A 57,511-nucleotide genomic window follows, 5' to 3' on the forward strand; every position below is an offset into this window, starting at 1 on the left:
CATCCTCAGCCGCGCTCGAATTCGTCCGCCGACTGGCTTTGGCTGCCGTTACCGGCAATGGCGACATGCACCTCAAGAATTGGTCGCTGATCTATCGTGGGAAGGGCGACAAGCCGGCACTCGCTCCCGTCTACGACGTGCTCTCGACCGTCCCCTATCTTCCAGCGGACGCCATGGCGCTGTCGCTTGCAGGTGAGAGGCCCTTCAAGGCAATGAACGCCCAGCGATGGAAAGTCTTTGCCAATCGTGCACGGCTGCCGGAAGCTGCTGTTATGAAGGCGGTCACCGATACAGTTGAGCGCGTAAACCAGTTCTGGTGGTCCCTGCCTGAACGTGCCGTTATTCCTGAAAAAGTGTTGGAACGGGTCGATGCCCACATAAAGCTGATGACGCCGATCCTCGGCACTTGCGCGGACTAGACATTGGTATCTTTGCGCTAGTCGCTCGTAACTCGTTCGCAGTTCCGTGCTGGAGAAGTGCCGAGCGGGTCGATGGTTCATCCGTTCAAGGCGATGGGAGGCCCGAAAGCGGCCTCCCATCGGACGAAGTTTAACCGGACGAGCGTCGTCATTAGTCAACGGCGAAGTCGGTCGAGACCGAGACGGTGCGCCATTCGGAGAGGATGGCAGCGTCTTGTGCGTGCTTTTTCTCGATCACGGCGACTGTGTCGCTACCGAGCGGCAGGCGGACCGGCGGATTGGGGACGTCGGCGAAGGCGATGAGCGCCTCTGCCAGCTTTTGAGGGTCGCCGGGTTGGTTATGGCTGAGACCGGCCGCTATGGTTCTCACCTTACCGACAGTCGCTTCATAGTCGCCGATGATGTTACCGCTGACCGACAAGGACGAACTGTCGAGGAAGTCGGTGCGGAAATAGCCCGGCTCTACAACCGTGACATGGATGCCAAGCGGCGCGAGTTCGTCATGAAGGGCTTCGCTCAAACCCTCGACGGCAAATTTCGTCGAGGAGTAGACACCGAAACCGGCCGCACCGCGATAGCCTCCGATCGATGAGATATTCAGGATGCGGCCGGAGCGCGCCCGGCGCATGAAGGGCAGGACGGCGCGGGTCACGTTGAGGAGACCAAAGACGTTGGTGCGGTAGACAGCCTCGATTTCGGATACCGTCGCCTCCTCGACAGCGCCCATCAGTCCGAAACCGGCGTTGTTAATCAGGATATCGATCTGGCCGAAGCGATCGATCGCGGCTTTCACAGCTGTGGACGCCTGTTTGTGATCGATCACGTCGAGGGCGACCGGAAGCAGGTTGGGGTGCTCGCCAAACCGTTCGGTGATCGCCTTTGGATTGCGGGCAGTGGCGACGACGGCGTCGCCCTGTGCAAGAGCGCGTGTGGTGACGAGGGCGCCAAAGCCACGCGAGGCGCCGGTGATGAACCAGATTTTCATGAGGGTGTTTCCTTGATGTCGGGTTGACGAGGAAAATGTTGTGCCAGGCCTCAGGGACGCGGCGATGTCATGGTGCAGAATGTCAATTCCATCTCGCGGGCCAGCAGCTCCGGAAAGCGCGCCATGACGGCTTTGGTGTAGGGCTGCTGGAAATGCGCATCGAGATCAGCGCGCGATCGCCAGTTCTCATAGAGAATCCAGATGCTGGGATCGTCGCTGTCGCGGTGCAAGTGATAGTCGATCGATCCCGCCTCAGCGCGGGTCGGTAAGACGAGAGCCTGCAACGCTTCGCCAAGCATCGCGGCACAGTCCGGTTTGGCCTTCAGCCTGGCAATCAAGGTCAATGTTTCGGTCATGTCAGTCTCCATTGAAGGCGTCTGCGGGGTAAACGGCTTCCCAACCTGCGGTCGGGTCCGTTGCCAGCGTCCAGATTGTGTCGGCTGCCTCTCTCGCCTCTATCGATCCGGGGCCGACGAGTGTGGCGATTGTCGCCACCGCGATGCGGATGCGGCGTTCGGCGAGAGGGCCGGCCAAACCTTCGACGACATTTCTCAGGGCCGCCTTGCCAAGGCCGAGACTGGCATAGCCGGCATGGGGTGAGATGGCGAGGCCGCCACCTGTGACCAGGATCGTACCGTCGCGCGCTCCGAACAGCTCGACGGACGCCCGGATCGTGTGAAGGCCGGCAGCGACATTGGTGGCGAGGTCGTCCGTGACCTCATCGTCGCGCATGCTGAACAGATCCTGTTCACGCACGATCGCGGCATTGAAGAGGACCGCCGTCAGCCCGCCGGTGATCCGGTTGGCCTCGGCGACCGCCTTGCGGAGGGCGGTCGGGTCGGTCGCATCGGCTTGCAAAGTCGAGACGAGCAGACCTTGCCCGGAAAGGGTGGCGGACAGACCGGCCAGACGATCGGCATTGCGCGCGGTGAGCACGACGTGCCAGCCTTCCCGCCCGAATTTCTCCGCGACGGCCTGCCCGATGCCCGGGCCAGCGCCGATAATCATGATGGAGTTCGTCATGGGATGTTCTCCTGATGTGCTGGCCATCGCGATGCCGTGACGGCCAGCCGGGTGAGAAAGGGTCACGGCAGGATTTCTGCCAGTTCGATCAGATTGCCGAAGGGATCGCAGAAGAAGGCGAGGCGGCGGCTGATTGCCAAAAGTTCGAACGGCTCGGTGACGATTGTGACGCCGCGTGCCCGCAGTTCCTCGACAGTGGCATCGACGCTTGCGACATTCAGGCAGAAATGGTGGTAGCCGGCATATTTGAGACTGTCGCCGAGATCGGTATAGGGGCGAACATCATTCGGCGACGGATCTCCGCCACCAAGGATTTCCACATAGAAATGGTCGTCGGTGGCGGGTGCCAGATAGGCGAGCTGTTCGTCGGCATAGTCCCATTCGGCGACGACGCGGAAATCGAGCTTCTCGACATACCAGCGCTTGGCGGTTTCGAGGTCTGGCGTGCGGACGGCAACGTGATGGCCACGCATGTCGGCGAAGGGCGATGCAGTGTTGTGGGCGGGAGGAACGAAGTCGGCCATTGTCTTGTCTCCTGTTTGGTCCGGCATCAGCGCCGGGTTGCGAGGAGAAATCTGGACCTTTTCGACGATAAGAATTAGAGAGTTAATCTTCCTCTCAATGATGAGTGAGATTTGACAATGCGCAGCACGGATCTCTCGGAACTGGCCGCCTTCGATGCGGTTGCCCGTCACCGCAACTTTCGCCGGGCCGGCGAAGAGCGCGGGGTGACGGCTTCAGCGATTAGCCATGCGGTGGGCAATCTCGAGGCACGCGTGGGCATTCGCCTGCTCAACCGGACGACCCGTAGCGTGTCGCTGACCGATGCCGGCGCGATGTTGCTTGCGCAACTGTCGCCGGCCTTCGGGGAAATCGGCTCGGCGCTCGATGCCCTCAACCAGTTTCGCGACACGCCGTTCGGCAAGGTTCGCATCAATGCGCCCAATTCAGTCGCACCCTTCGTGTTCCGCTCAGTGATTGGTCCACTCATCGCAAAAAATCCCGGTCTCCAGCTGGAAATCGTCGCCACCGACCGCCTCGTCGACATTGTGGAGGAGGGGTTCGATGCTGGCATCCGTCTCGGCGAAAGCCTGCGCGATGGCATGACGGCTGTGAAGATCAAGCCGCGGCTGCGGTTTGCCGTCGTAGGCTCTACAAGCTATTTCAAGCGTCATCCGCTTCCCAAAACCCCGGATGATCTGCGTCAGCATGCCTGCATCCGCAATATCTATCCAAGCGGCAAACCCTATGCGTGGGAGTTCAGCCGCGCCGGCAAGATCATCGAGTTCGAGCCGACCGGGTCTCTTTCGCTGGATGACCACGAACTGATGGTCGAGGCAGCACTCTCAAGCGTGGGGCTGGCTTATGTCTGGGAGGAACGGGCGCGCCCCTATATCCGGAATGGCAGCCTGGTCGAATGCCTGGCATCCTGGGGTGCGCCCGAGGACTGGCTTTATCTTTATTACCCGACGCGGAAATACCTGTCGGCTGGCCTGCGCGCCGTCATCGAGGCGCTTCGTGTATGAATGGACTGGCGCACCGACGGTTCGATTCCTATCAAGGCGAAAACGACTGACGTCCAGGCAGATGCAGAGATTGTTTCCGCATCTGCCTAGACAATGTGGATCAGCTATTCATCGGACCGGCTATGCGCTCCCAAACCTGATTGAGAATTCTCGCCGCGAGCGCTGCCTTGTCCTGCGGTAGGATCAGTTCAGAGGGGGACAGCCGCAGCAATTTCGCCCGACGATGAAGCGACGGGAGCGCTAAAACACCTAGAAGACTGTCCGAATGTTCAGATAGGCTGACGAGAAATCCGATATATTCCGCGAAACCGACCTGGGATGGCTCGTCCTTGACGGTTTGATAGAAGCATTGCGAAGCGTTGTGAGATGAGAGTCCTGGATACGAGGGTGGTGCGACGCGGGCGACATTCAGCTACGAACACCGCTCGCGCAGTAGCGGATTAGTGATCCGTTTCTACAGCAGGAAATCATCCTTGCCGAGCGAAGCGAGATTGTCGATGTGGATGGAAAAGTCCGCCTTACCGTCGCCGTTCACGTCGCCATAGACGTAAATATCCGATGCATTCTTCTCGAAGCGCAGTTCGCCGGCGGTCTTGGAGAAACCTTTCGTGCCGATGAAAGTGAAGGCATCGTTTGTCGTGGTGCCAACCTTTGCGTCGATGGCTTTCAGATCGATCCGGTCGCCCTTGGCAAAATCAAAAACCGTATCCCGCCCGGCTTCGGAGACTGTGGACGCCTGCAGGGAGCCGAAGACGAAGCTATCTTTGCCGGAACCGCCGTAGAGGTCGTCGCTGCCGAGGCCGCCAATCAGCCGGTCGTCGCCAGAGCCGCCTTTCAGGATATCGTTGCCCCCCGCGCTAGCGAGCGTGTTCTTGCCGCTGTTGCCCGTGATGGCGTTGGCAAGCCCGTTTCCCTTTCCGCTGATATCGCCGGTGCCTGTCAGGGACAGGTTCTCGACATTCGACGTCAGCGTGTAGGTTATTGAGGATCGGACAATATCTGATCCGGCGCTGGCTTTCTCAGTTACCATGTCGTCCTTGTTGTCGATGACGTAGCTGTCGTTACCGGTGCCGCCTTCCAATGTGTCCGCGCCTGTTCCACCATCGAGCGTGTCATTGCCGGCGCCCGCGCGCAGGGTGTCGTTGCCGCTGCCGCCGATGACCTTGTCGGTGCCGCCGTAGCCGATATAGAGGTCATTGCTACCGCCGAGATCGATGGTCGACCCGGAATTGACGAAGCGGGTGAGTCCGGACAGATTGAAAATGTCCGCAGATGACGTGCCGTTCAGCGTATACCCGTCGCGATCCAGTTGCTCCACGCCCGCGGCGGAATCAAGAATGAGCCGATACCGCGTCGCAGCGCCTTCCAAGCGCACGGTATCGAAGCCGGAGCCGCCCAGAAACACGTCCGAATTCTTGTCGGCAATAAGAAAGGTGTCGTCGCCCGTACCGCCGTCAAACGTATCTGCGCCGCTGCCGCCGGAGAACACGTCGTCGCCGGCGCCGCCAAATAGCTTGTCATTGTCGCCGCCGGCATTGACGAAGTCCGCACCGGCATGACCGATGTAATCATCGTTTCCCGCGCCAAGGTTGATAACCTCTCCACCATATCTGATGGAGGAGACTCCGGAGAAATCGAAGTTGTCGGCATAATTCGTGCCGGAGAGCGTGAAGCCGTTCAGATCGAGAATTTCGACGCTGGCCTCCTTTGGGAGAATGAGACGCTGATAGGCGACAAAGTCATCGAGCCGGATCCTGTCGGTTCCCAAGCCGCCGCGAAACGTATCCATGAGGTCGTCTTCCACAACGAAGAGATCGTTGCCGGCCCCGCCGTCGAAATGGTCATTGCCGCGTCCGCCGTAGAGAGTGTCGTTTCCGAGGCCGCCGTAGAGCTTGTCCCCACCATCGTCGCCAAGCAGCGTGTCGTTGCCGCCTCCGCCATAGATGTTGTCATTGCCGCCGCCGCCGCGCAGATAGTCATTGCCGGTTTCGTCTTCCGGAAAGCTATCCTTTCCATAGCCGTAGATATTGTCAGGGCTGCTGCTTCCGGTAATCCTGTCGGCCCCTAGCGCTCCATAATAAGTTGCCACGATCGCATCCTTCCTTTTAACGAAAACGGTGTGCTGACGGGACCCGGATTCGCCTGGCACCGTCGTCGCCGCCACCATTTCGTGATGAAAACAACGGGGCAAGGCAGCTCCGCCGAACAACAAAGGATAGCGGTCTGGCGCACGCGATTTTCGACGAACGACTGAAATCAGCCGACGAGCGCGGCTCGACACGGACCCGAACGGCAGCGATTATCCAAAACATGACCCTCGATCACGCACAAACCTCGCTATCTTCCGCACTGGCCGATGCACCCGGCCCGACCGTCTTCGGACGCGAGGTCGTAACACTGGGGGTTGCCTTCGCCGCCGCTCTGTTCGTCGTTTCCAGCGTCGTCTGGGGGATTGCCGGGGTCGATCCCTTTCAATCGGCATTGGGCAAGATGGTCGGCATCACCGGCGATGCGGTGCTCGCGGTGATGATCACCCTGGTTCTTTGGCAGATCAGGGCACGGAGCCTGGGGTTAAAGGCACTCGTGGCCTGTTGCCTGTCGCTGGCCGCCGCCCCGATCTCCGGCCTCATCGACTGGGGTTTCCATATTTTCTGCGTCTGGCCGCGGTCGGTCCCCTTCAACGCCCAGTATTTCGCGCAAGTGGTGGTTTTCACCACGTCGGAGCTGTTCGGCTGGTCCTGCCTCTATCTTGCGCTCCAGTATAATTCGCAAATGCGCGAGTCGGAGAAGCATCTGGCCGCTGTCCGGGAAGAGGCGCTCTATGCCCGGATGCGGGCGCTGCAGTACCAGGTGAACCCGCACTTCCTGTTCAACACGCTCAACTCTGTCGCCGGCCTGATGGAGGAGGGATCGACCGAAACGGCGCGCGACATGGTACTGCGGCTGGCAAACTTCCTGCGCCGGACGCTTGCCCTGGATCCGATGGCGGATGTCCGGCTGGATGCGGAAATCGAGCTGCAACTGGACTACCTGCGGATCGAGGAGGCGCGTTTCTCCGACCGGTTGGAAATCAGGCTGGAGGTCGATCCCTCTCTTCGCGCCGCCAGGGTTCCGGGGCTCATTCTTCAGCCTCTGGTAGAAAACGCCGTCAAGCATGGCGTTGCACAGACGCCCGGGGCGGCCATTCTGATCATCGGCGCGCGCAGGGACGGTGATGGCTCACTCCGGCTCTGGGTGGAGAACTCCGTACCGTCCGGCGAAACATCCGGAACAGAGGGCATGGGGATCGGGCTTGCTAATGTCGCCAACCGGCTTGCGGCGCGCTATGCGGGTGCCGGCGCTTGCATCGCCGTTCCGGCAGGCCATGGGCGCAATCGCGTTGAAATACGCATGCCGCTTGTTCGATGATGACCTCGCTCCCTCTCCGGATACTTGTCGTGGACGACGAACAGATCGCGCGCAGGCGCCTGCTTCGGCTTTTACGATTTATCGATGATGTGATCGTGGTGGGCGAGGCGGGCGATGTGGATGCCGCCGTCGCTGCCGTTCAGGCACTGCGGCCGGACATGTTACTGCTCGATGTGCAGATCCCCGGCGGCGATGGTTTCGCGGTTATCGAGCGCCTCGGCCGGGAATCGCCGTTGGTCGTCTTCGTGACGGCTTTCGACCACCATGCGTTGCGAGCCTTCGAGATGGAGGCCGTGGATTACGTGACGAAGCCTGTGGACCCCAGTCGTCTCGCGAGGGCTATCCATCGTGCACGAACCGCGGTAGCCGGGCAGGGGCGCGACGAACAGATAGCCGATCTCCTGACGACGGTCGATACATTGCGGCGGTCGCTGCGCCAGAGCCAAGACTATATTCACGCCCAGTCGTTCTGGGTCAGAAGCCGTGGCGTTCACCAGAGGATTGGAATAGAAAGCATCGACTATATCCAGGCTGAACGCGACTATGTCCGCCTGTTTGTCGGCGGTCAGTCGCACCTTGTCTCCGAAACTATATCTTCCATGCAGGATCGTCTCGCGCCCATGGGCTTCCTGCGCGTTCATCGTAGCACCCTGGTACGGAGCGAGGCGGTGGTACAGATACTGCGAGGTCGATACGGCGCGTTCACGCTGCGCCTGAGGGACGGCACCGCGTTACAGGTCGGGCGCACATACGCGCAGGCCCTGCAGACAGTACTCGGTATTCCGCAACCGGAAAAGGGCAACGGATAGCCATTCGAAGTGGCGATACAACCACGAATCAGCACGCCCGACCGTGCCGGCGGTGCGATTGAGGGTTACTCGGCTACAGCGCGGTGGCAACCATGGTCGCCGCGGACTTTCTCTTCTGACAGCGCCCTTACCCAAAAAAGTTGTCGGCGCGGCGGGCAATCCGTCGCGTCTTCCCGTTTGATTATTATTGAAAGTCAATGCGATAGGCTTAAGTTCGAGGCAACGCCTGTTCTATTCCCCTCAAGGCGATTACGCCAATCCAGCATTCTCAATGGTCACGCTATCGCGCATCTCAAACGAAATCGTGACCACATTCGCAGGGTAGTTTCAGCGCATTCAATGCGCTGAACATTTTGTTACCCCGCCTGAAGACATCATTTTGCAACGGTTCGTTTACGCCCGAACACGAAAGCCTCGCAACAACCCTCCTGCTGATCGGCGGGATGGCGTTGCTAGTGGGCTTGGCGGCCAGCCTGGCGCTGGTTCTATGGCCACTTTAAATGCAACTTGATGATTTACCGTTCTGGTTTGGAAGCTTCGTCCCGCCAAGAAAATCAAGAGCCTTCCCGGGTTAGCGTAAAAAAACGTTTCCGAACGGCGCTATCCGTTCGCCTATCGCTCTTGACGAAGTGCGAACGCCAAAATCTCAAACCGTTGCCACCAGGAGATGCGGCATATGCCTGCGCAAACGTCGAGGGCGCGTTGGCAAACAAAATCACTCGCCTCGGTGTCGATATCCGCAGTGGAGCATACCGATCTGCAGTCGAAGTTGAGAGTGGTTGGCTGAGGCGTCGGGACGCGGTGGTTCAAGTCGCAGGGCGCAAGCCGAGAATGACGAGATCGGAGGACCAGTTAAATCCCAAGTGCCTTGTGCACGCCTGTCCGATTTCCATCACTTATCGGTAGCCAGCGACTTTGTCTTTGCGTTGTTCGACCTGATCGGCAGGCCCTTTGGCCCGAGGCTTCGCAACATCAAGGACCGGAAATTGCACGCCTTCGAGAAGGCTGATGCCTATCCGGCGATGGCCAACCTTATTCCTGGCTGATCCCGGCAAGGGTCGAGAGTTGATCGTGTTCTTGTCTGCTTCGCTCGTGCGGGTTCAACCACTCTTTCATCAGGCCCTTGATGTGTGGCCATCGGCAACACGAATACAACGGGACTAAGCAACTCCGCTTATAGAACATTGCTCATCCTGAAGCGGCGAACATGACCGCCACTCGCGGCTCCGTGGCTGCAGAGAGCAGACTGATCAACCGTCAGGGCTCATTGCGCCGCGCGGAACTATGTTGCGTTGCAACAAGGCCTTGAGGAACGCAATTCCTAAACGGGGCGCCAAATATCATACTATTAAAATTAAATTCTACCATTTTCTGTTGCCGAATTGACAAACCCGACATGTAATGTACGTTCAAACCCTGTTAGCTGACAGGTCCGACCCCAGATGACGAGGAGACTATCTTGAATATTTTCACAAGAACCTTGTCTCTCATTTCCATCCGGAAGGTGCATGGCTGTCGCGATCGAATGTGACGCAAACCGCGTCCACCCGTATCCGTGCCAATCAGTATTCCGCCTTGATCGGAGAAATCAGTGATGAAGCAGGTTGTCGAATACCAGGGTATTCCGGTCGGTGTTCTTATCCCGCGTGACGGCTGCCTTGCCTTCATGGCAGTGAAGTACGATGTCATGGAGCTTGATGGCAGAAGCTTTTCGTCAGCTGCGGAGGCGCGCGAGGCAGTGAGAGCCCACGTGACACAACGCGTCGCCCTTGCAGCCTAGAGCGTTGATTCCAACGCTTGGTGCCCACGTTTTACGCTGCAATGATCTCATCCGGGTCTGCTTTCCAGATGTATGGCCGCGGTTTCTGGTTGTACTCCGTGATGAAGCGGTTGACGGCCGCCTGGACCGTTCGCCCTGGGGCAGACGTCGAAGTTTCCGTGTTCCGTCGAATTTGTAATCGACGCACCGCTGGTCACGGTTGGAAAACCTCACCTTCCCCTCGGTGTCCTCTTGCTGTTTGGACCCAAGGTGCCTAAGCAGCTGAAGGCTTGGCAAGTCCCGAGGAGGCATAGCACGCCGCCCATCGATCAGCGCCAGCGAGTGGCAGGTTGAACCGTGGCCTGTCTCGCTGTAGAGCTTGATGCTGGAATCCGGAGACCGAGCTTGACGCCTGATACAGTGTCGAACGGTGGCGAGGGCCACCTCGCCGAAAAAGCGAACTTTCGCATTCTGGTTTTGGGAGCGATCGGAGTCGTGTACGGCGATATCGGTACCAGCCCGATCTATGCCTTCCGTGAGGCGCTTCATGCGTCAAAGCAGTCCGCTGGCGGAACCGTCACGGAGATTCTCGGGCTTCTTTCCCTTATTGTCTGGGCTTTGACCATTGTCGTCACGGTCAAGTATGTCGGTTTCGTTTTGAAGGCTGACAACCAGGGAGAAGGTGGCACGCTTTCCTTGATGACGCTTGCCCGAAACAGCTTGAAGGGCCGCCCTGTCTGGGTTCTTGTTCTCGGCATCATCGGTGCGTCGCTGTTTCTCGGTGATGCCATCATCACCCCGGCGATTTCCGTACTCTCGGCAGTGGAAGGGCTGGAGGTCCTTGCGCCGCGGCTCGCCGATTGGGTCGTGCCGATCACGCTGTGCATTATCGTCGCGCTTTTCTTCGTCCAGAGATTTGGGACCGGTCGCGTGGCATCCGTATTCGGACCGATCACCGCGCTGTGGTTTCTCGCGCTTGGTGTCTCAGGCCTTGTTCATATCTTTGAAGCGCCCGGCGTTTTGGCCGCTCTCAATCCCTACTACGGCGTCCGCTTCCTGATCGATCATTCGCATATTTCCATCGCCGTGCTTGGTGCGGTCTTCCTGGCCGTCACAGGTGCAGAGGCCCTCTATGTCGATCTCGGGCATTTCGGCCGCCGACCGATCGTCTTTGCCTGGCTCGCGCTGGTGTTTCCCTGCCTTCTGCTGAATTATTTCGGGCAGGGGGCTTTCGTGCTGACCCATCTGGAGTCCGTCGAGCATCCCTTCTTCGAGATGCAACCAGAATGGGCGCTGCTGCCGATGGTGGTTTTGGCTACAATGGCAACCGTCATTGCCAGCCAAGCGGTGATCTCAGGTGCTTTCTCGCTCATGAGCCAGGCGATGCACCTCAACCTGCTACCCCGTTTCACCGTGCTCCACACCTCTGACACGCAGGCAGGGCAGATCTTCATGCCGCAGGTCAACTTCCTGCTGCTGATCTCCGTCGTCCTGCTGGTGATCGGCTTCAAAAGTTCGAGCGCCCTGTCCGCGGCTTACGGGATCGCAGTGACCGGGGAGATGCTCGTGACAGCCGTTCTGTTACTCGTCGTGATGCGGCAGATATGGCGCTGGCGGCTCTTGGCGGCACTCGCAGTCGTCATCCCGCTGCTCATTATCGATGCCGGGTTCTTTGCTGCAAATGTCGCGAAGTTCACCCAAGGCGGTTGGGTGCCCGCCGTTGTCGCCATCTTCGTCGCCTTCCTGATGCAGACATGGATATCGGGACGTAAATTGCTGTCAGACCGAACCAAGGCCGACGATGTGCCGTTGAACTTCCTTCTCGACAATCTGACGAAGAAGAAACCCAACACAGTTCCCGGAACGGCGATCTTTCTGACCAGCGAAGTTGAAGGCGCTCCAACGGCTCTGCTTCACAGCCTCAAACACTATAAGGTCCTCCACGAACACAACGTGATTCTGAGTGTGGTGACATCCAGTTCGCCGATCGTGCCGGACGACGAGAAGATCCATTTTGAAAGCTTCAATCCTCTGTTCAGTCGCGCCGTCATCACCTTCGGCTATATGGAGACGCCGAACATTCCGAGGGCTCTCGCGCTGGCACGCAAGCTCGGCTGGAAGTTCGATATCATGTCGACGTCGTTCTTTTTGTCGCGCCGCACGATCAAGCCGTCGGCGAGGGGCGGAATGCCGCTTTGGCAGGATCGCGTGTTCATCGGTCTTGCCCGGAATGCCAGTAACGCCACCGAGTACTTCCAACTTCCGACGGGCCGTGTGGTTGAACTCGGAATTCAGGTCACGATCTGATCGTGAGCACCCTGGCGCACGACGCTGTCGGACCTGGAAAACCGGGTGAAGGGTGATCCCTTCGTGGAAGAGAAGGTCGTCACGGCGGGAATTCTCGAGATCACACCCACGAAGGTCGACGAGCGGCTGGAATTTCTGCTCGGCTGATCGACGCCTGCGCGGCAGTTGTGCCTACAAGCCCGAAGCCGACGGCTTTAGTAGAAGAAGGGGCGGCGATAGCAGCCGTTGTGTGTATGGATGTTCACCAACCTTAGTGGTTATGTCGTGGCAGCTTTTCAGCAAGTTTACGAAATTCCGGGGCGCCTTCGATGATGGCGCCATCGGACAGTTGCGTTACGGTGCGGCGGTACAGCATCTGCCATGGCGTGGCATCCGCCGGAACGGCGGGAATGCCCTCTGACTTGCGCCGTTCGATTTCCTCCGGCTCGACCAGCATGTCGCAACGGCCATGGTTGAAATCGATGCGAATGATGTCGCCGCTGCGCACATAGGCAAGGCCGCCGCCTGCCGCACTCTCAGGAGAAGCGTTGAGGATCGACGGGCTGTCAGCCGTGCCAGACTGTCGGCCGTCGCCGATCGTTGGTAGACTAAGGATACCCTTCTTGATCAAATGATCCGGCGGCTGCATATTGACCACTTCGGCCGAGCCAGGCCAGCCGAGCGGGCCAGCGCCGCGGATCACCAGGATCGTGCGCTCGTCGATATCCAGTGCCGGGTCATTGATACGTCTGTGATAGTCCTCAGACCCATCAAACACGGCCGCCTTGCCGTCGAACACGCCTTCCTTGCCCGGTTCACGGAGATAACGCTCGCGGAATTCGGCTGAGACGACGCTCATCTTCATGATGGCGAAATCAAAAAGATTGCCCTTCAAGACCAGGAAGCCTGCGCGCTCCTTGAGCGGCGCATCGAAGGGCAGGATGACCTCACGGTCGCTCGCCTCCCGGTTCTCCAGATTTTCCGCCATGGTCTTGCCGGTCACTGTCGCACAGCCGCCCTCCAGCTTGCCGACTTGCAGCAGTTCCCACATGATGGCGGGCACGCCGCCAGCTCTGTGAAACCGCTCGCCGAGATAGGCGCCCGCCGGCTGCATATTGGCCAGCAGCGGAATGTCGAAGCCATACGTCTGCCAGTCGTGGGGATGCAATTCGACCCCGGCATGCTTGGCCATTGCGGCGAGATGCGGCTGCGCATTGGTCGAACCGCCGATCGCTGAATTCACTCGGATCGCGTTGAGAAAAGCCTCCCGCGTCAGGATATCCGACGGTTTGATATTCTGCAGCACCAGTTCGACTGCCCGCCGCCCGGTGCGATAGGCCATCTGGCCCCGTTCGCGATAGGCGGCCGGGATGGCGGCGCAGCCGGTCAGTGACATGCCGAGCGCCTCCGCCATGGCATTCATCGTCGAGGCGGTGCCCATGGTGTTGCAATGGCCGATCGACGGCGCGGAATCGAGCGCCGACTGCAGGAATTCCTCACGCGTGATTTCCCCTGCCGCATATTTGCGCCGCGCCCGCCAGATGACCGTGCCGGATCCGACCAGATCGCCATCATGCCAACCGTCGAGCATCGGGCCGCCGGAAAAGACGATTGCCGGAATATCGACGGTCGAGGCAGCCATCAGCGCCGAGGGCGTGGTTTTGTCGCAGCCGGTGGTCAGCACGACACCGTCCAGCGGATAACCGTAGAGAATTTCGACCAGACCGAGATAAGCGAGGTTCCGGTCGAGTGCCGCGGTCGGTCGCTTGCAGTTTTCGAACAGCGGATGCGTAGGGAACTCGATCGGGATGCCGCCGGCATCGCGAATGCCGTCGCGGATGCGCTTGGCAAGCTCGATATGGTGACGGTTGCAGGGGTTGATATCGCTGCCACTTTGAGCAATCCCGATGATCGGTTTGCCGGAGCGCAGCTCTTCCGGCGTCGTGCCGTAATTCATGAATCGCTCGAGATAGAGCGCCGTCATGTCCAGATGATCGGGATTGTCGAACCAGTCCTGCGAGCGCAGACGACGCCCAACGTTATTATCCTCAACCATTATTTCCGTCCCTCACTTTCGGCGGCATTCATCGCTTCCAGATGCAGCAGCAAGCCGCTGTGATCCATGTCGCCGCCGCCGGCCGCCACGAAGTCGCTAAACTCTCGGCGCACCTGCTCGGTCAAAGGCAGGTCCAGCGAAAACAGATCTGCCATGGCTTTCACCGCGTCGAGATCCTTCAGCTGGAATTTCGACGGCCCGCCCGGCACGAAATTACGCGTCACCATGCGCGCACCGTGCAATTCCAGAATGCGGCTCTCTGCAAAACCGCCGCGAATGGCTTCGCGGAATTTTTCGCGTGATGCCCCGCCGGCTTCGGCGAGCATCATCGCTTCTGCGACAGCCCCGATGGTGATGGCAACGATCTGCTGGTTGGCCAGCTTGCAGATCTGTCCGGCACCGGACGGCCCGACATTGGTCACTCGGCCAAGGACCGCAAACACATCGGCGAGCCCATCGATCACATCCGCGTCGCCACCGGCCATGATGGCCAGCGTTCCCGCCTGCGCGCCGACCACGCCACCGGAGACCGGCGCATCGACATGCGCTATTCCGAGCGCCTTCAGGCGAGCCGAATGGTCCTTGGCAATCGGCGGCGAGATTGAGCTGCTGTCGACCACAATGGTACCTTCGACCAAAACCTCGGCCGCGCCAGCGTCAAACAGCACCGCGTCGACGGCCTTGCCGTCGCTCAGCATGGTGAAGACGATGTCGCAACCCTTGGTCGCCGCAGCAGCTGTGTGAGCAACCACCGCACCATCCGAAAGCAGAACTTCGGCCTTGGAGTGATCGCGATTCCAGACTGTGACCTGATGACCGGCGGCGAGTAGCCGCCGGGCCATTGGAGCACCCATCAGCCCTGTTCCGAGAAAGGCGATCTTACGCGGTCGCCCTTGCTCCAGACCTGTTTCGCTCAAAGTTCTCCTCCCAGTTCATCCTCGATATGCACGCGAATGATCTCATCAAAGGAGGTTTCCGCAGTAAAGCCAAGCGCTTTCGCGCGCGTGGCCTCGAAACCGGGAGCCCAACCGGCGACCATCTTGATGATCATCTCGTCCGGCTCACGGCGGATCAATGCGACCGCCTTGTCGCCGGCCGCGCGGCGCAGCGCCTCGATCTGTTCACCCACGGTGGCACTGAGGCCCGGCATGGAGAGAGCCCGGCGTGGTCCGACCTTCTCCAGATCAATGGTTGCCCCATGGATAAGGAAGCCGACCGCCGAGCGCGGCGAGGTGTGCCAGTGGCGAACGTCTTCGGCTACCGGCAAAATGGCTTCCTTGCCAACCAGCGGCTCGCGCAGAATATTGGAGAAGAAGCCGGACGCTGCCTTGTTCGGCTTGCCGGGACGGATGCAGATCGTCGGCAGGCGGATGGCAATGCCGTCAAAAAAGCCGCGGCGGCTGTAGTCGGACAAAAGCAATTCGCAGATCGCCTTCTGGGTGCCGTAACTGGTCAGTGGCGTCGTATGATAGTCGTCCGGGATCGGATAAGGCAGCGGCGCACCGACGACGGCGATCGACGACGTGAAGACGACGCGCGGCCTGTACCCATCGACGCCATTTGCAAGGCGAATGGCGTCGAACAGGTAGCGTGTGCCATCGAGATTGATCCGATAGCCCTTCTCGAAGTCGAGCTCGGCCTCGCCCGAAACGATTGCCGCCAGATGGAAGATCACATCGGGTTGGGCGGCAACCAGCGATTCCGCTTCGCCAGGCGCCGATAGATCGGCCTCCTTGGCGTTGACCTTGCCGGTAAAACCGTCAGGAGCCTGCGGGGTCACGACGTCCACCAAGGTTAATTCGCTGATCGGCTTGCCGCCGAGCTCGCCGTCGGCAGAAAGCTTGGCCGCGAGTTTGCGGCCAACCATGCCAGCCGCGCCGATGATCAGGATATGCATCAGGTCTCTCCTCCCTGGATTTGACCGCCCTAAAATCGCTTAGAAACCCCTCAATGAAAGGCGGGCAAAATTTCTATTGTAAGGTTGTCTGATAACCTTATATGATCGAGTTGAAAATAGAATATTTGGCACGCCGACGAAAAAAACTCCGCCCCTTGAAAAGGGGTAGGCGGTCTCGAAGCGGCAGTCTGGGAAAAAGATAAGACATGAAGACGGACGTCATGTGTACATTAGTGGCTCTGCAGGCATCCCTGCGCGCGGCATTGACGAACGACATGGTGCTGACGGATACCGAGGAGATGCTGCGCTTTTGTCGGGACTGGCACGGCGATGTGACCAGCAGCGCCGTCGCGGTGTTGCGCCCGCGCTCGACCGAGGATGTTGCCGCTGCCGTTCGTGCCTGTCGTGAGCTCGGTGTTTCGATCGTTCCCCAAGGTGGAAATACCGGATTGGTGCTGGGCAGCATTCCGGATCGGCCGGAAAGCCAGGTGGTTCTGAGCCTCGAGCGCATGAGCGCCATCCGCAATATCGACGCAGACGACTTTTCGGCGGTGGTCGAAGCCGGCTGCATCCTGTCGGAGCTAAAGGACCGGATCGCCGAAAAGAACATGTATTTCCCGCTGGCGCTCGGCGCCCAGGGCTCCTGCCACATTGGTGGTAATGTTTCGACCAATGCGGGCGGCATCAACGTGCTGCGTTATGGCATGACCCGCGAACTGGTGCTGGGCCTGGAAGTGGTGCTGCCCGACGGCACGATCTTCAATGGTCTGTCGACCCTGCGCAAGGACAATCGCGGCATCGATCTGAAGCAGCTCTTCATCGGTGCCGAAGGCACTCTCGGCATCATCACTGCCGTGTCGATCAAGCTGATGCCCTTCCCGGATCAGGTGGCAACCGCTCTGCTCGGGCTGAACTCTCTTGAGGATGCCATCAAGCTCTATCGACGCGCCCGGCGCGATTGCAGCGACCTGATGTCGGCCTTCGAATTCATGCCGCCGCTGGCCTTCGTCCTGGCAAGGGAAGCGATCCCGGATCTTCCGATGCCGATCGCCGGCGATTATCCGGCCTATGTGCTGATGGAAATTTCCGGCTCCGGTCTCGTCGATATCGCCGACCTGATGGAGCGCTTCCTCGGCAGCGTGATGGAAGACGGCCTGGTGGTCGACGGCGTGATCGCCGCCTCGCAGGCCCAGGCCCGCAATCTCTGGCTTTTCCGTGAAGGCATGAACGAGGGGCAGGCCAAGCGCGGCCCGCATATGCGCACCGACATTTCCGTGCCGCTCCATCGTCTTGCCGATTTCGTGCGCGATGCCGAACAGGCGGTGTCTGAGGCGCTGCCCGATTGTATCAGCGTGTCCTACGGTCATGTCGGCGACGGCAATGTGCATCTGAATGTCCTGCCGCCATCCGGCAGCTCGCCGGACGAGGCGGCCGCCAAGATTTATAAGGCCAAGGCGGTGGTGAATCGGGTCCTGGACGGTTACGACGGCAGCATCAGCGCCGAGCACGGCATCGGCCGCCTGAAACGTGCCGATTTCGAAGAGCGGCTGGCTCCTTCGCGGCGCGCATTGCTGACTGCCCTGAAGCAGGCCATCGATCCTTCGATGGTGATGAACCCGGGCTGCCAATTGAATTTTCCCGGCATATCGTAGAATAGTCTGGCATTATCAGGGGCGGACAACAGCATGACGGCGGACTTCAGCCAAATCAGACGGATCGAGCATCTTCCGGCCCGCATCGCCAGCCATATCGGCAAGGAGATCGCCGAGGGCCGGGTCATGGCCGGCGAGAAGCTGCCGACCGAGCATATTCTGGCCAAGACCTTCGGCGTCAGCCGCTCCGTGGTGCGCGAGGCGATCGCCCAGCTGCGCAACGAGGGGCTGGTCGAGACCCGCCAAGGTGTCGGTGCTTTCGTCACCGAAGCATTAAGGCGCGGTTCCATTCGTATTGAGCAGGCGGATCTCCATGACCGCGAGAGCTTTCGTAGCCTCTTCCAGCTCCGCATGCCGCTGGAGATCGAGGCTGCGGGGCTTGCCGCAGTCCATCACGACGACGCCGATCTGAAGAAGCTGGACGATTCGCTGGCGCGGATGACAGGTGCCGAGAAATGGACCGATCAGGGGATCGTTGCTGACCTGGTATTTCACCGTGCCCTGGCAGCCGCGACCCACAACGAGTATTATCCGCTGTTTATCGGCTTCATTGCCGAGCGCATCAGCCTTGCCATAAATGCAGCGCGGGCCGCCGCCGTCCTTGAGGAAATCGTCGAGGTGACGATTGCCGAACACGTCGCCATCCGGGACGCCGTAGCGACACGAGATCCTTTAGTGGCCCGCACCGCAATGCGCCATCACATCATGGGGGCTGCAGGCCGGCTGGACTTGACGCTCGAGGTATACTGAAGTCGCCGGTTTGCCCGATCGCCACGGTGCAGGCCCTTATGGTTTTTCTCGACCCCGGGCCTTGGCCTCTGGACAGGTGGAGTAACTCATACTAGAAATGTGAGTGGAGCGTTGTCAGACATCCTGACAATAGGGCAAGCTACGCTGGAGGGCAGGCTTTCCCGGAGACTGGGGAGGACTACATTTGAATTCCGGGTATGTATTGCGTGCAGAGTCCATCTTGCCGGATGACGTTGCCGATGCTCTTCTGGTCGGACGCGTCTGGTCGAAGGCGAACGCTGGCCCGTGCCCGGTGACAATTTCCGGTGGTCGCGTTCTGGACCTGACGAGCGTTGCCGCCACCATGTCGGCCCTTCTCGAAACAGAAAACCTTGTAGATATCCTGCGCGATACATCAGGCCTACCAGACCTTGGTGCCCTCGATAGCTTCCTGTCCGGGGACAACGGCACGGTTCTGGCCCCGATCGACTTGCAGGCCATCAAGGCCGCCGGCGTGACCTTTGCCGACAGCATGCTGGAACGGGTCATCGAGGAGCAGGCCAAGGGAGACCCGCTGCGAGCCCAAGCCATCCGTGGCAAGCTTGCGCCAGTTCTCGGAGATAGCCTTCGCGGTCTGGTCGCCGGTTCGGAACAGGCGGCTAAGGTCAAGAGTCTGCTGCAGGACATGGGCCTCTGGTCGCAATATCTGGAAGTCGGAATCGGCCCCGATGCTGAAATCTTCACCAAGTCTCAGCCGATGTCGTCCGTCGGTTGTGGCGCTCTTGTCGGCATCCATCCGATTTCGCAATGGAACAATCCGGAGCCGGAAGTGGTCCTCGCGCTGCGCTCGGACGGCACGATCGTTGGCGCTTGCCTGGGCAATGACGTAAACCTGCGCGATGTCGAAGGCCGCTCAGCGCTACTGCTCGGCAAGGCCAAGGACAACAACGCGTCCTGCTCGATCGGCCCCTTCATCCGCCTGTTCGACGACGCCTTCACAATGGAAGACCTGCGCCGCGTCAGGGTCTCGCTTTTGGTGCATGGCGAGGACGGCTTCGAGATGACGGGCGAAAGCCCGATGGAAGCTATCAGCCGCTCACCGGAAAACCTCGCCTCGCAGCTGAGAAACCGCAATCACCAGTATCCGGATGGCGCCGTGCTGTTTCTCGGCACCATGTTTGCTCCCGTCAAGCACCGGCGTGGCACCGGGCTCGGCTTCACCCATGAGGTCGGCGATCGTGTGGAAATATCGACAAGCAAGCTCGGCCGCCTAGTTAACTGGGTAGAGCGCAGCGATGCCTGTCCGGAATGGACATTCGGCGTCGGAGCACTCATTCGCAACCTGGCCGGTCGCGGTCTTCTGGAAAAGGCGTGAGGCACACCATGCAAAAGGCAATAGACCTCTTCTACCGCTTCCTCGAGCTTCTGCTCATTGTCCTGCTGTCCGGCATGGCGATCATGGTCTTCGTCAACGTAATAATGCGCTACGGCTTCAATTCAGGTTTGAATGTGTCCGAGGAGCTGTCCCGCTACTTCTTCGTCTGGCTGACGTTCATTGGTGCGGTCGTCGCGTTTCGCGAGCATGGTCATCTCGGCATCGAAACACTTGTGATGTTCCTGTCCCGTCGAGGCCGCATCATCTGCATGGGTCTTGCAAACCTAGTGATTATCGTTTGCTCGGTCATCTTCTTCTGGGGAACATGGAAGCAGTTTCCGATCAACGCTAGCATGGCAGCCCCAGTGACGGGCATGTCTATGATCTGGGTGTACGGAATCGGCCTTTTCACGGGTGCTGGTATGGCCATCATTGCGCTCGAACGCCTGATCCGTTTGCTGACTGGACGTGTTACAGATGAGGAGATCGCCGCCTTCGCGGGTGAAAACCTGACTATCGAACAGCTGGCGGAGCGTACCTGATGACCCTTCTCATCTTTATCGGGTCGCTACTGGGTGCGATGGCGATTGGCGTACCCGTGGCCTTCGCGTTGATGTTTTGTGGCGTCATCCTCATGTGGTTCATGGGCATGTTCAACACGCAGATTATTGCGCAAAACATGATTGCCGGAGCCGACACTTTTACGCTTCTGGCCATTCCCTTCTTCATTCTCGCCGGTGAATTGATGAATTCCGGCGGGTTGTCCCGCCGCATCATTGATTTCGCGATCGCCTGCGTGGGTCATATCCGCGGCGGTCTCGGGATCGTGGCCATTATGGCAGCCATTATCATGGCGAGTATTTCCGGCTCAGCGGCGGCGGATACGGCTGCTCTTGCTGCCATTCTTCTGCCGATGATGGCAAAAGCCGGGTACAACGTACCCCGCGCTGGCGGCCTGATTGCAGCCGGCGGCATCATTGCCCCAGTCATCCCGCCATCCATGGCTTTCATTGTTTTCGGTGTCGCGGCAAACGTGTCGATCACCCAGCTGTTCATGGCCGGTATCGTGCCCGGCATCATGATGGGTCTATCCCTTGTTGTCGCCTGGCTGATTGTTGTTCGCAAAGACAACGTCCAGCCTCTACCCAAGGCGCTGATGTCGGAGCGACTGACGGCGACCGGCCGGGCCCTTTGGGCGTTGGGCATGCCAGTGATCATCCTCGGGGGTATTAAGGCCGGCATCATGACACCAACCGAGGCGGCCGTGATCGCTGCTGCCTATGCCATGTTTGTCGGCATGGTGATCTACCGGGAACTGAAACCCAGAGATCTGCCGCGTGTCATTTTGCAGGCTGCCAAGACGACGTCAGTCATCATGTTCCTTGTCTGCGCCGCGCTCGTCTCGGCATGGCTGATTACAGCGGCGAATATTCCGGCTGAAATCGCCGGCTATATCGAGCCGTTGATCGACCGCCCAATGCTTTTGATGTTCGTGATCATGGTCCTCGTGCTGGTCGTCGGCACAGCGCTCGACTTGACGCCGACCATCCTGATTTTAACACCAGTTTTGATGCCGATAATTAAGCAAGCAGGCATCGACCCGGTCTATTTCGGCGTGATGTTCATCATGAACAACTGCATCGGCCTGATCACACCGCCGGTCGGCGTCGTGCTCAATGTCGTCAGTGGCGTCGGACGCATACCGCTCGGCAAAGTTACCGCCGGCGTCTGGCCGTTCCTGCTGGCGCAAACCATCGTGCTCTTTCTCTTGGTCCTATTTCCGGACCTCGTGCTCGTGCCTGCACGCTGGCTGCATTAGCAGCCGGTGACGACAACTGTCTCACTTGACCATCCAGGGAGGATACTATGAGAAAACTGCTTCTAGCCACCACCGCGATCGCCTTCGGCCTGTCGGCCGCAGTTCCGGCTTTCGCCGAATTCAATGACCGCAACATCCGCATTTCGAACGGCATCAACGCCGACCACCCGGTCGGCAACGGCATCAAGGCGATGCAGGCCTGCCTCGACGAAAAGTCCGGCGGCAAGCTCAAGATCACGGCATTCTGGGGCGGCGCGCTTGGCGGTGATCTTCAGGCAACCCAGGCGCTACGCTCGGGCGTTCAGGAAGGCGTCGTCACCTCGTCTTCGCCGCTGGTCGGCATCATCCCGGCACTCGGCGTCTTCGACCTGCCCTTCCTGTTCGGTACGCCGCAGGAGGCCTATACGGTGCTTGACGGTAAGTTTGGCGACATGATGAACGAGAAGCTGGCCGCCGCCGGCCTCGTCAATCTCGCCTATTGGGAGAACGGTTTCCGCAACCTGTCGAACTCCGTTCGTCCGGTCACCAAGTGGGAAGACTTCTCGGGGATGAAGGTTCGCGTCATGCAGAACAACATCTTCCTCGACACTTTCCAGAACCTGGGCGCAAACGCCACGCCGATGGCATTTGGTGAAGTCTTCTCGGCACTGGAAACCAATGCGATCGACGCCCAGGAAAATCCCTATGTGACGATCGATACCTCGAAGTTCTTCGAGGTTCAGAAATACATCACCGAGACGAACCACGCATACACGCCATTCCTACTGCTGTTTTCCAAGGCGATCTTCGATACCTACACGCCGGAAGAACAGGCAGCCCTGCGTGAATGCGCGGTGGTTGGCCGTGACGAAGAGCGCAAGGTCATCCAGGATCTGAACCAGAAATCACTGGCGAAGATCAAGGACGCCGGCCTCGCCGTCAACACGCTGTCGCCTGAAGAACAGGTTCGTATCCGCGAAAAATCAATGATTGTTTACGACAAACACAAGGCCGAAATCGGCGCCGACGTCGTGGACGCCATCCTGGCGGAGCTTGCCGCAATCCGCAAATAAGGCGAATTGCTTTCAACTTCTGAAAAAGGGGACCGAGCCTAGCGCTTTGGTCCCCGTCTTTTTTTGATCGGCTCGCATGCCGCACAAACCGTTCCAACTCACTCGGGAACCGCCGGCAACACAGCTTCTCGCTTCTGGAGTTGCCGCTCGCGGAAGAAGATGAAGAGGCCCGAGGCGACGATAAGCATCGCGCCGACCAGCATGCCCAACCGAGGCACGTCGTCGAAGAAGATCCACCCGAATACCACCGCCCAGAGCAGCAGCGTATATTGCAGTGGCGCCACAGTCGCAGCATCCGAGATCTTCAGGGCGCGGTTGACCAGCATATGGGCTGCCATTGCGACGATACCCAGCAGACCGAGCAGCGCCAGATCGAAAGCGGAGGAAATCGGCGCCCAATCGTACGGCGCGAAGGCCAGGCCTACGAGTGCCGCCCCGGCCACCTGGAAGAACACCAGCGTCTTGTCCGGCGTGTTGCGCAGGCCGCGTCCGGACAGCAGCATGAAGGCAAAGGCACCGCTGCCGACAATCGAGATGAGAGCCGGCAAAGTGAACATTGCCTTCGACGGCTCGAGCGTGATGATGACGCCGACAAAACCGGCAGCGATCGCGCACCAGCGCCGCCACCCGACGGTCTCGCCGAGCAGCAGTGGCGCCGCCGCCGCCACATAGATCGGTGCTGCCAGCCAGTAGGTCATCACATCGGCCAGCGGCAGATACATCACCGCATAATAGAAGCAGAAAACCTCCATGGTGGAAAAGGCCACACGGGCGAACTGCATCCATGGCCGCTCGGCCGAGGTGATGGATGTGAGACCGGCCTGCCAGAGGAATGGCGCCAGAATGATCAGTGCAGCAAGACTGCGGATGAGGATCACCTGTCCCAGCCCGTAGCTCGCCACTAGCCACTTTCCCATGGCATCGTTGACGGCAAACATCAGCATGCCGAGCAGCATGATGAGCGGACCCGCCATCGCCGAAGCTCCCAGTCCGGCGGCGCGGGTTTCTATAGTTGTCACTCAAAACCTCCCAATATTCTTTTCGTTCAAGCGTTACAGGCTGGCCGCATCGGAAAGATGGCGGCTCACCGTAAAGGCGCGATCCAGTTCCGGATTGAGCTCCATGCCAAGGCCCGGCCCCGGCGGAACGGTGATCATGCCATTCTTGACTTCCGGCAAAGCCGTTACGAGATCCCGGTACCAAGTGCGATAGAAAGCACGCACACTTTCCTGGACCAGTGCATTCGGCGCGTTGAGCGACAGATGGGTGGACGCGCAGAGCACCACCGGACCCGTGCAGTCATGCGGCGCCACCGGCAGGTGCCAAGCCTCGGCCATCGAGGCGATCTTGCGCGCCTCCGACAGGCCGCCACACCAGGAAATGTCGAGCATCATCACGCCGGCTACCCCGGTCTCCAGAAGATCGCGGAACGCCCAGCGCGAGCCTAGCGTTTCCGATGCCGAAATCGGCGCCGGCGAAACCTCCGCATAGCGGGCAAGGCTCGACAGGCTGTCCATCTTGATCGGATCTTCATGCCAGAAGGTCTGATAGGGTGTCAGTGCTTTGGCGATCTGCATGGCCGGCAGAAGCTGCCACATGGAATGGAACTCGACCATGATGTCCATCTTGTCGCCGACGGCCGCGCGGATCTTCTCGAAGGGCTGCAGAGCCTGCTTCAGGTCCGGCATCGAGATGTACTGGCCACGAGTCTTTTCCGCAGCGGCGTCGAACGGCCAGATCTTCATCGCCGTGATGCCCTCATCGAGCAGCGAACGGGCAAGCTCGTCGGCGTTGTGCAGGAAGCCGTTGAGGTCGTCATAATAACGCCCTTCCGACAGACCGTAGTTGGCGGTCGTCTGCCCTGTCGCCTTCTTGATATATTCTGTCCCTGCACAGGTATTGTAGGTGCGGATCTCGCGACGCGTGAAGCCGCCCAGCAGCTGCGCGATCGGCATGCCCGTCGCCTTGCCAAAAATGTCCCACAGCGCGATGTCGAAGGCCGAATTGCCGCGCACTTCGACACCTGACGAACGAAACCCGAGATAGCCGACCAGATCTGCGGCCAGCAGATCAATCTGCAGGGGATCGCGACCGATCACCCTCGGCGCAATATATTCGTGCACATAGGCCTCGACCGTCTCCGCGCCGAAAAACGTCTCGCCAAGGCCGGTAATCCCCTCATCGGTATGGACCAGTAGCCAGAGAAGATTGGCGCGCTCCGCGACGCGCACGGTTTCAAGCCCGGTGATTTTCATAGCCGTCTCCTGTTGGGAATGTCACACGAGGCCTGCCGTTAGCAGCGCCTTGATACTTTGATCGAAATGCCGGTTCATTAGAGCGGCAGCGATCTGCGGATCGCCCGCAAGGATCGCCTGGGCGAGCTCGACATGGAGAGCATTCATCGCCCGGCGCTCGTCGTCATTGGTGCGGCTTTTCCAGCCGATCGGCCAGGTCTGGCGCGTCACGCCCTGAAACGCTCCGATGATTAGCGCGAAGACCGGATTGCGCGAGGCGCGGGCTATCGCAATGTGAAAGGCAAGATCATGCTCCATGATCTCCACCGGATCGCCGAATGCCCGTTCCATCGCCTGAGCGTGACCAAGGACAAGCAACGCTTCTGCCTCAGTGCGCCGGAGCGCCGCCAGCGCTGCCGTACGCGCTTCGATGGTACGCCGCACATCATAGATCTGCTGGATGTCGATCTGTTCGGTGCTGACGCCATGCTCAATCATCAGCGCCACGGAGGCATCGTCCAGTTGGGCAACCGTTGGGCGCTTGCCAGCACCAAGATCGACGAGACGAAGCGCCGCCAGCGAGCGCAGCGCCTCGCGGATCACTGTCCGCGACACCTGCAGCTGTTCTGACAGTGCTGCCTCGGCCGGCAGACGATCGCCCGGCTTCAGGTCTTGGTCGCGTATCAAACGCGTTATTGATGCAATCGCACCGGTGACGAAATCACCGACGGGGACAGGGCCGTTAGCGTGAGGCATGAGCCATCCTCTATCTTTACCAAACCTGTAATACAGCTTTTGCCAAATATGAAGCCTGTTTTACTTCTGCCCAGTGGCCCGGAAGCGTGCTTGGCCAGTCTTTTTGCAGACGCGTTCCAGCGTCTGGACCACGCCCTCGCCACGGTAGGTGACCGCCCGCGTCGGTTGCCGGGCAATAGCGGGAATGGATATCCCTGCAAACTGGCCTGGTGGCAGTCATGGCCGCGGTTCACCGGCGCGATTGCCGATACCGGGACCCGGGCTTATCAAATCGCACTGCTGCAAGGCTTGTGGAGTCGACGCGCCGTATGAGGACGGCCACGACGCGGGCAAAAGGGTCAAACTCGCCATCGATCGCATGGCGACGCAACTGGACGGCCGCAAGCTCGATATGGGTCAGCATGGGGTGTCGATAGCGGAGGATACGGACACCATCAAGCTCGCCCAAGCGAGCATTGTCGGCTTTTCCTGACATTTACCCCCTCGAAGCGCTGAAGAAAATGGCACGTCGACTTCGCCTGACAGGCCTATTGTTATTCACTTTGCCGGAAGTTGCGAACCCGATCGAACAGCACGGCAAGCACGATGGCACTGCCGATGAAGGTGCCTTGCCAGAAGGCGTTGATGCTCAGTAAGCCGAGATTGTTGCGGATCACCTCGATCAGTGCGGCCCCGATCAGCGCGCCGGAGGCAGTGCCGACGCCACCGGCCAGGTTAGCGCCGCCGATGACTGCGGCAGCAATGACCTGGAGTTCCATTCCGGCGCCGATATTGGTGGTGACGGCTCCAAGCCAGCCTGTTTGAATGATGCCGGCGATCCCCGCCGACACGATGCCTGCGGTCAGCGCCATAGCGAATGCCCCCCAGAAGGTAACGCGAGCAGTGGCTTTGAGGACATGCGCGCCGCCTGCCTTCGCGCCAATTGCGCCAAGCAGCGCAAGAAACAGCAACGAAGCTATCGCGACCGCGTAGATCAGCATCGAAGCGGGCGAAAGGACGACCATGAGCAGGAGAGCTGGCTCGGGAAATCTTTACAGTCAGGATAAGTGGAATTTCTGCCTGACTTTGGCATAGTTGCCGAAAACAGGAGAGATCATGACGAGACGACCGCGCCGGAACCATAGCCCGGCTTTCAAGGCAAAAGTGGCGGTCGCTGTCATCCGAGGCGAGCAGATGCTGGTGGAATTGTCCCAGCAGTTTGACGTGCACGCCAACCAGATCAAACAGTGGAAAGACCAGCTCCTTGAGGGGGCGACAGGCGTTTTCGGCGATGAAGCGAAGGCGGAACCGGCGGTCCAACCGTCGATGTCAAAACACTGCACGCCCGGCGACAAACTGCGTTTGCGCTGAGATCGGCGAACTGACACTGGAGAACGATTTTTTAGCCGGAGCGTTCGGCAAGGCGGGATTGCCGGGCGGAAAGAAATGGTCGACCGCGAGCACAAATTGTCGGTCGTGCGCCAGGCCAAGCTTCGCGGCTTCAGCCGTGGTAGTGTCTATTATCTGCATCGTCCAGTGTCCGATGGCGATCTGGCTCTGATGCGCCGGCGGACGAATGCTGCGCATTCGCTCGGGGATCGACGAGTTGCATCTCGACTACCCCTTTGCCGGAAGCTGGATGTTGCAAGGGCTTTTGAGAGGAGAAGGGCCGGAGGCGGGCGGCTGCACGTCGCCACGCTGATGAAGAAGATGGGCATCGAGGCGATCTATCGGGATCGCAGTTCACCTCAGTGGACTTCACGGCGGTGCTGAAGAAAGCGGAGATTGCATCTCGATGGACGGCAAGGGCGCTTGGCGGGACAACGTCTTCGTCGAGCGGCTCTGGCGGTCGATCAGGATACGAGGATGTTTACTTCACGCCTACAAGGCCGTGTCCGAGGCCCGCGCTGGCATCGGCAGATATCTGAGCTTCTACAACAGTCGATGCCCACATTCATCCCTTGACCGGCAGACGCCGGATCAGGCCTACTTTAACGCGCTGTCGCCGATGATGGACGCCGCCCTCGAAACAGTTACCGACGGCGAAGGTAGGACAATCGTCCATTCGGATCGTGGAGCCCATTATCGCTGGCCTGGCTGGCTTCCTCGGATTAGCGATGCGAAGCTGGTACGTTCTATATCCCGGAAGGGCTGTTCACAGGATAACGCCGTGTGCGAAGGCTTCTTCGGTCGGTTGAAAACGGAACTCTTCTATCCCAGAGACTGAAAGACCATCACAATCGAACAGTTTGTCCACGAGGTTGATGCTTACATCCGATGGTATAATGAAAAGCGTATCAAATTATCACTGGGGTCGCTCAGCCCGATCGAGTATCGAAGAAGTCTCGGCCTTAACGTAAAAATCCGTCCAAGTTTTTATCCGCATCCCCATTTTACCATTTCGCCGTGATCCACTCAGGCCGAACAAAGGTGATTGCGGACAATTCACAACATCGGATCTGGTGGGCTAACGCGAAATGAAAAAACGGGTCAAAGCCTGCTGAAAATCAACATTCTTGGGTTTATGCCGCGCGGCGGCCTTGCCGCCCCTGATGGGCGTCGAGCGCGAAGCGCCCCACCAGTTCCATCAACAGGTCGGCCTCTTCGGAAAGCTGTCGCGTGGCGGCATTGGTTTCCTCGACCATAGCCGCGTTGCGTTGGGTCATCTGATCCATCTGGTTGACGGTCGAGTTGATTTCCTGCAGCGACAAAGACTGTTCGCTGGTCGAGTTGGCAATCAGGTCGATATGACCGGAAATACCGACGATCTGGCGGGAGATCTCGATCAGCGCATTGCCCGTCTCCTCGACGTAACGCGATCCGGTCGATACTTCTTCGGCGGAGTTGGCAATCAGCCCGCCAATTTCCTTTGCCGCCTTCGCAGAACGCTGGGCAAGTTCACGCACCTCCTGGGCCACCACGGCGAAGCCCTTGCCCGCTTCGCCAGCACGCGCGGCTTCGACGCCGGCGTTCAGTGCCAACAGGTTGGTCTGGAAGGCGATCCCGTCGATAACGTCGATGATCTGGCTGATCTTGTCGGAGGACCCCTTGATCCGGCTCATTGCCGAGATTGCATTCTGGACGATGCCGGATGAGTTGTCGGCATTGCGCTTCGCGGTGGCGACGATGCCTTTGGTTTCGCCTGCCCGGGCCGACGCTGTCTTGGTGGCCGCTGTGATTTCCCCGACGGCCGCTGCAGTTTCCTCCAGCGAGGCGGCCTGCTGTTCGGTGCGCTTTGCGAGATCGTCGGCGGCGTCCGCCACCTGACGGCCGTTTTCCTGGATCAGGCCAGACGCATTGCGAATCTGCGACAGCGTATCCCGAAGGCCGGCAACAGAACTGTTGAAGTCGTTCCGCAGTTGATCGAGGTCGCTTGCAAACGGCGTTTCGATGATGAACCGCAGGTCGCCTCGGGCGAGATTGCCGAGACCACGTGCGAGCGTATCGACAGCAAACTGCACGTGCGCGGCGTTTTCCTGCTTCTCGGCCTCGTTGCGGCTGCGCTCTTCCTCGGTCGCCAACCGTGCCTGTTCGGTCTGCTCCTCCATCGTCACCTTGGCCAGCGCATTGTCCTTGAATACGGCCAGGGCTCGAGCCATGTCGCCGATTTCGTCGGGGCGACGGTCGCCCGAAATCGACGTATCCAGCCTGCCATCCGCCAGTCGTCGCATTGCCGAGGTGATCTGCCCGATCGGCCCCTTCAGCGTGACGACCAGGGCCGCACCTGCAGCCATGGCAATGACGATGCCAAGAAGAACGGCGCCGATGGAGATGCGATTGGCGCCATCGCGCTCAACACGCGCGTTGGCTTTCTGCGTTTCGGCGAACGTGGACAGCAATTGCCAGGTCTCTTCGATCTGCTTGGAGGCTGCTACGAATTCCGTTGTCTTCTGTACCGAACTGCTGGAGACCGCCATGGCGGCCTTCTCAAGGCCGTCAAGGATCGGCTTCATCATCGCCGGCAACTCTGCGAAGAACGGGTCATTCTTGACCGCCTGCGAAAGGCGGGTCACTTCGGTCGCATACATGTACAGTGCCCGCTCGACCTTTTTCACAGCCTCTTCGGAGGGGTTTCCGGCAAGTTCTGCAAACACAACCCGGATTTCGTTATTGTTGCCGACGATCGCGCGCAGCTTGTTGGCGACGCCTTCGGCATTCGATATCTCGATATCGGCCGCCGCCAGATTGAGGATCGACTGGCGCATCAGCTCCCTGCCGACCTGTTTGAACGTTGTCGCGAACGGGCGGAGGTCGCCGACCGTCGTGTTCGCCACGTTCATTGCGGCTTCGCTCATGTCCTTGGCTTTGACCTGGGCTATCAGATTTTTTGACAATTCCTCGAATTTTTTGCCGTCAGGCTGTTTCTCGGTTGGAAGCGAGGCCAGAACCTTGATGACAGATTTTTCAAGATCCGGGCTGTATTTCTCAAAACTCTTGAACTTGTCCCGAAGTGTCTGGCCCCGTTCATGATCGGACGCCATAGCGTCGAGCAGAACGGATGCGTTATCGAGGTCCATGGCATTGGTCAGGCTTTTTTTCGCTGCCTTCTCCATCCTCTTTGCCGCTGCGATCAGTTTAAATGAGCGCTTCCCGGTCTCTCCTTGCTTATCCAGCAACGCGGCCTGCGCGTTTGCGACGTCGGCAAGGATACTTTCCTGTTGTTTTTGTAAAACCCAGATCGTCTCGATATTCTCAGAAATTGTTTGGGATTCAACAACCGCCTTGTCGAGCAGGGCAACATCGGTTCCCTTGCGCAGTTCTTCCGTCGTTGCCTTGAGCAGGTTCAGCTGTTCCTCCGCAAACTTCGCGGCGCGGTCGTGATTTTGCTGGGTTGGCGTCATCAGGAAATCACTCATTCCCGTGAACACATGTTTGAAGCCGGACAATGACTGCAGCACGCTATTGGAGATTTCCATGCGGCCTTGGAGAAGGCCGGAAGCATAGAGGCCGGTCAATCCGACGGCAGAAATGCTGATCACAAAAGGAAGGACCAGGAGGACAACCTTTGTCTGAATCTTGAAACGGGACATAATCTTGTCAATCACGATCTTTTTCCCACAAATTCAGCATTTGAAATTAATGTCCGCTTCGATCGCAAAGAGGGGTTCGGGTGCGGGCATGTCTAGGCAAGCAACAACCATCGCATCACATACTTAACGTTCACCTAAAGAGACTGCGTTCTGATTCAGTGTCCTTTTGTGGGCAGGGCGATGACAAAGTCTTCCACATGAACGCCGGCGGATTTCCTGGCGAGGCGGAGTAAAATCCAGCCAGTGGTAGGCTTCCCTCTTTTTGAGGTGGCCAGGACGGAGATGCTTGTCGTGGATGGTTACGCCGCCGTTCGTCGCTTCGTCTTCGTTGAAGGCCATAGTCGTCGGGAGGCCTCTCGGGGGCACCGTAACGTTAACCGAGTATCGATCAAAATGTGGGATCTGGCAGTATGACCAGTTTGCCCGTGATCCTCTTTATCGCCGTCACCGATTTCCGGCGGATGTGATCGCCCAAGCGGTGAGGCTCTACTTCCGGTTTCCGCTCAGTCTGCGCATGGTCGAGGATATGCTGGCAGCCCGTGGGGTCATCGTTTCTCACCGGCGTTCTCATATCCGATCGTGATGGAGCGCATGCCGGATCCGACGATTCTCCACCTGTCACTGCGGGCAACTCAGGGTGGAGAGCCTAATCAACGCAGGCAGTTCGGTGATCGATTTTCCACCAAACTCGACCGGGGCACGGGTTAGTATACCCTGCATGTCAGTCATCGTGGTCGTCTCTTCAAGAGTAATTAGCAAAGGCCCAGTGCGCTTTTGCGGTGCATTCCGATGGCACGGCATTGCAGAATCTGATATCGTAATGAAATGAATTCTGGGTAATGGCCGCGATCTGTACCGGAATTTGAATATTTTTAGCGCGTCCGAACCTCTCAATCATCGTCCATGATTTACATAGTTGCGAGGGACCCATGCCCGCACCAGCCAACTATTCTATTGTCTTTGCAGATGAATTTGAGCGACTGAGCATTGCCAACACCACGACGGCAACGGCTAATTGGTACACCGCGCAGGCTTGGGGCGGGGGCTTTGGTGATGCGCGGTTCATGCCTGTTGGTGGCAGCAATTCTCCGTTCTCGATCGTGCAGCAGGGAGGCCAGAGTGTCTTGCAAATCGAGATGACACGGAACGTGTCAGGTCAACTCCAGAGTGGACTGATCTCGAACACATTTCCAAACGGAACGAGCACCACGCCCCAGGATGGCGATCCCTACGGCTACTACGAGGTCAGAATGTGGCTGCCCGCGGGTCAAGGCGTGTGGCCCGCATTCTGGGCCAGTGAGAAGGAGCGCCTTTCGGCGACGAGAGATCACGTCTTTGAGGTTGACATACTGGAGCAGCACGGCAGCACGGTCCCTGATCGATACGCAAGCATTTTGCACGACTGGAATTGGAAAGGGACCGTGCTGGAAGGCCATACGAGCCAATATCATCACAACGTCGTCGGTTCGGGTGTGATGACGACAGGGTGGCATACATACGGCGTCGAAATCAAACCGGATACCATGACGTTTTATATGGACGGCCGTGCCCACTTTTCTCTGGTCACACCCGCGGCGCTCAGCACGGATCTGATGTTCATGATCGATCTGGCCGCAGGTGGCGGTTGGCCGATCGATCCGACGCTCGATCATCAGAAACTGTATATTGATTATTTTCGCGCCTATGAATTGGCCGATTCGACGCCGGTGGTGCTCGTCGGAACAAACAGCAATGATACGTTCCTCGTTGATGCCGCGAACACGGACATACGAGAACAGCCCGGCGGTGGGTTCGATACCGTCTACGCCACGGTATCCTACACTCTGCCCGAGAACGTCGAAAAACTGAGATTTTCTGTTCCCGGAGCCCTCGACGCGACCGGCAACAGTAGGAATAATCAACTCTATGGCAATGGAAGTATCAATACGCTATCAGGCCTAGTTGGCGATGATTATCTGTACGGAGATGCCGGCAATGACACTCTGCTCGGGGGGGGCGGGAACGACAAGCTCTTTGGCGGAAATCAGAACGATCTGCTGACCGGTGGTCTTGGTGCCGATCGGTTGGACGGCGAAGGCGGAGCCGATACGTTCCATTTTGATAGCATAGCTGAAAGTCCGCATTCCGCGCGTGACACGATCATCGGGTTTTCTGGTGCTGCGGGAGATCGCATTGACTTGAGTGTTATAGACGCCAACGCACTGATCAGTGGCAATCAGACCTTTACCTTTATCGGGTCGAGCGCTTTTACGGCCGCCGGCCAGGTCCGATTTAGCGATGGTATTCTCTCAGTCGACGTCAGCGGCGATAAGATTGCCGACTTCGGCGTCGTCCTCGGGGCAGTGGCTTTGCAGAACGGCTACTTAATTCTCTAAGCGCTACCGCGGCATGCTCGCGGACGACCAACGACTATCCAATGAGGCAATACGCGCGGTTCGCACACAAAAATGTCCTGCTCCCGTGAAACTGCGTACCAGAAATGAAGAGGTCCGCATCGGTCAGCTTGGTCATGTCGGAGCCAGTGTTGAGCGAAGGTGACAACAGCACGGCGCCAGTCAACTGTCGGCGCTGATTTATACCAGTAGTATTGCACCGCATTATAGCGAAAGCGGCAGCGGAGGTTCGAAAATCCCCTGCCGCCTGACGTAATTCTCAAGGCTCGATTCCGGCCTAGCGCCTATATGGGTGATCACCTCAGAGGCGGATGAGCAGCCAAGCCTCAGTGCTTTGGCGGGTTCCAGTCCGGTGCTGATGCCAAGAAGAAACCCGGCCGCGAACAGATCTCCTGCTCCTGTGACATCGACGACCTCGGCGACCGGGTAGGCGGATATGCTGATCTCTTCGCTGTGACGAACCACCATTGCGCCATCTGAACCCATTGTAACGGCGGCAAGGGGAACATCGCTTTTCAGCAGCCGAACGGCCTCCCGGAGATCAGCGGTTTGATAGAGAGACAGCAGTTCGTGAATGTTTGCGAGAAGGACGTCGACCGTGCCGGAACGGATCAATTCCAGGAACTCCTTGCGGTAGCGTGATACGCAAAAAGGGTCCGACAGGGTAAAGGCGACGGTTTTCCCATGCTTATGAGCGTATCGCGCAGCGGTGAGGAATGCCTTCTTCGCTTCCGGTGGATCCCATAGAAAACCTTCCATGAAGGTGATTGTCGCTGCGCCTATATGGTTCTCGTCGATGTCTGCCTCGGTCAGCTGATGGCAGGCACCCAGATGGGTATTCATGGTGCGCTCGCCATCGGGCGTGATCAGGATCATCGATCGGGCCGTTGCCTCGCCGTTCCTCAGCCGCTTGGTTTTGTAGTGAACGCCCGCCGCCGCGAGATCATCAGCAAAGAAATCACCAAGCGCGTCATCGCTGACCTTTCCAACGAAGGAGGCGCGCGCCCCGAGCGAAGCCACACCCGCTGCCGTATTCGCGGCGCTGCCGCCGGAAATCTGCTGCTTTTGAGGGGGCATTTTTCTGTAAAGGCTCTCTGCACGACTCTCGTCAATGAGATGCATGATGCCTCTTTTCAGTCCCTCACGATCGAGGAAACTGGGTGGCACCGGTGCGATGATGTCCACGATCGCATTTCCGATTGTAAGTACGTCGAAGTGGGATGGGGTCATTGTTGCTCCTTTCGCAACTGGCAACGACCGCGCTTCTAAGGCAACCCCCGAGGCTTCCCGAGGAGTTCACTTCTCGTCTCTTCGTGATCAAATCCCGCTGTTGGCGTGGAGGCGATCCGGTTGAGACACGCAGTCGATAGAAATCCAGAATTCGATGGCTAGCGGTCTAGGCGCATCCGATGAAATCAAACGAGATCGATGCGAGAAACCGCGTGAACGTTTGCAATGCACACAAGAATTTCCTAACAATTACCATTATTTACGCAAGGCGTCAACAAGATATAAAGAGTTACTTATATCATTATGTTATCGTTTCGCCGTGCGTTATCGCTGAGGGCGTCGTTCCAAAAGGCTCCTTGTTTGCTGAGGCTTTCGGCGAGGAAATCGTCGAGGCGTCCTTGCGACCTGAAATGAAGTGCCATGACGCCTGCACGCCGGCCGGCCTCAAGATCGGAAACCTTGTCCCCAACCATGACTGACCGGGCGGTATAGGCTCCGCAATCACGCAGGGCCTTGATGAGCATTCCTGGATTGGGCTTGCGGTCGGGGTGATCGACGAACCGGTAGCGGTCGATGGAGCTCTCGGCGTGATACGGGCAATAGTAGAAGGCATCAATACGCGCGCCCGCTGTCGTCACGTCGTAAGTGATGTCGGCGTGAAGCCTTTCGACGTCCTCTTCGGTATATTTCCCGCGTGCGATGCCGGATTGATTGGTTACGACACAGATGTGCCAGTTCGCCCGGGAAAAGGCGATCAGCGTTTCGATGGCTCCGGGCATCCAGCGAAAATCGCGATATCGCCTAACATACCCGGTGTCGAGGTTGAGCACGCCGTCGCGATCAAGAAGCAGAGCCGGCTTGCTCGACGCTGCCGGATCGATTTTGGGAACGACGCCGGCCAGCGGCGGGATGTCAAACGAGAGTCGGCTCGACATGACTGACGGACCTTGCCGCTTCACACACCGCCGGCAGAACAATGTCGGGCGTAAGGGCCTTCATGATCTCCATGGCGCGAGGGTGGGTTTCGGTGCCGTAGGCGATGTAGCCGGCATCCGGGTGCGGAGAATCGAATCCTTGCCCATTCGTTGAGCGCGCGCCCCACCGCCGGGAGCGTGTCGGGCCGTGGAGTCCGAAGACCCGCGCATCGACGGCGCCTGCGAGGTGGAGGACGCTCGTATCGACGGTGACGACGGCGTGGGCACGGCGCATCAGATCGCCGAGCTCGGCAAAAGGAATTTTGCCGCAAAGGGAGATCGTCGCCTTTGCTGCGGTGCCGAGTAGTGCGCACAGCGCATCGACGACCTTCTGATCGCCGGCAACGCCGGTAAAGGCCGGGACATAGCCGGCATCGATCAGCCGCGAGCAGAGTGCCGCCCAATATTCCAAAGGCCAGGCCTTCTCGGCGGCCCGGCTGCCGCCGGCGGAGAGTTGGCAAAGGACGAGCCGATCGAGCGGCAATTCGGACGCCATGGCACAATCCTTGGTCCGAATTTGCATGCTATAGTCGTCGGCCGCACCGAAAACCCTTGCCATGGCCGCAAGGTTTTCCAGCTCGTGTCGGTCTCCGCTATGGGGAACGGCCACATCGAAGAGCTTGCCGCGTATCGCGTCCGCGGGCGCGAACCCGATGGTACATGGTGCACTCAGTCGCGCCAGAATGGCGGTCAGGTTGGGCCACGGCGTTAGATCAACAGTGAGATCGAGCCGTCCAGCGCGCAGCGCACGAAGTGCCCTGTCAGGTCGCGAAAAGTCGCAAAGGACAGAATCCGGCCTTGACGCGATCATTCCGACCGCAGGCGCATTGTTCGCGCCGTGGAAAACGATCACGCGTGCTGCGGGGTAGCGTTCGGCAATTGCCGCCACGGCTCCAGAGGCGATCAGCGTGTCCCCGATCGCGGTTGGCTGAATGACGCCTACGCGTTCCGGCGCAACCGGAAGGCTGCGGCGTCGGTTCGTCAGCGACAACACCCGAACCATCGCCGCTAGGAGCGATCGATCCAGCTGTCGCATCCATTCGCTCGAGCGCGCCATGGTCAGTGCACCACTTCGCTCTGTTGCGGTTGCGGTTGCGGTTGCGGCATGCGCGCGCGCGCGATGAGATTGCTCGTCGACTGATCCACTTCAAGGTCGACCAGCACGACTCGTCCCCCGTAGCTGTGGACGAACGAACTGCCCACGACCGTATCGACTGTGTAGTCGGCGCCCTTGAAGATAATGTCCGGACGCAGCACCTGGATCAGCTCCATCGGTGTATCGTCTTCAAACAGCATGACCATATCAACGGAATTGAGGGCGGCAATGACAACGGCCCGCGACCCTTCCACCTGAACCGGCCGCTCCGGCCCTTTCAGGCGGCGGACCGACGAATCAGTGTTGAGCCCGACGATGAGACGGTCGCATTGCGCCTTGGCGGCTTTGAGAAGTTTCACATGCCCTGGGTGAAGGATATCGAAGCAACCATTCGTAAACCCGACCGTGAGCCCCTCCCGTCGCCATGCTTCGCGACGCGCGTAGGCCAGGGAAAGTGTCCCGAGCTTCTCTTCTCTCCTGGCCGGCTCGGCATCCACCAGAAGTGCGCCGGCAAGTTCTTCCGCCGTGACGGTCGCGGTTCCACTCTTGGCGACGGCGACGGACGCGGCGATGTTGGCGATGGTCATTGCCTTCGGCAGGGTCTCGCCGGCTGCGAGCGACAGGGAAAGTGTCGCGACCACCGTATCGCCGGCGCCCGATACGTCCCGCACGAGGTGTGTAGACGCCGGCTCGTGCAGGGGCAGTGCGCCCGGCCGGAAAAGTGAAATGCCTTGCTCTGAGCGCGTGAGAACGATCGGACCGCAGAACTGGTCGAGCGCGATTTCCATGCCGGCCACGATGCCCTCTTCGCTGTCCGCCTCGATCCCGCTGGCAACGGCGAGTTCCTTGCGGTTTGGCGTGAGTACCGTGCAGCCGCGGTAATATGAGAAGTTCGGCTGCTTGGGATCAGCGATAACCGGAATACCCCTCCGCTTGGCAGCCTCGACCATCGCGCGAACCACTCGCGGCGTGATCATGCCCTTTGCATAGTCGGAAATCACCATTGCGGCGCAACCTTCGGCCGCCTCGTGTATGCTCGCGATAATCCCGGCTTCGGCTTCCGCGCTCATGGTCAGACTTTCGCGATCGGCACGCAGCAGGTGCCTGTCCTGGGCGAGAAAGCGGGTCTTTTCTATCGTTCGAAAGTCGGGTTGGCAGTAGAGCCTCGTTTCGATCCGCAGGTTCTTTTCGGCGTGCATGTCCCGCAGGATTGCGCCCGCAGGGTCCTTGCCGACCAGTCCCAATAGAACTGCGGTTCCTCCGAGAGAGGCAATGTTCGCCGCGACATTGCCTGCGCCGCCCATTGCCCAGTCCTCATCCAGGACCTGAAGGACGAGGGCGGGCGCCTCGGGAGAGACGCGCTGGACCGAACCACGAACATAGTGGTCGAGCATGACGTCTCCGACGACAAGAATGCGGCAGCCAAGAAAATTGTCCACAATCATTGCAGCGCTCCATGGCTCGTGCTTTCGCCAGCCCAGAGGCGCTCAAGGCGCATAAGCTCGGCGGTTGCTAGGAAGAGGTGATAAAGGGTGCTTGCGGGAATGGCGGATACGCATGGCCGGCCGGTCACGTCGAGATGGTCGATCCAGCATCCGCGTGGCGCGATGCCGAGATACTTATCGAGCAGTACACTCAGCACGGTCGTCACGCAGTCTTTGTCGAAGGCGCCGTCGAACTCGGCGCGGGCAAGGAGCGCTTTCAGCCTCTCCGTTTGCGGCCACGATCGGTGGCGGCCGGACCGGACGCTGCCGTCGCTCAACAGCTCATCGTGGATGAGACCCGTCGCGCTATCGACACCATATTGCTGAGCGAAGGCAAATAAACGTTCTGCCGCGTCGCGCGCGTCATGACCGGTCATCTGCTCGGCGTGGCGAAGGAGCCAATACCACTCAAAGTGGTGTCCCGGCTCAACAACATGCCCGTAGTCTCCGCCAATCCGGCTCCATTTCTCGTCATAATATTCGGCAATGGTCCCAGTCGTAGGGTCGAAGAGCCGCTCTTGGAAGAGAAGAGCAATTTGCCTGATACGCTGTGCGACGTCAGTGGTCGGATGGACTGCTTTGACGGCGAGCAGCGCCTCGAACATGTGCATGTGTGGGTTCTGCAGCAGTCGGCCGTCGTCGGGAACCCGGCTTTTCCAACCCTCGCCGTCAAGACGGCCGAAATGGTCGTCGATCGCCTGCAGGGTACGGTCAATCCACGGAATGAGGTCATTCTTGCCCGTTGCCCTGGTCCACCACGCGAAAGCCAGAAGAACAAAGGCCTGATCGTAAAGATCGAGGTCCGAGTCGACGATTCCGCCGGTTTCACCCATTGAGACCGCCCAACCACCGCCCTTCAGCCAGCCGTGCGCGATCAGAAAATCAAGGCCGTTCCGGGCGGTGCGAAGGCCCGGATCGAAGCCAAGAGTGTAGGCATGACTGAAGACGTAGATCTGGCGCGCATGGACGCGGGTTCGTTTGAAACCGACGGCTTTGGGTTTGCCGTCGAGATCGAGCGTCTCGATAAAACCACGATCGCCATCGACGCCAACCGTGCTCCAGAACGGCAATGCTTCGAGGAAGACCCAGTCCTTCAGTCGGCGGCAAAGCCCGGCAAGATTCGGCCGCCGCTCCAGCGTGATGACGTTCATGGCGCACGCTCCAATACATGAAGCAGTTGTGACACGCCTTGCCAGGCCTCCAGCAGCACCTGCTTGCGCTCATTGTCCGGAATGCCCTCAGTGACGGCCCGGCAGGCAAGTTCAACGGCAACCGGTGCGCCTGCTTGCGCCACGTCGCATAGGAACTTCTCGCGGTTGACCGACGCCATAAACGACTGCAGCTTCCGGTCCCACGCGAGGCCGACCGCCGGCACGCCGTAGGAGTATGCGGCGATGACCGCGTGCATCCGATAGGCGACAAGGACATCGAGGCTGGAAATGATCGCGCAAAGCTCACTCGGCGTGCGCTGCACGGGGAATGAAACCGCGTCACGCCCGATGGCCAGCAGTTGTGGACGGAGATTGGCGAGGTAGGCGATATCCTCCGGGCTGCCGTTGGTGAATATGGCAACATGGAAACCCTTGCGGAGAAGACCCCGCACCAGGTCCAGATACCAATTCTCAAGGTAGAGAGGCTCTGGCGCATTGTCAGCGTGGTAGCGGATTGCGATGTGGCTCATGATGCCGACGCCGGCAACCGGAAGCTGGGTGTCGTGCGTTCTCGAAGGAGGAATGAAATCCGCAGCGAGCAGACCGGGATCGCGAACGACGATGGCCTCGAAGCCGCTGGCTTCGCCAAGTTTCCCATCCCATAGGCGCTTGGAGTCTTGGTCACGCACGAACACACCCCGTAGGAACTGGCTGGAGAACGCCTTTTTCAGCATTGCGGTCCCCCGAGGGGACCAGTCCGGCGTGACGCCTGACGCATAAACCACGAAGGGCAGCGACAATCGTTCAGCTTCATTGATCGCCAGAGTGAGTTTCGTTGGGAAATTGAGGTCAATATCCGAAATCAGATTACCGCCGCCGATCACAACAGCACTAGCGCCCTGGAGGTGACTGGAATAGTGCGGCCGCCACTTTCTGCGCGCCTGAATAGCCAGTGGCACCCGGACAAACTGCTGTCGCAACCATTTCGGCATCATGTCGAGTGTCGACATGATTTGGAGCCGTCCCGCCATACCCTCGCCATAGACCTGCCGTGCGGCGAGGTCGATCGACCAGGTGTCTCTGCTAGCTCCGAGCGTCATCAACGCCTTTTCCAGGCATTCCGAGAGCAGGCCATCGCCAAGATTTGGACTGTATTTGACGTTGAAAAGCCGGATGCGCAACGGCCCAACCGCGTCGTGTTTGGGCGGAACGCGCCCGGACGCATCGATAGCGGACTTCCCGGTTGGCTGAAGCGCCACAGGCATAACCGCACCTTCGGCCGCCCCCTTATCGAGGAGGAAGGAACGGCTCGGGAGCATCTCAGGGTTATTGGTCTGGATGCCTTGAAAGCCAGTCGACATAACTTGTCACTCCTTCTTCCAATGATTGAAAATTGGGGGCGAGACCACTCGACACCAGCCGCGTCGTGTCGGCTTGGGTGAAATATTGATAGCGACCGCGCAGGCACTCTGGCATATCCACGTATTCGATCTGCGGGGGAGCGCCGGCGGCGGTGAATGCGGCGACAGCAAGATCGCGGAACGAACGCGCCTGGCCGGTTCCAACATTGAAAATGCCGCCGATAGTCGGAGCATCAAGGACGCGGCGGACGACATGCACGCAGTCATCGACATGAATGAAATCGCGCATCTGACCGCCATCGGCATAGTCTGGGTGGTGGGATTTGAAGAGGCGGATTGGTTCGCCGGCCACTACATCCGGCCATATCTGGTGGATGACGGATCGCATGTCGAGCTTGTGGCTTTCGTGCGGACCGTAGACATTGAAGAATTTCAGACCCGCCCAACGAAGCGGAACAGTCTTGCCGCGAGCAACATCGGCGGCGATACGTCGGTCGACGACATGCTTGCTCCATCCGTATGGGTTGAGCGGTGCCAGTTTCGCCAAACCCGTTTCACTGTCGTCGCCGGTGAAGCCCTGGGAACCGTCGCCGTAAGTGGCGGCAGACGAGGCATAGACGAAAGTTACGTCGTTCAGACGGCAATGATCCCAAAGATCGAGCGACAGGCGAACATTGTTGCTGACGATGCGGTCCACGTCGCGCTCCGTCGTGGCAGAAATCGCGCCCATATGCACAATCGCCTCGACCGCGCCTAGATTCCGCGCGAGCCATGCCATAAGGTTTTCCGGACTTATGATGTCTTCCAACCGAACTCCCGCGAGGTTGCGCCAGCGGTTGTCCGTTCCGAACCAGTCGCACGCCACAATCGACGCGCCATCGCTAGCGAGCGAGTGCGCAATGTTGGAGCCGATAAATCCGGCTGCGCCAGTCACCACAATGAGCTTATTGTTCAAAAGACTGGACATCCTCATGCTCCCGCGAGCAGATTTAGATAGTGGTCTATAAGAGCGTCGCGCCATTCCTCCGGAGAGGTGGCCAGTTGCGTTGCTCGGTTAAATGCCCTTTCACTCATCGCCTGGATGTCGACACGAGGCATCTCGGCGAGATGTCGCAGCGTCGCGGCAAATATGGGGGATTTCGACGTGTCGCAGGCTATTGCAATTCCGGCGGCAGCCATCTCGTCAGCAAGATAGGCCTTGTCGGAGAGGATGACCGGGACGCCACTCTGGGATGCCTCAACGGCAACCAGGCCAAAGGGCTCGGGATAACGTGTCGGCATAAGCAGCGCGCGTGCCCTGCGGACATGTTCTGCGATTTGGCTGTGGCTTTGCCAGCCGAGGACCTGAACATTCTCGCCGTAACCGGAAAGGCGCTCCTTCAGCGGGCCATCGCCTATGATAGTGAGCGTCACGCCTGCAGCTGCGGCTGCTTTGACGGCATCCTCGATGCCTTTTTCAGGCTCCAGCCGCCCAATGAAAAAGAACTCCGAATTGTTCTCGACGCAGATGCGCTCCTTCCGATAGGGAATTACCGGATTCCTCAAGGTATGAAGCATTTCAGCCGGATAGCCGGACCGTTCAAATGCCGGTGCCATCTTCTCGTGCAGAAGAAGAACGCGCCGGGAAGAGGCGCCCTTTCGAAGAAGAATCGAACGCAATCGGGCAGAACGGCCAGCGCGCCACAATTTCTGCCCATAGCTACGCTTGTCGCAGCGGCTGGCCATGCAACGGGGACCGAGAGGACGGCACTCGCACGGTGTCTGCGAAGGGTAGTTGTAAAACGCGCCGTTCGGGCAGGCGAGAAAGAAATCGTGCGCGTGAAGGAGGCTCCGCCCGGCCACGCGCGAAAGAGCGACGAATATCGCCGGCGACATGATTTTCGACCAGCCATGGACGTGGTAGACCGTGCTGACTGTATCGTGCGCGTCGATCCAGCGTTCAAGCATCACTTTTGCGTCGGCATTGTGGATCCCCGTCACCAGTGCGCGCCTGCGGTCCCCCGTCAGAATGTGTTCGCCCCCAAGCGCCAAGATCTCGACATCGAGCGCAGCCAAATCGGGATTTTCCCCGTCGTCTCCGCAGACATAAGTGACCGGAATGCCCAGTTGCCGGAACAGTCGCACCGACAGCAAAGCCAACCCTGTACCGCCGCCTTTGGCGATCGAAAGGTCGTTGATAACGACGATACGGTCGATGGTATTTTCGCCGTTTTTCCGGCTGTTCTGCGCGGCATCGCTCTCCCTACGCGTAGCATTGCCGGCGCTTGGCAGCGGCAACACAGCTGAAACAAATCCTTCGGCGCGTAGCGCTGGTTCTACTCTTTCGACTGCGGAGAGGGAAAATTCACACATTGGCAGCTCCGGGCGTCTTCACGACACATTGCGGGACTGCCGCCGCGGGCTTTCCCGGAGATGTTGCAATTGCGGTGACCGAACGCCACGCCGGCAGCATGATGATCAGCGTCGGGTTAGCGCTGCCCGCGGCTACGACGGCGCGGATGTTCCAGCGCGAGACATCGTCGTCTTCCGAAGATCCGTTAGTGTATTTCCAACTGTCCAAGGGCTGCGCGATCATGACCGCCCCCCATATCTTTGCCCCCGGCTGTCGTCGCCGAACCCGGCGAACCCGGCGAGGCCGAGACTGTCCATCAATCTCAGCGCGAGCAAAGGACCGGATAGTCCTGCCACCGTACCCGCTGCGAGAAGCACGGTGGCATCGGTGACGCCGAGATGGACCATTGCCAAGCGCGCGGCGCCGATAAACGGGACGTGCATGCAGAAAATGGCCAGCGTTTCCGACGAAATCGTCAGGACTGCAGTGGGAACCGTCCAGTTCTGGATTTCTGTGACCAGATAACAGGCACTGAGAACGGCTGCGCTTGCGCTGAGTGCAGCAAGCGTTCCGACCGCTGAATGATAGGATAGATCCAGCTCTGTCAGTACGATGACAGCGGCGAGGAAGCAGACCGTCATAAGAATTGCGAAGGCGCCGACGAACTTAGTAGGGGGCCTCCACCTCACCGGGAGGCTCGCATCATTGGACAAGACTGACGGGGCAAGAAAGAAGCCGGTTGCAAAATATAGTTGGTGCTCACCAAATCTGACGAACTGCAATCCTGCGCCGGTCTGATGATCGCTCAGCCAAAGAAGATAGATCAGGTGAATGACAAAAGACCAAAACAGCATTTTGTCGGGCGTGAAACGCCAATATTCGACAGCTAATCCAGAGGCAAGCATGCAAAGAAGCAGGGTGTACAGAAACCAGAAGATGCTCACGGGTTGAAGTGGCAAAAGCAGAATGCCGGCCAGCGCATCGCCCGGACTGACGGGCGTATTGGCCAAATTTGCAGCCAGGACGATAAGCCCAAGCAATACAATGGACCAGACCAGGCAAGGCTGTACAAGCCGAAGCGTGCGCGCCTTCCAGGAAAGCATGAACGGACGTCGCCCGATCGACTGGGCAAAAAGCAGTCCGGAGATCAGGAAGAAGAGCGGGATATGGAAACTGTAGATGACACGATCGAAGTCGTCCGCCGTTGCGCCTGGCATTATGCCGGCGGCCACAAGCCCGCGTTCCGTATGGCCGACAACGACCAGTACCAGGGCAACAGCACGGGCGAGGTCTATCCAGGTCTGGCGCGGCGTGCCAACGAGCCCGTCGCGTCTCCCAGCGAGAACCCTGGCGTCAGCAGATCGCGTATTCATGGAGCGCTCGCGGATTGGTGATGGTGATCGTGCCTGGTGATAGATCAACTATTCTGCTGCGTTCCCACTCCCTCAGGCATCTGTTCACCTTTTCGCGCGATGCCGGCAACATCGACGCCAATTCGTGCTGGGAGATGTTGATTTTGTTTGCAACCCGCCCGCATTGGCTTTCAGCGTTGGAAAGTCTCAGCAGCGCGTTGGCCAACCGGGAGGGGATGCTGACCGATGTCAAGCAAAGGAGCCGGTCTTCCAGTTCTTTGACGCGGCGCACAACGTAATAGAGTAGATTCATACTGACTTCTGGATCAGATGCGATTGCATCTTTGACGATCTTTGCGTCCAAGGTCCAGATTTCGCAGTCGGTAAGAGCCTGAACCTCGAATGAAGGCCGGGTTTGCATCAGCACGTCGATCTCGCCAAACACGCTACCTGGCGCCGGCGTGTCGACAACGAACTCGCGCCCATCCATTAAATATGTTAGAGTTTTAACTAATCCGCTATGTATTAGCAGAATATAATTTGATGGTCTGTCGCTCTGTGCGATAATGTCGCCCTTAATATAATTCTTGGCGACCTTCGTCTTAAGAAGCTTTTCGGTTAGATCTTTTCCTAACGTTGAGAAATATTCGCTTTTATCTCGACTGTAACGTCGATCAGTAGTCCCGACAGCATTTAACATGTCGAACTCCCCAAAAAATATTTAGCCTGTCAAAGGGCGGCCACCCCAGTATCTCCTGTGTATTATTGGATTTTTCTTCTGCATTGCCGCATTTTTCTCATAATAGACAGAAAATTGCTGCACTGCATATGACCTTGGTCACAGACAGTTTGGTCGAAATATCGTTTCTTAGTCGGACATCAAAGTAAGTTTTTTGAGAAACATGGGGGTTTCGAGTGGCTAGATATCTCCGGAAGGTTCCCACGCTTGAATCACGTTCGAATGTATTAAATCTCATAGATTCAACGATTTCATCCACAAAGATTACACCTGCCGTTCTTGCGGTCGGAGGCGCATATAAAAGAATTCTGGATATGGCGGTATCAGGCGCTGCCATCGTTTTACTGTCACCAATTCTCGCCACCGTTGCTATCGTGATCAAGCTCTGTGATGGCGGTCCCATCTTCTTCATGCACCAACGCATCGGCTTTGGCGGGCAGCCGTTCACTTGTTTGAAGTTCCGCACGATGAGTGTGGATGCGGAAGCGCGGCTGAGGGAATACCTGCTCGCAAATCCTCTGACGGCGGAGGAATGGAATGCGTCGCAGAAACTGAAGAAGGATCCGCGCCTCACTGCAATTGGCGGGTCCCTCCGGCGGTCGAGTATCGACGAGCTGCCACAGCTTTTCAACGTTCTGCGTGGAGACATGAGTCTGGTCGGCCCCCGACCGGTCGTCGCCGATGAGATGGCCCGGTACGGCCGCGATGTTTCCTATTATCTTTCCGCACGGCCCGGCTTGACCGGCGCCTGGCAGGTCAGCGGCCGAAACGACGTGTCCTATGCGGAGCGCGTACGCCTGGATGTCGAATACTGCGAGACGTGGTCGCCAATGAAGGACGTGCTGATCATGTTGCGGACAATACCAGCCCTGTTTTCAGGACGCGGTTCCTACTGAGGGGCTGCCTCGGCTGCACATAACGCCCCGGCTAGCAGTGAAATCATAACCGACAGCGACAGGCCACAATATGACCATTGAACCGATCGGTATTCTCCTCGCCCTTGCCGGCATCTATACGATGGCGGCAGGTCTGAGCGTGGGAGTGTATTTTCTCTGCATGTGCACGCTTCTGGGCGCGGCGGCGGCCTTGATCCTTCCATCGCTTGGTGGCGCCAACATTCAGCCATCTCATTTCGCATTGGTCTTTATCACCGCGGCAGTCGCCCTGCGTCCCAAGACGCTCGCCGCCTCCTTGTCCTGCCTCAGTTATCCAGGTCCGGGATTTTGGTTCACACTTTTTACGCTCTATAGCGTCCTGACGGCGTTGTTCCTGCCACGGATTTTCGCCGGTGCGACGATCGTCTACTCGCTGGCACGAAACAACGAGATGCACAGGATCTTGAGCACGCCGCTGTCGCCAAGTACCAGCAATCTCACACAAGCAATCTATATGCTCGGGAGCTTTTGCTGTTTTGCGATTGTTGCGGGCTTTGGCCGCCTTGGAGGGATGGCAATCGTCGCGCGTGCCCTCATCGCCACCAGCGCCGTCTGCATATTCTTTGCGGTCGCCGATGTCGCAACCTATTCCACCAACTCGTCAGATCTTCTTTCCATCATTCGCAACGCCAATTACCGGATGCTCAATGACGGGGATATTGAGGGCTTCAAACGGATCGTCGGCTCATTCCCGGAGGCCGGCGCGTTTGGTTATACCGCGCTGGCCTTGTTCACGTTCGTGCTCATGCTTGGTCTTGAAAGCTTTCCCGCCCGATTTCTCGGCGCGCTTGCAAGCGCACTTGCGGTCGCACTCGTTCTTTGCACTTCCACGACCGCTTACGCGGCGAGCGCTGTCACGACGCTGATCGTGCTCATTTTTTGCATCGCGCGAATTTTGCGAAACAATGCGACGTCGCGGCATCTCATCTACGTTGCGGTGTGCCTGTTTGCCCTGCCGCTTCTGGTCATGACCGTAATGTTGATCCCCGCAGTGTGGGAAAACATCAGCAACCTCGTGCACGCTACGGTGACAACCAAGCTGGAGTCGCAATCGGGCGAGGAACGGATGCGCTGGAACGCGCAGGCACTCAACTCCCTCCTCGAGACAAACGGAATGGGCGCCGGCGTGGGCAGTATCCGGGCGTCGAGCTTCGTCGTCGCCCTCCTGGCAAACGTCGGCATTCTGGGAACAATTATCTTCTTCATTTTTCTGCTAAGCCTTGTCCGGTCCGTGCTTCGACGCAATGCTGGCCCAGGCGTGCAGCAGACGGTCGGATTTGCGGCCATGCTCTCTAGCATTGCCCAGGTGACGGCTGCTTCCATTTCTGCCGGTGCGATCGACCTCGGGCCACTTTTTGCAATCACCGCTGGCCTTGCCGCCGCCTATGCGCTTGGGCCGCTGTCCGGGCAAAAGCAGGCGACTGACGAAGGTTCGCCCCTGTTCGCCCTTCCGCAGCCACGGGGCAGCTTCCGGCCAAACGTTGCCATAAACGGTCTTTCGAATTTACGCCGCGAGGCTTTTGCGTCTGGCAATGGAGTGTATCGCCATGAATAGCCGGATGCCCCCTGTTGCGCTCGCCTATCCCCCTTCACCGGCCGCGTTAGTCCGAGAAAGGCCGCTCGACCTGCGCCAGCTCTTTGGCTTCCTTCTATCAAACAGCGCGCTGGTTGCCGTCTTGACCGCGCTTTTCGTCTTGATCGCGCTTGTCTACGTCACCGTTACACCGCCAACGTTCGTATCGAGCGCGCAACTCATGCTCGAGTCACAAAAAGCGACAGCGGCCGATGTCCAGCGCATGTTGGCTGAAGAAGCGCTCGTTGAGGGCCAGATGGAAATCATGAAGTCTGGCGACGTCCTCCAAGCGGTCGTCAAAATATTGGATCTGAAATCGGATCCGGAATTCAAATCGGCGCATCTCCCTGTTGCCGACCTGTTGCGCTCGCTGTTCTCCATCGGCCCGGGCACGGAAAAGGCAGGACTGCAGACAGCGCGTTCGCCGGAAGAGCAGGCGGAAAACTACACCATCGCAACGCTCCGCAGCCGACTTTGGATCCGTCGTGTCGGTCAATCCACGGTTATCGAAATATCGGCGGCATCAAGCGATCCAAGGAAGACTGCCTTGATCGCCAATGCCGTTGCGGAGCAATACATTGCGCAGAATGTGAGGATGAAATCCCAATCCGCCCTGCAATCGAGCGAATGGCTCGCGCAGCGCGTCGCGGAGCTGAGGGAGGCGGTCTTCGCCGCCGATCGCGCCGTTATCCAGTTTCAATCCTCCGGCGACTCTGGAAGCCAGTTCAAATTGACTGAGTTGAAGAGCGTATCGGAAACCTATCGGCGCCTCTATGAGACCTATCTACAGAGTTGGTCGGAAGCCAAGCAGCGGATTTCATACCCGGTGTCCGATGCGATCTTTGTTTCCCGGGCCACTGTTCCCGTCGCAAAGAGCCAGCCGAAGACCATACTCCTGCTCGCCTTCGCATTGGTTCTCGGCTTGAGTTTCGGCGTTGTCGTGGCGATCGTCCGGCATTTCGCCAACCGTCTCATTACATCAGCGGACCGCATAACCGCTGAAGCGAGCGTACCGTGCATCGGCGAGGTGTCGCAGGCCAATCGCGTCAAGAAGGGGGCCGCCACCGATCTGCTCCGATTTGATGGACCGGGCCGAAAGCCCGGCACACAGGAATGGTTCGGTCGCGATCTGCGTGACATCAAGGCAACGCTTGGCGGGCTGCGCCGCAACCAGAAGGCCAATCTGATCGGCCTGGTTGGAGCGGAAGCGAAAGCTGGTGCTACGACGCTGGCTTACAATCTTGCCGTTCTTGCCTCTGCCTCGGGCTCAAAGACATTGTTGATCGACGCCTGCGCCACCAATCCGACCCTCAGCAGAGTCTTCGGCGAAGAGAAGGCCACGGGTTTGATGGAACTGCTGAATGATCCCCGCGCCTATGCGGATTTCATCGGTCGGATTGAAAAGCGCCTGACAATTCTGCCGATCGGCTCCTTTCGCGACGTGACACCCGGCGAACGCATCGGCTCGGAGCGCATCGCTTTCAGCTTCGCAGATCTGAAAGAGCGCTTTGATCTCGTTTTGGTTGATCTGCCTTCCATGCCCGAGTCCGCCGACGCGAAGTCGATCGCCCCCTATCTCGATGGGTCGATCGTCGTTGCCCGGTACGGCAAGTCTTCTTTCGACACTCTCGTCGAAGCCGTCGACGCACTACGTGACGTTGGCACCGAGATTTTCGGCGTCGTCCTCAATGCAGTCCCACAGCGAAGAAAATGAAGGAGTCGCGTATCATGAGCCTTATAGAACTCCGCAATCATCCGGAATTGAAAGATCGTCTGAGAAAAACCCTGCAGGCGGTTGGCTACGAAACGGATGATTGGGTCCGCGTCATGATGTATCGCGACGCCTTTGCATTCATTCGCGAACAGGGTCCGGAAAAACTCGACGCGCTGGAGATTTCGGGCGGCGTTCAATGGCGGCGAGAATTCAACTTCAAATCCTACCGCACGACCGAATATCCGGGTTTCGATATTTGCAGCGAAACGCTGCCCCAGAGTTTCGATCTCATCATCGCCGACCAGATATTCGAGCATCTGAAATGGCCGATGCGCGCGGCACGCAATGTCTATTCGATGCTGCGGCCCGGCGGGCATTTTATCATCGCCACACCGTTTCTGCTGCGTGTGCATGCCTCGCCGATCGACTGCAACCGCTGGACCGAAACCGGCCTATCCTGCCTTCTGCAGGAAGCGGGCTTTGCCGAAAAGGACATTGTCACCAAGTCCTGGGGTAACCGCAGTTGCGTTCAGGCGAATTTCAAGCGCTGGCAGAAGGCGGGTTTCCTTGGATCCCTCAAGAACGAACCGAATTTCCCCGTGATGGTCTGGGCCTTCGCCCGCAAACCCCTCGATAGCGCGGAGAAATAAACCATGGAGAACGGTTCCAAACCTTCGAAAAGCCGGGAGCCGGGGTCGGGTCAACTCCGGATCGGTGTCGCGATCGCGACGGCCGGTCGACCCGAGATCGTCGGGAAAACCATCGACCTGATCGCGCTGCAGAGCCGCGCGGCGGACGCAATCCTCGTTTGCTCGCCCAGCGAAGAGGACGTCGACGGGCTATGGGAGGACCGTCCCGGCGTCATCCGTCTCGTCGGTCCGCGGGGATTGCCGCATCAGCGCAATCGACTTGTCGAGGCGGCCGACAATCTCGACATCCTCCTCTTTCTCGACGACGACTTCGTTATGGACAGCCGGTATCTCGCAGAAATCGAGGCGGTCTTCCGCGATTGCCCAGATGTCATTCTGACCACTGGCCGGGTCGTCGCCGACGGAATCATCGGGCCCGGCTTCTCCTTTGAAGAGGCGCGCGCACGATTGTCTGCTCCGACGGCGCCGCCAGCTGGGCGCCTCACCGAAGTCTACAATGGCTACGGCTGCAATATGGCGGTTCGGCTCGAAACCGTGAGGGCCAATGCCTTGAAATTCGACGAGGAGCTGCCCCTTTATGCATGGCTGGAGGATGTGGATTTCAGTCGCAGCATGGCGCCGTTCGGTCGGATCATCCGAGTGGAACAGGCCAAAGGCGTGCATCTTGGCGTCAAGTCGGGACGGCAGAGAGGTGTGCGGCTGGGTTATTCGCAGATCGCCAATCCTTGCTATTTGATCGCCAAGGGCACCTGCTCCTGGAAGAAAGGTCTCTTTCATATCAGCAGAAACCTCGCGGCCAATCTTTACGGTACCTTGCGCGGCGAAAAGGCCGTGGATCGCCCGGCCCGGCTTCTCGGCAATCTGAAAGCCATGGCAGATCTTTTCACACAACGTCTCGCGCCGTCTCGCGCTCTCAGGCTTTAGGGAGTCGTACTGATGGCAATCAGCGGCGAGATCAGACGGTTCGTCTCGGGTTTTCAATCCCGCGGAGCAAGCAATAGAGGAGACCGGCAGTCAATTTGCAGTGCGCGAATCGACGGGGTTTTACGATGAATAGGCTTCCAGCGCTCCAGATTTTGCGCGGCATCGCGGCAAGCTTGGTTGTCCTGGATCATAGCATCCTGCGCCACGCCGAATGGAACGACTATCCCTCGGTCGTGACCGTGGCGGCACAATATTCGGGCACGCTGGGCGTGGCGGTCTTCTTCGTCATCAGCGGCTATATCATGATCCACACGGCCGGAAGCCAATTTGGGCAGCCGGGCGCTGCGACCGCCTTCCTGCGCAAGCGGATCATCCGGATCGTCCCTTTGTACTGGGCTGCGACCATGCTCGAAGTCGCTTTGCGACTGCGCAAGGGTGGCGCGCTTGATCCGCAGCAGCTCCTAGCATCCCTCTTTTTCATTCCTCAGTCCGTCGAGCCGGGAAACTACATGCGTCCCCTTCTGGGTGTCGGCTGGACGCTCAACTATGAGATTTTTTTCTACTGTATGTTCGCTATCGCGCTGTTTTTCAAAAAGCCGGCCGGGCTTGTTCTTCTCTTTTCGACGCTTGTCGGCTTCGTCGCACTCGGCGCAATGTCCAAGTCTCTCACCAATACATCGCAGCCATATACCCTTCTCGGCTTCTGGACCGATCCGATCATTCTGCTGTTTGCCGCCGGCGTTGCAGTCGGGCTCATACCCGAGGCTGCGCGCCGGCAGACAACCGGTATCCATCCCGTCGTAGCCGCTGTCGGGCTACTACTGGCATACGCGGCAGTCTTCTTGTTTGCGGTCGGTTCCTATCCGATCCCGCTGGCTTGGCAGGCGGGCGGCTGGGTATTTTGCATCCTGGCAGTCGGACTATGCGTGCTCGGAAAGCAGAACGGAACGAGCGCCACGGAAAAGATCGGAACGCAACTGGGAGATATTTCCTATGCGCTTTACCTCTTCCATTTCTTCGCAATCGTCGCCGCCGAAAAGATCTGGTGGTTTCTCTTCGGCAAGAACCCGTCGATCCTCTTCATACTCGCGGCATATTTGACGTCGGTCGCCGCGGCCTACGCCATTCATCATTTGATCGAAGTGAATGTGGCGCGTCTTCTTGCGGCGCGCTCCACACGGGCAGAACCCGGATTCCGCCAGGCGGATACGGTCAGTTCGGATGCAATCCCACATCAACATGCGCCAGCGCCGCATCGGTCAGCGCACCTCTAAGGGAGACGGCAACATGCGTCACGCAACCTGGAACGCAATCGAAGGAAATACCGCGGCGATGCGGATCTACCGCTCCTATCGCCAGCTTCCGGAGGGAATACGAGCACCTGCACGCTGGGTCGTGGCGCCACTCTGGCACAGCGCCTGCGCGCTCATCAGGCGAAACGCGGATGATGCCGTGCTCTCCGGCCCGTTTGAAGGCATGAAACTCGATCTCAGCCCGGTCTCGAGCCGGCACCTCTTGGGCTACCTGCTCGGCACGCAGGAGTTGGAACTGCATTCGGTCATCGAAACCGTCATCCGGCAGGAATACAGCACTGTGATTAATATCGGCGTCGCCGATGGCTATTATGCAATCGGCCTCGCGCGCCGTATGCCGTCGACCCAGATCGTCGGGTTTGAGGGACTTCCGGAGCATCACGAGCCTTTCTGGCACACCGCACGGATGAACGGGGTTGCCGACCGGATAAAGATGGAAGGGTTCTGTACGGCGGCAGATCTACAAAATTCGCTGGTCGCAGCCGGTTCGCGCCCGTTCATCCTCTGCGACATCGAAGGCGGGGAGAAAGCATTGCTGGATAACAGCCGCATCCCCGAGCTCAATCAAGCCGACATTCTGGTGGAAACTCATGACGGTCTGGTTCCCGGCTGCAGCAAGGCTCTGCTTCAGCGATTCAGCGAAACGCATGAGATCACGTCGATCTACGCCCGTCCGCGCACGATACGGGATTTCCCATCCCATAAGCTGCCCTTCCTTGCCAAGTGGATACCCGGCACAGCGGTCGAGCTGATGAATGAGCGGCGCACGGGCGTCCAGGAGTGGCTTTTCATGACGCCCCGGGCGCGCAGAGGCAGGGAAATACCTTCATGAGCCTACTTCTTGCCAGCGGAACGCCCCATCTTCCCCAGCTGATCGGCGGCCTGGAGATTAATACGCATCAGGTTGCACTTGAATTGAATGGGCGTGGCCACAGGACTGCTGTTCTTTCCAAGCTGTCACTGCGCGATTTCTTCGGTGCCAGACGCTTTCTGGCGAGCCGTGCAAGGCTTAGCGACATCTCCGTCGATCATTCGCTCGGCTACGAGGTCTATCGTTCCTTGAAGCCCTGGAGTGATCTGCGTGGCCTCGTTCTGCCCAAGGTTGTTGTCGTGCAGAATGGCAACATGGTGCAGATGGGCCGCACATTCCGCAGCAGAGGCATATCCAGCGTTGCCTATCTGCACGGCCTTGAATTCGATACGGGACCGCGCGCCTGGCAGGAAACAACACACGACTTGCCATTTTCGGCCTATATCGCCAACTCCGCTTACACCGCCGCTCGGTTCAAGACCAGATTTGGCATTGAGCCTGCAGTCATCCCACCGATATTCCGGCCTGAACTTTACCGTACGCCGGGCGAGGGCCGTTACGTCACCTTCATCAACCCGGTGGCGGTCAAGGGCGTGGAGTTGGCGCTTGCAGTCGCCGAATTGTGTCCCGACATCCCCTTCCTTTTTGTTCGAGGATGGCCTCTTTCGGCGAAGGCCGAATCCCAACTGCAGAGACATCTCGCTCGGCTTTCCAATGTGCGGATGATCGAGCGCAGCATTGACATGAGGAGCATCTACGCGGAGACGCGGGTGCTTCTTGTCCCGAGCCAATGGGAGGAGACGTGGGGCAGGGTGGTCAGCGAGGCGCAGTTCAGCGGAATTCCAGTTCTCTCGAGCAATTCCGGTGGCTTGCCGGAGTCAGTCGGCCCGGGAGGCATCCTTCTCTGCCGGGACGACCCACCGGCTCTTTGGGCGGAGCAGTTGCGCGTTATGTGGGGCGATTCCGGCGTCTACCGGATGAAACGCGAGGCGACCTTGGCGCATGCAGACCGGCCAGCGCTCGATATTGGCTATCAGATGGATCAACTCATCGCCATTACAGAAAGGGCGGCCGCATGATCCTTGCTCATCCCGGCGCCAAATCTGATTGCCCCGAACCTGTATTGACCACATCCCTAGTCTCCCGGCAGAGACCAGACCCGAACGTAGTCGACCTCCATCACGGACGGGTTGGGCGCGTTGTCGATCGGCCAGCCTGCGCCAAGCCCCAAATCGATCAGGATGGTAAAGGGGTGCTCGAGTTCGCGCGGCGTTGCGATGGACCATACTTCCCGCCTGTCGAAGAAATACCGGATCTGGTTTGCTTCGACTGCGACGCCATAAGTGTGAAAACCAGCGGAGAGGGTACCTTCGTCGACAGGCACCCTCTGGTGAGAACTTTTGCTGAGAGCCGGAGCCTTGCGATCCCAGATGTGCAGCGATGCGGTGTAGCGGCCAGGAAAATGGCCGTAGTGCTCGGTAACATCGACCTCGATGGCTTTCTCTGTGCCGCGGCTTGCGAGCCAAAAGGCCGGCCATACACCTTCACCCGAGGGAAAACGGGCGCGCATTTCGAAGTAACCGTAACGCTGCTTGAACCCATCCCCATTGGAATCTGTGGAGGCGAGCAGGCCGGATTCCCATTTTCCGTTTGCGGTTTTTCGAGCCTCGATCCTGAGTATGCCGTTTCGGGTCGTAAAGGGAAAATCGGGACCAGGATCGGTGAAACGAGCGTCGCCGAAATCGCCGTTCCAGGGTGTGTGAGCAGTCCAGCGCGTGCCGGGGCCACGCGCGGAAACGTCGAGCCAGTCGAAATCCTCATTGAAGGTCAAAACAAAAGACGTGGGGTCGATTGCCTCTGTCTCCGCGGCGACCATCGAAGAAGAAATAACTGGAACGGCTGACGCTGCCGCAATTAAGAAAATGAATATCCGAATTGTTACAGAAATATATGACATTCATGCTCTCCGGTGCTTTAGAAAATATCATAGTTATATACAATCTCTGACAATTTAGATGTATTATTATAGTAGTCAATATATCTTCTAGATAATACTTGAGTGAAGGAGAAATTTTGACTGGTTTTGCAAAACATTCCCTGTACTCAGCTGTCGCTGGACTTTCGACAGTCCTTGCGAGTTTCGTGAGTGGCGTGATCATTGCTAATTCTCTAGGCGTCGATGGTGCAGGCGTTGTCGCTTTTTCCGTGTGGATCGCGCTTGTCATTACTCCGATCATCGACGGTGGAACGGCCCTATGCGTCGGCCGATTTCCGGCCGATTTGAAGGGGCAGAACGATAATACGGCAGCGCGCGCGCTGCCGGGAATGCTTGCACGACGTCTTGTTCTTTACAATTTCCTCGGTGTCGCCGCTCTTGCGGTCTTCTATCTGGTCAGCACCGATGCGGCTTTCGGTTCCGCCCATCCCTTCTTCGGGGATTTGACCGCCGATATTCCGGTCAATATGGCGATTATCGTTGCGATGCTGACATCGCTCCAATCCTTCGCCATGTTCGGCACAGCCTATCTTCGCGGTTCCCAGCATTTTGTCACGCTGGCCGCACTGACCTCGGTTTCGATGGTCGCCCAAATCGGGTGCGTCTACGTAGGTGTGCGTTTTTACGGCGGTCCCGGCGCAATAACAGGCTATGCGGTTGGGCAAATCTGCATTGCCTTCGCAACGCTATGCCTCCTATGGCGGCATGGAACGATCCCCCCGACACTCATCCGGGAGGTACGGCGATACGGGCGGTTTTCCTGGGCCGCCAATGTGTGCAACACCTTTGTCTGGTCGCGCATCGAAATCCTTTTTCTGCAAGCCTTCTGGAGCTATCGGGAAGTCGGATTGTTCAGCGTCGCGCTGGCGCTCTCTGGTCTTGCTTCGCAGGGACCGCTTTTGTTGACGGGCGCGTTTCTTCCCATGCTGGCGAAGAAGCATGGCCAGGAAGACCGGGCTGGCTTGCAATCCGTTTTTGCCAGCGGAACACGCGTCCTTGCTATGCTTGCGTTTCCAGCCTGCTTCGGCATGGCGGCAGTGGTGCCGGTCCTGGTCGGTTTGCTGTACGGTTCCTCATTCGAACCGGCCATCCCAGCCGCGATGATCATCGTAACGGCGGCAGCATTCACCATAACAACAGTCATCGGCACACATCTCGTCAACGCACTTGCGCGGAGCGATTTCATTTTCGTCTCTTCTCTTGTCGGCGCCGTCTTATCAGCCGCCGTCGGCTTTTTGCTTATCCCAAGTTTCGGCCTTGTCGGCGCAGCGGTATCGCGCGCCTTGATTCAGCTTGTTATGATCGGGCTGGGCCTGTGGTTCATAACCACGAGACTGCGGTTTTCGTATCCTTTCAGGCCGCTTCTGCGCATCCTTCTCGCTGCGCTCGTGGCGGCTTTGGCTGCATTCCTCACAGTGACCGCTATGAGCAACCTGCATGGGCTCATTGCCGCCGTTTTTCTTGCCGCGCTGGTCTATCTGGTATGCCTTCGCCTGTTCGGCGCCATGCATGCGGACGATATTTCGTTCGCGCGCCGCTTAAGCGCCTCGTTGCCCAAGCCATTTGGCAGAGCAACCGACATTCTTCTGTCCTTCATCCACCCGACTTCCGGCCGATCCCTGAGATTCACGACCCCGAGGTGAACCAATGCCCTACCTGAGCCTCCTTGCCAGAAAATCCGCTTTCATTTTTGTTCTGGTCATAGTCGGTTTTCTCACCACTTTCCCGGCCTCCGCCGACCCATATCGGCTCGTCGCTCAGGACAGGATCGCGCTACGTGTGGTCGAATGGCGTTCAGGCGAAGCTGAGTTCAAGGATTGGAGTGTGCTCAACGGTGCCTTTCTTATCAATGACGACGGCGCCATCTCGATCCCGTTCGTGGGGGAGGTCGAGGCCGTGGGGCTGACGACGAAGGAACTGGGGGCGCTGATCGCGGATCTTCTTCAGCAGCGCGCCGGCCTGGCGAACAAACCCTCCGCTTCCGTAGAGATCTCTCAGTATGGACCAATCTATGTCGTCGGCGCTGTCGACAAGCCCGGTCAATATCCCTTCAGTCCCGATCTGACCGTCTTGAAGGCAATAAGCCTGGCGGGCGGGTTTCAACGGGAACCAGAAAGCATCGGCTCACGACTGGAGCGAGACCGCATCCAGGCCGCCGGTACACTCGGCGGTGCTGAGCTGGATTACAATGGCCTTTTCGTGCGTCGCGCGCGGCTGCAGGCCGAAAAGGAAGGGAAGGAGACCTTCGATATTCCCGAAGAATTGCGCGGCACAAAGGGAATCGAAGAGCTTCATGCCGAAGAGCTGGATCTGATGAAACTGCGTCAGATCGAATTGGAAAGCAAAATCGCGGCGGCAAAGGGTCTTGGCCAACTCTACACGCATGAAATCGAGACGTTGCAGAACAAGATCGCCGCGCAACAACGGCAAGTCACGCTGGTGAAAAAGGAACTGTCTAATGTCAATTCTCTCGTCGACAAGGGACTCATCCAGAGTTCCCGACGCTTTTCACTCGACCGGGACGAATCCGACGCAGAGAACAAGCTACTGGACCTCGACTTCCAAATGATCCGGGCGCGTCAGTTGCTTGAGGAAAACAGACGCGACTCCGAGGAACTCGTCAATTCCATGAATTCGCAAATTCAGAATGAACTGAACGAGGTTGTCCGAGGGATCGCCAAAGCCGATC

Annotated in this window: 48 protein-coding genes and 7 pseudogenes (1 of these 55 cut by a window edge); 28 read left to right on the plus strand and 27 right to left on the minus strand. The window is 58.6% G+C overall.

What is annotated here, in order from left to right:
• The coding region (locus tag J2Z75_RS27180; protein WP_209856857.1) for a HipA domain-containing protein at positions 1-419 on the plus strand (419 nt) is incomplete at its 5' end.
• Positions 420-570: 151 nt separating this feature from the next.
• On the opposite strand, the gene J2Z75_RS27185 is transcribed toward J2Z75_RS27180, so the two are convergent.
• From J2Z75_RS27185 to J2Z75_RS27200, 4 genes are all read right to left on the minus strand, one after another.
• Positions 571-1,404 carry an oxidoreductase gene (locus J2Z75_RS27185; protein ID WP_209856859.1) on the minus strand — a complete coding sequence of 278 codons (834 nt, stop codon included), beginning with the start codon at positions 1,402-1,404 and terminating at the stop codon, positions 571-573.
• A gap of 50 nt (positions 1,405-1,454) precedes the next feature.
• Positions 1,455-1,760 carry a putative quinol monooxygenase gene (locus J2Z75_RS27190; RefSeq protein ID WP_209856861.1) on the minus strand — a complete coding sequence of 102 codons (306 nt, stop codon included), beginning with the start codon at positions 1,758-1,760 and terminating at the stop codon, positions 1,455-1,457.
• Between the two features lies 1 nt (position 1,761).
• A complete protein-coding gene (locus J2Z75_RS27195; RefSeq protein ID WP_209856863.1) occupies positions 1,762-2,427 on the minus strand; it encodes an SDR family oxidoreductase in 666 nt (221 codons plus the stop codon).
• A gap of 62 nt (positions 2,428-2,489) precedes the next feature.
• On the minus strand, positions 2,490-2,951 hold the full coding sequence (locus J2Z75_RS27200) for a VOC family protein (protein ID WP_209856865.1): 462 nt from the start codon (positions 2,949-2,951) through the stop codon (positions 2,490-2,492).
• 117 nt (positions 2,952-3,068) lie between these two features.
• On the opposite strand from J2Z75_RS27200, the gene J2Z75_RS27205 reads away from it, so the two are divergent.
• Entirely contained in the window at positions 3,069-3,953 is an 885-nt protein-coding gene (locus J2Z75_RS27205; RefSeq protein ID WP_209856867.1) for a LysR family transcriptional regulator, read from the plus strand.
• Positions 3,954-4,407: 454 nt separating this feature from the next.
• On the opposite strand, the gene J2Z75_RS27210 is transcribed toward J2Z75_RS27205, so the two are convergent.
• On the minus strand, positions 4,408-6,042 hold the full coding sequence (locus J2Z75_RS27210) for a calcium-binding protein (RefSeq protein ID WP_209856869.1): 1,635 nt from the start codon (positions 6,040-6,042) through the stop codon (positions 4,408-4,410).
• 221 nt (positions 6,043-6,263) lie between these two features.
• Here J2Z75_RS27210 and J2Z75_RS27215 point away from each other — a divergent pair, with 221 nt between their 5' ends.
• From J2Z75_RS27215 to J2Z75_RS27230, 4 genes and pseudogenes are all read left to right on the plus strand, one after another.
• A complete protein-coding gene (locus tag J2Z75_RS27215) occupies positions 6,264-7,361 on the plus strand; it encodes a sensor histidine kinase (RefSeq protein ID WP_209856870.1) in 1,098 nt (365 codons plus the stop codon).
• A gap of 29 nt (positions 7,362-7,390) precedes the next feature.
• Positions 7,391-8,170, plus strand: coding sequence for a LytR/AlgR family response regulator transcription factor (locus J2Z75_RS27220; RefSeq protein WP_209856873.1), 780 nt, complete (start codon positions 7,391-7,393; stop codon positions 8,168-8,170).
• 905 nt (positions 8,171-9,075) lie between these two features.
• Positions 9,076-9,207, plus strand: a pseudogene (locus J2Z75_RS29765) (Tn3 family transposase); the annotation flags it as partial.
• 557 nt (positions 9,208-9,764) lie between these two features.
• Positions 9,765-9,950 carry a hypothetical protein gene (locus J2Z75_RS27230; RefSeq protein ID WP_209857076.1) on the plus strand — a complete coding sequence of 62 codons (186 nt, stop codon included), beginning with the start codon at positions 9,765-9,767 and terminating at the stop codon, positions 9,948-9,950.
• Here J2Z75_RS27230 and J2Z75_RS27235 read toward each other — a convergent pair.
• Positions 9,947-10,077: pseudogene (locus J2Z75_RS27235) on the minus strand (IS630 family transposase); the annotation flags it as partial. The gene J2Z75_RS27230 and the pseudogene J2Z75_RS27235 sit on opposite strands and share 4 nt — an antisense overlap.
• 272 nt (positions 10,078-10,349) lie before the next feature.
• Between J2Z75_RS27235 and J2Z75_RS27240 the strand changes: the two are divergent.
• On the plus strand, positions 10,350-12,236 hold the full coding sequence (locus tag J2Z75_RS27240) for a potassium transporter Kup (RefSeq protein WP_209857078.1): 1,887 nt from the start codon (positions 10,350-10,352) through the stop codon (positions 12,234-12,236).
• Between the two features lie 250 nt (positions 12,237-12,486).
• On the opposite strand, the gene J2Z75_RS27245 is transcribed toward J2Z75_RS27240, so the two are convergent.
• Genes J2Z75_RS27245 through denD form a run of 3 tightly spaced genes read right to left on the minus strand, consistent with a single transcriptional unit; the run spans position 12,487 to position 16,168 of the window.
• A complete protein-coding gene (locus tag J2Z75_RS27245; protein WP_209856878.1) occupies positions 12,487-14,271 on the minus strand; it encodes an IlvD/Edd family dehydratase in 1,785 nt (594 codons plus the stop codon).
• Positions 14,271-15,188: an NAD(P)-dependent oxidoreductase gene (locus J2Z75_RS27250; protein WP_268842103.1), complete on the minus strand. Its 918-nt coding sequence runs from the start codon at positions 15,186-15,188 to the stop codon at positions 14,271-14,273. Before J2Z75_RS27250 ends, J2Z75_RS27245 begins: the two co-directional genes overlap by 1 nt.
• On the minus strand, positions 15,185-16,168 hold the full coding sequence (gene denD / locus J2Z75_RS27255; RefSeq protein WP_209856880.1) for a D-erythronate dehydrogenase: 984 nt from the start codon (positions 16,166-16,168) through the stop codon (positions 15,185-15,187). Before denD ends, J2Z75_RS27250 begins: the two co-directional genes overlap by 4 nt.
• A gap of 221 nt (positions 16,169-16,389) precedes the next feature.
• Between denD and J2Z75_RS27260 the strand changes: the two genes are divergently transcribed.
• The 6 genes from J2Z75_RS27260 to J2Z75_RS27285 all read left to right on the plus strand — a co-directional run bounded on the left by J2Z75_RS27260 (position 16,390) and on the right by J2Z75_RS27285 (position 22,795).
• Positions 16,390-17,820 carry an FAD-binding oxidoreductase gene (locus J2Z75_RS27260; RefSeq protein ID WP_234937612.1) on the plus strand — a complete coding sequence of 477 codons (1,431 nt, stop codon included), beginning with the start codon at positions 16,390-16,392 and terminating at the stop codon, positions 17,818-17,820.
• 33 nt (positions 17,821-17,853) lie between these two features.
• Positions 17,854-18,570: a FadR/GntR family transcriptional regulator gene (locus tag J2Z75_RS27265; protein ID WP_209856883.1), complete on the plus strand. Its 717-nt coding sequence runs from the start codon at positions 17,854-17,856 to the stop codon at positions 18,568-18,570.
• 184 nt (positions 18,571-18,754) lie between these two features.
• Positions 18,755-19,924, plus strand: coding sequence for a fumarylacetoacetate hydrolase family protein (locus J2Z75_RS27270; protein WP_209856884.1), 1,170 nt, complete (start codon positions 18,755-18,757; stop codon positions 19,922-19,924).
• 8 nt (positions 19,925-19,932) lie between these two features.
• Positions 19,933-20,466, plus strand: a complete 534-nt coding sequence (locus tag J2Z75_RS27275; RefSeq protein WP_209856885.1) for a TRAP transporter small permease — start codon at positions 19,933-19,935, stop codon at positions 20,464-20,466.
• The gene (locus J2Z75_RS27280; protein ID WP_209856886.1) at positions 20,466-21,743 is read left to right on the plus strand and encodes a TRAP transporter large permease; all 1,278 of its coding nucleotides are present in this window, start codon (positions 20,466-20,468) and stop codon (positions 21,741-21,743) included. Before J2Z75_RS27275 ends, J2Z75_RS27280 begins: the two co-directional genes overlap by 1 nt.
• A 47-nt stretch (positions 21,744-21,790) precedes the next feature.
• The gene (locus J2Z75_RS27285; protein WP_209856887.1) at positions 21,791-22,795 is read left to right on the plus strand and encodes a TRAP transporter substrate-binding protein; all 1,005 of its coding nucleotides are present in this window, start codon (positions 21,791-21,793) and stop codon (positions 22,793-22,795) included.
• A 98-nt stretch (positions 22,796-22,893) separates the two neighbouring features.
• On the opposite strand, the gene J2Z75_RS27290 is transcribed toward J2Z75_RS27285, so the two are convergent.
• From J2Z75_RS27290 to J2Z75_RS27300, 3 genes are all read right to left on the minus strand, one after another.
• Complete coding sequence (locus tag J2Z75_RS27290) at positions 22,894-23,769, minus strand: DMT family transporter (RefSeq protein ID WP_209857082.1); 876 nt, start codon at positions 23,767-23,769, stop codon at positions 22,894-22,896.
• Positions 23,770-23,847: 78 nt separating this feature from the next.
• Positions 23,848-25,050 (minus strand): mandelate racemase/muconate lactonizing enzyme family protein, encoded by a 1,203-nt coding sequence (locus J2Z75_RS27295; protein ID WP_209856888.1) that lies wholly within the window; start codon positions 25,048-25,050, stop codon positions 23,848-23,850.
• Between the two features lie 21 nt (positions 25,051-25,071).
• Positions 25,072-25,785: a FadR/GntR family transcriptional regulator gene (locus J2Z75_RS27300; RefSeq protein WP_209856889.1), complete on the minus strand. Its 714-nt coding sequence runs from the start codon at positions 25,783-25,785 to the stop codon at positions 25,072-25,074.
• Positions 25,786-25,969: 184 nt separating this feature from the next.
• On the opposite strand from J2Z75_RS27300, the gene J2Z75_RS27305 reads away from it, so the two are divergent.
• Positions 25,970-26,257 carry a hypothetical protein gene (locus J2Z75_RS27305; RefSeq protein ID WP_209856891.1) on the plus strand — a complete coding sequence of 96 codons (288 nt, stop codon included), beginning with the start codon at positions 25,970-25,972 and terminating at the stop codon, positions 26,255-26,257.
• Between the two features lie 61 nt (positions 26,258-26,318).
• Here J2Z75_RS27305 and J2Z75_RS29770 read toward each other — a convergent pair.
• Together J2Z75_RS29770 and J2Z75_RS29775 are read right to left on the minus strand one after the other, a co-directional pair.
• Positions 26,319-26,615: pseudogene (locus J2Z75_RS29770) on the minus strand (ABC transporter permease); the annotation flags it as partial.
• 9 nt (positions 26,616-26,624) lie between these two features.
• Positions 26,625-26,789 (minus strand): annotated as a pseudogene (locus tag J2Z75_RS29775) (VIT1/CCC1 transporter family protein); the annotation flags it as partial.
• 70 nt (positions 26,790-26,859) lie between these two features.
• Between J2Z75_RS29775 and J2Z75_RS29780 the strand changes: the two are divergent.
• Positions 26,860-27,787: pseudogene (locus tag J2Z75_RS29780) on the plus strand (integrase core domain-containing protein); the annotation flags it as partial.
• Positions 27,773-28,174, plus strand: a pseudogene (locus J2Z75_RS27320) (transposase); the annotation flags it as partial. The pseudogenes J2Z75_RS29780 and J2Z75_RS27320, both read left to right, overlap by 15 nt.
• 112 nt (positions 28,175-28,286) lie before the next feature.
• Here the strand turns inward: J2Z75_RS27320 and J2Z75_RS27325 are convergent.
• Positions 28,287-30,794, minus strand: coding sequence for a methyl-accepting chemotaxis protein (locus J2Z75_RS27325; RefSeq protein ID WP_234937613.1), 2,508 nt, complete (start codon positions 30,792-30,794; stop codon positions 28,287-28,289).
• 400 nt (positions 30,795-31,194) lie between these two features.
• Here J2Z75_RS27325 and J2Z75_RS27330 point away from each other — a divergent pair.
• Both J2Z75_RS27330 and J2Z75_RS27335 read left to right on the plus strand, forming a co-directional pair.
• Positions 31,195-31,353, plus strand: a pseudogene (locus J2Z75_RS27330) (IS6 family transposase); the annotation flags it as partial.
• A gap of 370 nt (positions 31,354-31,723) precedes the next feature.
• On the plus strand, positions 31,724-33,169 hold the full coding sequence (locus tag J2Z75_RS27335; RefSeq protein ID WP_209856895.1) for a family 16 glycosylhydrolase: 1,446 nt from the start codon (positions 31,724-31,726) through the stop codon (positions 33,167-33,169).
• Positions 33,170-33,391: 222 nt separating this feature from the next.
• On the opposite strand, the gene J2Z75_RS27340 is transcribed toward J2Z75_RS27335, so the two are convergent.
• The 11 genes from J2Z75_RS27340 to J2Z75_RS27390 form a co-directional block, all read right to left on the minus strand.
• The gene (locus J2Z75_RS27340) at positions 33,392-34,417 is read right to left on the minus strand and encodes an adenosine kinase (RefSeq protein ID WP_209856897.1); all 1,026 of its coding nucleotides are present in this window, start codon (positions 34,415-34,417) and stop codon (positions 33,392-33,394) included.
• A 293-nt stretch (positions 34,418-34,710) separates the two neighbouring features.
• The gene (locus J2Z75_RS27345) at positions 34,711-35,352 is read right to left on the minus strand and encodes a D-glycero-alpha-D-manno-heptose-1,7-bisphosphate 7-phosphatase (protein ID WP_209856899.1); all 642 of its coding nucleotides are present in this window, start codon (positions 35,350-35,352) and stop codon (positions 34,711-34,713) included.
• Positions 35,330-36,448 carry a glycosyltransferase family 9 protein gene (locus J2Z75_RS27350; RefSeq protein WP_209856901.1) on the minus strand — a complete coding sequence of 373 codons (1,119 nt, stop codon included), beginning with the start codon at positions 36,446-36,448 and terminating at the stop codon, positions 35,330-35,332. The genes J2Z75_RS27345 and J2Z75_RS27350 overlap by 23 nt, the downstream gene beginning before the upstream one ends.
• A 2-nt stretch (positions 36,449-36,450) precedes the next feature.
• Positions 36,451-37,932, minus strand: a complete 1,482-nt coding sequence (gene rfaE2, locus J2Z75_RS27355; protein WP_209856903.1) for a D-glycero-beta-D-manno-heptose 1-phosphate adenylyltransferase — start codon at positions 37,930-37,932, stop codon at positions 36,451-36,453.
• Positions 37,929-39,122 carry an AGE family epimerase/isomerase gene (locus J2Z75_RS27360; protein WP_209856905.1) on the minus strand — a complete coding sequence of 398 codons (1,194 nt, stop codon included), beginning with the start codon at positions 39,120-39,122 and terminating at the stop codon, positions 37,929-37,931. The genes rfaE2 and J2Z75_RS27360 overlap by 4 nt, the downstream gene beginning before the upstream one ends.
• A complete protein-coding gene (locus J2Z75_RS27365; RefSeq protein WP_209856907.1) occupies positions 39,119-40,483 on the minus strand; it encodes a polysaccharide pyruvyl transferase family protein in 1,365 nt (454 codons plus the stop codon). The genes J2Z75_RS27360 and J2Z75_RS27365 overlap by 4 nt, the downstream gene beginning before the upstream one ends.
• Positions 40,449-41,450, minus strand: a complete 1,002-nt coding sequence (gene rfaD / locus J2Z75_RS27370) for an ADP-glyceromanno-heptose 6-epimerase (protein WP_407692823.1) — start codon at positions 41,448-41,450, stop codon at positions 40,449-40,451. The genes J2Z75_RS27365 and rfaD overlap by 35 nt, the downstream gene beginning before the upstream one ends.
• Before the next feature lie 2 nt (positions 41,451-41,452).
• On the minus strand, positions 41,453-42,835 hold the full coding sequence (locus tag J2Z75_RS27375) for a glycosyltransferase family 4 protein (protein WP_209856911.1): 1,383 nt from the start codon (positions 42,833-42,835) through the stop codon (positions 41,453-41,455).
• A complete protein-coding gene (locus J2Z75_RS27380; protein WP_209856913.1) occupies positions 42,828-43,058 on the minus strand; it encodes a hypothetical protein in 231 nt (76 codons plus the stop codon). The genes J2Z75_RS27375 and J2Z75_RS27380 overlap by 8 nt, the downstream gene beginning before the upstream one ends.
• Positions 43,055-44,188 carry an acyltransferase family protein gene (locus J2Z75_RS27385; RefSeq protein WP_209856915.1) on the minus strand — a complete coding sequence of 378 codons (1,134 nt, stop codon included), beginning with the start codon at positions 44,186-44,188 and terminating at the stop codon, positions 43,055-43,057. The genes J2Z75_RS27380 and J2Z75_RS27385 overlap by 4 nt, the downstream gene beginning before the upstream one ends.
• On the minus strand, positions 44,169-44,867 hold the full coding sequence (locus J2Z75_RS27390; RefSeq protein WP_209856917.1) for a Crp/Fnr family transcriptional regulator: 699 nt from the start codon (positions 44,865-44,867) through the stop codon (positions 44,169-44,171). The genes J2Z75_RS27385 and J2Z75_RS27390 overlap by 20 nt, the downstream gene beginning before the upstream one ends.
• Positions 44,868-45,082: 215 nt before the next feature.
• Here J2Z75_RS27390 and J2Z75_RS27395 point away from each other — a divergent pair, with 215 nt between their 5' ends.
• The 8 genes from J2Z75_RS27395 (at position 45,083) to J2Z75_RS27430 (ending at position 53,905) form a co-directional block, all read left to right on the plus strand.
• Positions 45,083-45,802, plus strand: coding sequence for a sugar transferase (locus tag J2Z75_RS27395; RefSeq protein ID WP_327791304.1), 720 nt, complete (start codon positions 45,083-45,085; stop codon positions 45,800-45,802).
• A 70-nt stretch (positions 45,803-45,872) separates the two neighbouring features.
• Positions 45,873-47,396: a hypothetical protein gene (locus J2Z75_RS27400; RefSeq protein WP_209856921.1), complete on the plus strand. Its 1,524-nt coding sequence runs from the start codon at positions 45,873-45,875 to the stop codon at positions 47,394-47,396.
• The gene (locus J2Z75_RS27405; RefSeq protein ID WP_209856923.1) at positions 47,389-49,128 is read left to right on the plus strand and encodes a GumC family protein; all 1,740 of its coding nucleotides are present in this window, start codon (positions 47,389-47,391) and stop codon (positions 49,126-49,128) included. The genes J2Z75_RS27400 and J2Z75_RS27405 overlap by 8 nt, the downstream gene beginning before the upstream one ends.
• Positions 49,129-49,142: 14 nt before the next feature.
• Positions 49,143-49,778: a methyltransferase domain-containing protein gene (locus J2Z75_RS27410; protein WP_209856925.1), complete on the plus strand. Its 636-nt coding sequence runs from the start codon at positions 49,143-49,145 to the stop codon at positions 49,776-49,778.
• A 3-nt stretch (positions 49,779-49,781) separates the two neighbouring features.
• Positions 49,782-50,702: a glycosyltransferase family 2 protein gene (locus J2Z75_RS27415; RefSeq protein ID WP_209856926.1), complete on the plus strand. Its 921-nt coding sequence runs from the start codon at positions 49,782-49,784 to the stop codon at positions 50,700-50,702.
• A gap of 125 nt (positions 50,703-50,827) precedes the next feature.
• Positions 50,828-51,976 carry an acyltransferase family protein gene (locus tag J2Z75_RS27420; RefSeq protein WP_209856928.1) on the plus strand — a complete coding sequence of 383 codons (1,149 nt, stop codon included), beginning with the start codon at positions 50,828-50,830 and terminating at the stop codon, positions 51,974-51,976.
• Positions 51,924-52,847, plus strand: a complete 924-nt coding sequence (locus tag J2Z75_RS27425; protein WP_209856930.1) for a class I SAM-dependent methyltransferase — start codon at positions 51,924-51,926, stop codon at positions 52,845-52,847. The genes J2Z75_RS27420 and J2Z75_RS27425 overlap by 53 nt, the downstream gene beginning before the upstream one ends.
• On the plus strand, positions 52,796-53,905 hold the full coding sequence (locus J2Z75_RS27430) for a glycosyltransferase (protein ID WP_209856931.1): 1,110 nt from the start codon (positions 52,796-52,798) through the stop codon (positions 53,903-53,905). Before J2Z75_RS27425 ends, J2Z75_RS27430 begins: the two co-directional genes overlap by 52 nt.
• 56 nt (positions 53,906-53,961) lie before the next feature.
• On the opposite strand, the gene J2Z75_RS27435 is transcribed toward J2Z75_RS27430, so the two are convergent.
• A complete protein-coding gene (locus J2Z75_RS27435; protein WP_209856933.1) occupies positions 53,962-54,783 on the minus strand; it encodes a glycoside hydrolase family 16 protein in 822 nt (273 codons plus the stop codon).
• A gap of 116 nt (positions 54,784-54,899) precedes the next feature.
• On the opposite strand from J2Z75_RS27435, the gene J2Z75_RS27440 reads away from it, so the two are divergent.
• Positions 54,900-56,465: a lipopolysaccharide biosynthesis protein gene (locus J2Z75_RS27440; RefSeq protein ID WP_209856935.1), complete on the plus strand. Its 1,566-nt coding sequence runs from the start codon at positions 54,900-54,902 to the stop codon at positions 56,463-56,465.
• Between the two features lie 4 nt (positions 56,466-56,469).
• A protein-coding gene (locus tag J2Z75_RS27445) for a polysaccharide biosynthesis/export family protein (RefSeq protein ID WP_209856936.1) crosses the window boundary here: on the plus strand, positions 56,470-57,511 show its 5' portion. 284 nt of this gene lie beyond the right edge of the window; the window shows 1,042 of its 1,326 coding nt (coding positions 1-1,042); the start codon lies at positions 56,470-56,472; its stop codon lies beyond the right edge, outside the window.

The organism is Rhizobium herbae, assembly GCF_017873135.1.
Classification (GTDB): Bacteria; Pseudomonadota; Alphaproteobacteria; order Rhizobiales; family Rhizobiaceae; genus Pararhizobium; species Pararhizobium herbae.

Excerpts from the sequence above, each read along its gene's own strand:
- rfaE2 (WP_209856903.1), bottom strand. The coding sequence starts at position 37,932 with ATGATTGTGGACAATTTTCTTGGCTGCCGCATTCTTGTCGTCGGAGAC.
- J2Z75_RS27205 (WP_209856867.1), top strand. The coding sequence starts at position 3,069 with ATGCGCAGCACGGATCTCTCGGAACTGGCCGCCTTCGATGCGGTTGCC.
- J2Z75_RS27325 (WP_234937613.1), bottom strand. The coding sequence starts at position 30,794 with ATGTCCCGTTTCAAGATTCAGACAAAGGTTGTCCTCCTGGTCCTTCCT.
- J2Z75_RS27230 (WP_209857076.1), top strand. The coding sequence starts at position 9,765 with ATGAAGCAGGTTGTCGAATACCAGGGTATTCCGGTCGGTGTTCTTATC.
- J2Z75_RS27385 (WP_209856915.1), bottom strand. The coding sequence starts at position 44,188 with ATGAATACGCGATCTGCTGACGCCAGGGTTCTCGCTGGGAGACGCGAC.
- J2Z75_RS27295 (WP_209856888.1), bottom strand. The coding sequence starts at position 25,050 with ATGAAAATCACCGGGCTTGAAACCGTGCGCGTCGCGGAGCGCGCCAAT.
- J2Z75_RS27415 (WP_209856926.1), top strand. The coding sequence starts at position 49,782 with ATGGAGAACGGTTCCAAACCTTCGAAAAGCCGGGAGCCGGGGTCGGGT.
- J2Z75_RS27285 (WP_209856887.1), top strand. The coding sequence starts at position 21,791 with ATGAGAAAACTGCTTCTAGCCACCACCGCGATCGCCTTCGGCCTGTCG.
- J2Z75_RS27350 (WP_209856901.1), bottom strand. The coding sequence starts at position 36,448 with ATGGCGCGCTCGAGCGAATGGATGCGACAGCTGGATCGATCGCTCCTA.
- J2Z75_RS27245 (WP_209856878.1), bottom strand. The coding sequence starts at position 14,271 with ATGGTTGAGGATAATAACGTTGGGCGTCGTCTGCGCTCGCAGGACTGG.
- J2Z75_RS27200 (WP_209856865.1), bottom strand. The coding sequence starts at position 2,951 with ATGGCCGACTTCGTTCCTCCCGCCCACAACACTGCATCGCCCTTCGCC.
- J2Z75_RS27290 (WP_209857082.1), bottom strand. The coding sequence starts at position 23,769 with ATGGCGGGTCCGCTCATCATGCTGCTCGGCATGCTGATGTTTGCCGTC.
- J2Z75_RS27410 (WP_209856925.1), top strand. The coding sequence starts at position 49,143 with ATGAGCCTTATAGAACTCCGCAATCATCCGGAATTGAAAGATCGTCTG.
- J2Z75_RS27265 (WP_209856883.1), top strand. The coding sequence starts at position 17,854 with ATGACGGCGGACTTCAGCCAAATCAGACGGATCGAGCATCTTCCGGCC.
- J2Z75_RS27365 (WP_209856907.1), bottom strand. The coding sequence starts at position 40,483 with ATGTCGACTGGCTTTCAAGGCATCCAGACCAATAACCCTGAGATGCTC.
- J2Z75_RS27190 (WP_209856861.1), bottom strand. The coding sequence starts at position 1,760 with ATGACCGAAACATTGACCTTGATTGCCAGGCTGAAGGCCAAACCGGAC.
- J2Z75_RS27260 (WP_234937612.1), top strand. The coding sequence starts at position 16,390 with ATGTGTACATTAGTGGCTCTGCAGGCATCCCTGCGCGCGGCATTGACG.
- J2Z75_RS27185 (WP_209856859.1), bottom strand. The coding sequence starts at position 1,404 with ATGAAAATCTGGTTCATCACCGGCGCCTCGCGTGGCTTTGGCGCCCTC.
- J2Z75_RS27275 (WP_209856885.1), top strand. The coding sequence starts at position 19,933 with ATGCAAAAGGCAATAGACCTCTTCTACCGCTTCCTCGAGCTTCTGCTC.
- J2Z75_RS27420 (WP_209856928.1), top strand. The coding sequence starts at position 50,828 with ATGAATAGGCTTCCAGCGCTCCAGATTTTGCGCGGCATCGCGGCAAGC.
- denD (WP_209856880.1), bottom strand. The coding sequence starts at position 16,168 with ATGCATATCCTGATCATCGGCGCGGCTGGCATGGTTGGCCGCAAACTC.
- J2Z75_RS27375 (WP_209856911.1), bottom strand. The coding sequence starts at position 42,835 with ATGTGTGAATTTTCCCTCTCCGCAGTCGAAAGAGTAGAACCAGCGCTA.
- J2Z75_RS27405 (WP_209856923.1), top strand. The coding sequence starts at position 47,389 with ATGAATAGCCGGATGCCCCCTGTTGCGCTCGCCTATCCCCCTTCACCG.
- J2Z75_RS27400 (WP_209856921.1), top strand. The coding sequence starts at position 45,873 with ATGACCATTGAACCGATCGGTATTCTCCTCGCCCTTGCCGGCATCTAT.
- J2Z75_RS27380 (WP_209856913.1), bottom strand. The coding sequence starts at position 43,058 with ATGATCGCGCAGCCCTTGGACAGTTGGAAATACACTAACGGATCTTCG.
- rfaD (WP_407692823.1), bottom strand. The coding sequence starts at position 41,450 with ATGTCCAGTCTTTTGAACAATAAGCTCATTGTGGTGACTGGCGCAGCC.
- J2Z75_RS27215 (WP_209856870.1), top strand. The coding sequence starts at position 6,264 with ATGACCCTCGATCACGCACAAACCTCGCTATCTTCCGCACTGGCCGAT.
- J2Z75_RS27425 (WP_209856930.1), top strand. The coding sequence starts at position 51,924 with ATGCAATCCCACATCAACATGCGCCAGCGCCGCATCGGTCAGCGCACC.
- J2Z75_RS27360 (WP_209856905.1), bottom strand. The coding sequence starts at position 39,122 with ATGAACGTCATCACGCTGGAGCGGCGGCCGAATCTTGCCGGGCTTTGC.
- J2Z75_RS27300 (WP_209856889.1), bottom strand. The coding sequence starts at position 25,785 with ATGCCTCACGCTAACGGCCCTGTCCCCGTCGGTGATTTCGTCACCGGT.
- J2Z75_RS27305 (WP_209856891.1), top strand. The coding sequence starts at position 25,970 with ATGGATATCCCTGCAAACTGGCCTGGTGGCAGTCATGGCCGCGGTTCA.
- J2Z75_RS27435 (WP_209856933.1), bottom strand. The coding sequence starts at position 54,783 with ATGTCATATATTTCTGTAACAATTCGGATATTCATTTTCTTAATTGCG.
- J2Z75_RS27390 (WP_209856917.1), bottom strand. The coding sequence starts at position 44,867 with ATGTTAAATGCTGTCGGGACTACTGATCGACGTTACAGTCGAGATAAA.
- J2Z75_RS27195 (WP_209856863.1), bottom strand. The coding sequence starts at position 2,427 with ATGACGAACTCCATCATGATTATCGGCGCTGGCCCGGGCATCGGGCAG.
- J2Z75_RS27340 (WP_209856897.1), bottom strand. The coding sequence starts at position 34,417 with ATGACCCCATCCCACTTCGACGTACTTACAATCGGAAATGCGATCGTG.
- J2Z75_RS27335 (WP_209856895.1), top strand. The coding sequence starts at position 31,724 with ATGCCCGCACCAGCCAACTATTCTATTGTCTTTGCAGATGAATTTGAG.
- J2Z75_RS27345 (WP_209856899.1), bottom strand. The coding sequence starts at position 35,352 with ATGTCGAGCCGACTCTCGTTTGACATCCCGCCGCTGGCCGGCGTCGTT.
- J2Z75_RS27280 (WP_209856886.1), top strand. The coding sequence starts at position 20,466 with ATGACCCTTCTCATCTTTATCGGGTCGCTACTGGGTGCGATGGCGATT.